Origin of the sequence: Vibrio sp. A1-1 (genome assembly GCF_021728175.1) — a bacterium.
GTDB lineage: Bacteria > Pseudomonadota > Gammaproteobacteria > Enterobacterales > Vibrionaceae > Vibrio > Vibrio diabolicus.
On sequence record NZ_JAKKCL010000009.1, the window covers coordinates 1 to 57671 of the forward strand.

The 57671-nt window shown below is 45.4% G+C and carries 43 protein-coding genes and 1 riboswitch (1 of these 44 running past the window's edge); of the genes, 22 read left to right on the forward strand and 21 right to left on the reverse strand.

Annotated elements, in window-relative coordinates; all coding sequences use genetic code 11:
• Positions 1-324 precede the first annotated feature (324 nt).
• Positions 325-1941 carry an endonuclease gene (locus tag L3V30_RS13730; protein WP_134646180.1) on the forward strand — a complete coding sequence of 539 codons (1617 nt, stop codon included), beginning with the start codon at positions 325-327 and terminating at the stop codon, positions 1939-1941.
• 99 nt (positions 1942-2040) lie between these two features.
• Here the strand turns inward: L3V30_RS13730 and pulA are convergent, their stop codons facing one another.
• Positions 2041-6030, reverse strand: coding sequence for a pullulanase-type alpha-1,6-glucosidase (gene pulA / locus L3V30_RS13735; RefSeq protein ID WP_237309111.1), 3990 nt, complete (start codon positions 6028-6030; stop codon positions 2041-2043).
• Between the two features lie 546 nt (positions 6031-6576).
• Between pulA and L3V30_RS13740 the strand changes: the two genes are divergently transcribed.
• From L3V30_RS13740 to pdxY, 6 genes are all read left to right on the forward strand, one after another.
• Positions 6577-7773 carry an SEL1-like repeat protein gene (locus L3V30_RS13740; RefSeq protein ID WP_046875696.1) on the forward strand — a complete coding sequence of 399 codons (1197 nt, stop codon included), beginning with the start codon at positions 6577-6579 and terminating at the stop codon, positions 7771-7773.
• A gap of 540 nt (positions 7774-8313) precedes the next feature.
• Complete coding sequence (locus tag L3V30_RS13745; protein ID WP_031780583.1) at positions 8314-8760, forward strand: helix-turn-helix transcriptional regulator; 447 nt, start codon at positions 8314-8316, stop codon at positions 8758-8760.
• A gap of 408 nt (positions 8761-9168) precedes the next feature.
• Positions 9169-11349: an ornithine decarboxylase SpeF gene (gene speF, locus L3V30_RS13750; RefSeq protein ID WP_031780582.1), complete on the forward strand. Its 2181-nt coding sequence runs from the start codon at positions 9169-9171 to the stop codon at positions 11347-11349.
• Between the two features lie 61 nt (positions 11350-11410).
• Positions 11411-12721: a putrescine-ornithine antiporter gene (gene potE, locus L3V30_RS13755; RefSeq protein ID WP_005396773.1), complete on the forward strand. Its 1311-nt coding sequence runs from the start codon at positions 11411-11413 to the stop codon at positions 12719-12721.
• 147 nt (positions 12722-12868) lie between these two features.
• The gene (locus tag L3V30_RS13760; RefSeq protein WP_005396772.1) at positions 12869-13057 is read left to right on the forward strand and encodes an AbrB/MazE/SpoVT family DNA-binding domain-containing protein; all 189 of its coding nucleotides are present in this window, start codon (positions 12869-12871) and stop codon (positions 13055-13057) included.
• Between the two features lie 101 nt (positions 13058-13158).
• Positions 13159-14028 carry a pyridoxal kinase PdxY gene (gene pdxY, locus L3V30_RS13765; RefSeq protein ID WP_167427802.1) on the forward strand — a complete coding sequence of 290 codons (870 nt, stop codon included), beginning with the start codon at positions 13159-13161 and terminating at the stop codon, positions 14026-14028.
• A 72-nt stretch (positions 14029-14100) separates the two neighbouring features.
• On the opposite strand, the gene sstT is transcribed toward pdxY, so the two are convergent.
• From sstT to malT, 7 genes are all read right to left on the reverse strand, one after another.
• The gene (sstT, locus tag L3V30_RS13770) at positions 14101-15318 is read right to left on the reverse strand and encodes a serine/threonine transporter SstT (protein WP_005396770.1); all 1218 of its coding nucleotides are present in this window, start codon (positions 15316-15318) and stop codon (positions 14101-14103) included.
• Between the two features lie 357 nt (positions 15319-15675).
• The gene (gene rsgA / locus L3V30_RS13775; protein WP_237309112.1) at positions 15676-16752 is read right to left on the reverse strand and encodes a ribosome small subunit-dependent GTPase A; all 1077 of its coding nucleotides are present in this window, start codon (positions 16750-16752) and stop codon (positions 15676-15678) included.
• Positions 16753-17027: 275 nt separating this feature from the next.
• A complete protein-coding gene (locus L3V30_RS13780) occupies positions 17028-17336 on the reverse strand; it encodes a PTS transporter subunit EIIB (protein WP_046875700.1) in 309 nt (102 codons plus the stop codon).
• Positions 17326-17940: an SCO family protein gene (locus tag L3V30_RS13785; RefSeq protein ID WP_006740812.1), complete on the reverse strand. Its 615-nt coding sequence runs from the start codon at positions 17938-17940 to the stop codon at positions 17326-17328. The genes L3V30_RS13780 and L3V30_RS13785 overlap by 11 nt, the downstream gene beginning before the upstream one ends.
• A gap of 9 nt (positions 17941-17949) precedes the next feature.
• Positions 17950-18375 (reverse strand): hypothetical protein, encoded by a 426-nt coding sequence (locus L3V30_RS13790; RefSeq protein ID WP_182019588.1) that lies wholly within the window; start codon positions 18373-18375, stop codon positions 17950-17952.
• A 251-nt stretch (positions 18376-18626) separates the two neighbouring features.
• Positions 18627-19544 (reverse strand): DUF368 domain-containing protein, encoded by a 918-nt coding sequence (locus tag L3V30_RS13795; protein ID WP_237309113.1) that lies wholly within the window; start codon positions 19542-19544, stop codon positions 18627-18629.
• A 580-nt stretch (positions 19545-20124) separates the two neighbouring features.
• Positions 20125-22833, reverse strand: a complete 2709-nt coding sequence (gene malT, locus L3V30_RS13800) for an HTH-type transcriptional regulator MalT (RefSeq protein ID WP_237309114.1) — start codon at positions 22831-22833, stop codon at positions 20125-20127.
• 735 nt (positions 22834-23568) lie between these two features.
• Here malT and L3V30_RS13805 point away from each other — a divergent pair.
• The 5 genes from L3V30_RS13805 (at position 23569) to L3V30_RS13825 (ending at position 33853) form a co-directional block, all read left to right on the forward strand.
• Entirely contained in the window at positions 23569-26022 is a 2454-nt protein-coding gene (locus tag L3V30_RS13805) for a glycogen/starch/alpha-glucan phosphorylase (protein ID WP_237309115.1), read from the forward strand.
• 117 nt (positions 26023-26139) lie between these two features.
• On the forward strand, positions 26140-28320 hold the full coding sequence (gene malQ, locus L3V30_RS13810) for a 4-alpha-glucanotransferase (RefSeq protein WP_104970424.1): 2181 nt from the start codon (positions 26140-26142) through the stop codon (positions 28318-28320).
• 213 nt (positions 28321-28533) lie between these two features.
• A complete protein-coding gene (gene glgB / locus L3V30_RS13815) occupies positions 28534-30783 on the forward strand; it encodes a 1,4-alpha-glucan branching protein GlgB (RefSeq protein WP_237309187.1) in 2250 nt (749 codons plus the stop codon).
• A 151-nt stretch (positions 30784-30934) separates the two neighbouring features.
• On the forward strand, positions 30935-31612 hold the full coding sequence (mtgA, locus tag L3V30_RS13820) for a monofunctional biosynthetic peptidoglycan transglycosylase (protein WP_237309116.1): 678 nt from the start codon (positions 30935-30937) through the stop codon (positions 31610-31612).
• Positions 31613-31792: 180 nt separating this feature from the next.
• Positions 31793-33853 carry an alpha-amylase gene (locus L3V30_RS13825; RefSeq protein ID WP_237309117.1) on the forward strand — a complete coding sequence of 687 codons (2061 nt, stop codon included), beginning with the start codon at positions 31793-31795 and terminating at the stop codon, positions 33851-33853.
• A 67-nt stretch (positions 33854-33920) separates the two neighbouring features.
• Here L3V30_RS13825 and L3V30_RS13830 read toward each other — a convergent pair whose 3' ends face one another.
• The gene (locus L3V30_RS13830; RefSeq protein ID WP_237309118.1) at positions 33921-34637 is read right to left on the reverse strand and encodes a DsbA family protein; all 717 of its coding nucleotides are present in this window, start codon (positions 34635-34637) and stop codon (positions 33921-33923) included.
• Between the two features lie 96 nt (positions 34638-34733).
• A complete protein-coding gene (locus L3V30_RS13835; RefSeq protein ID WP_226421284.1) occupies positions 34734-34940 on the reverse strand; it encodes a copper resistance protein in 207 nt (68 codons plus the stop codon).
• A 529-nt stretch (positions 34941-35469) separates the two neighbouring features.
• Between L3V30_RS13835 and L3V30_RS13840 the strand changes: the two genes are divergently transcribed.
• The 4 genes from L3V30_RS13840 (at position 35470) to L3V30_RS13855 (ending at position 38348) form a co-directional block, all read left to right on the forward strand.
• A complete protein-coding gene (locus L3V30_RS13840) occupies positions 35470-36207 on the forward strand; it encodes a nucleoside recognition domain-containing protein (RefSeq protein ID WP_237309119.1) in 738 nt (245 codons plus the stop codon).
• Positions 36207-36674, forward strand: coding sequence for a YjiG family protein (locus tag L3V30_RS13845; protein WP_005458317.1), 468 nt, complete (start codon positions 36207-36209; stop codon positions 36672-36674). The genes L3V30_RS13840 and L3V30_RS13845 overlap by 1 nt, the downstream gene beginning before the upstream one ends.
• 9 nt (positions 36675-36683) lie before the next feature.
• Positions 36684-37808 (forward strand): M20 family metallopeptidase, encoded by a 1125-nt coding sequence (locus L3V30_RS13850; RefSeq protein ID WP_029854989.1) that lies wholly within the window; start codon positions 36684-36686, stop codon positions 37806-37808.
• Positions 37809-37973: 165 nt separating this feature from the next.
• The gene (locus L3V30_RS13855) at positions 37974-38348 is read left to right on the forward strand and encodes a YkvA family protein (protein ID WP_074190348.1); all 375 of its coding nucleotides are present in this window, start codon (positions 37974-37976) and stop codon (positions 38346-38348) included.
• Positions 38349-38452: 104 nt separating this feature from the next.
• Here the strand turns inward: L3V30_RS13855 and L3V30_RS13860 are convergent, their stop codons facing one another.
• The 5 genes from L3V30_RS13860 to L3V30_RS13880 form a co-directional block, all read right to left on the reverse strand.
• On the reverse strand, positions 38453-39757 hold the full coding sequence (locus L3V30_RS13860) for a dicarboxylate/amino acid:cation symporter (RefSeq protein ID WP_237309120.1): 1305 nt from the start codon (positions 39755-39757) through the stop codon (positions 38453-38455).
• Positions 39758-40159: 402 nt separating this feature from the next.
• Positions 40160-41425: a DUF1835 domain-containing protein gene (locus L3V30_RS13865; RefSeq protein WP_237309121.1), complete on the reverse strand. Its 1266-nt coding sequence runs from the start codon at positions 41423-41425 to the stop codon at positions 40160-40162.
• A 366-nt stretch (positions 41426-41791) separates the two neighbouring features.
• Positions 41792-43957 carry a polysaccharide biosynthesis tyrosine autokinase gene (locus L3V30_RS13870; RefSeq protein WP_237309122.1) on the reverse strand — a complete coding sequence of 722 codons (2166 nt, stop codon included), beginning with the start codon at positions 43955-43957 and terminating at the stop codon, positions 41792-41794.
• Between the two features lie 55 nt (positions 43958-44012).
• Entirely contained in the window at positions 44013-44453 is a 441-nt protein-coding gene (locus tag L3V30_RS13875; protein ID WP_031780663.1) for a phosphotyrosine protein phosphatase, read from the reverse strand.
• Between the two features lie 130 nt (positions 44454-44583).
• Positions 44584-45702: a polysaccharide export protein gene (locus L3V30_RS13880; RefSeq protein ID WP_006740798.1), complete on the reverse strand. Its 1119-nt coding sequence runs from the start codon at positions 45700-45702 to the stop codon at positions 44584-44586.
• 458 nt (positions 45703-46160) lie between these two features.
• On the opposite strand from L3V30_RS13880, the gene L3V30_RS13885 reads away from it, so the two are divergent.
• Positions 46161-47060 carry a hypothetical protein gene (locus L3V30_RS13885; RefSeq protein ID WP_074190350.1) on the forward strand — a complete coding sequence of 300 codons (900 nt, stop codon included), beginning with the start codon at positions 46161-46163 and terminating at the stop codon, positions 47058-47060.
• A 69-nt stretch (positions 47061-47129) separates the two neighbouring features.
• Here L3V30_RS13885 and nfsA read toward each other — a convergent pair whose 3' ends face one another.
• A complete protein-coding gene (gene nfsA / locus L3V30_RS13890) occupies positions 47130-47852 on the reverse strand; it encodes an oxygen-insensitive NADPH nitroreductase (RefSeq protein WP_170902747.1) in 723 nt (240 codons plus the stop codon).
• Between the two features lie 195 nt (positions 47853-48047).
• Here nfsA and L3V30_RS13895 point away from each other — a divergent pair, with 195 nt between their 5' ends.
• Both L3V30_RS13895 and L3V30_RS13900 read left to right on the forward strand, forming a co-directional pair.
• A complete protein-coding gene (locus tag L3V30_RS13895; protein ID WP_046875716.1) occupies positions 48048-48689 on the forward strand; it encodes a MarC family protein in 642 nt (213 codons plus the stop codon).
• Positions 48690-48868: 179 nt separating this feature from the next.
• Entirely contained in the window at positions 48869-49741 is an 873-nt protein-coding gene (locus L3V30_RS13900; RefSeq protein ID WP_005397800.1) for a patatin family protein, read from the forward strand.
• A gap of 53 nt (positions 49742-49794) precedes the next feature.
• On the opposite strand, the gene gbpA is transcribed toward L3V30_RS13900, so the two are convergent.
• The 3 genes from gbpA to L3V30_RS13915 form a co-directional block, all read right to left on the reverse strand.
• Positions 49795-51258, reverse strand: a complete 1464-nt coding sequence (gene gbpA, locus L3V30_RS13905; RefSeq protein WP_237309123.1) for an N-acetylglucosamine-binding protein GbpA — start codon at positions 51256-51258, stop codon at positions 49795-49797.
• A gap of 106 nt (positions 51259-51364) precedes the next feature.
• A riboswitch (cyclic di-GMP riboswitch) is annotated at positions 51365-51465 on the reverse strand.
• Positions 51466-51737: 272 nt separating this feature from the next.
• On the reverse strand, positions 51738-52238 hold the full coding sequence (locus tag L3V30_RS13910) for a fasciclin domain-containing protein (protein ID WP_046875719.1): 501 nt from the start codon (positions 52236-52238) through the stop codon (positions 51738-51740).
• 80 nt (positions 52239-52318) lie between these two features.
• Positions 52319-53800 (reverse strand): deoxyribodipyrimidine photo-lyase, encoded by a 1482-nt coding sequence (locus L3V30_RS13915; RefSeq protein WP_237309124.1) that lies wholly within the window; start codon positions 53798-53800, stop codon positions 52319-52321.
• A 108-nt stretch (positions 53801-53908) separates the two neighbouring features.
• On the opposite strand from L3V30_RS13915, the gene L3V30_RS13920 reads away from it, so the two are divergent.
• A complete protein-coding gene (locus L3V30_RS13920) occupies positions 53909-54214 on the forward strand; it encodes a DUF6482 family protein (protein ID WP_237309125.1) in 306 nt (101 codons plus the stop codon).
• 69 nt (positions 54215-54283) lie between these two features.
• Here L3V30_RS13920 and L3V30_RS13925 read toward each other — a convergent pair whose 3' ends face one another.
• Complete coding sequence (locus L3V30_RS13925) at positions 54284-55264, reverse strand: rhodanese-related sulfurtransferase (RefSeq protein WP_085342522.1); 981 nt, start codon at positions 55262-55264, stop codon at positions 54284-54286.
• Positions 55265-55587: 323 nt separating this feature from the next.
• Here L3V30_RS13925 and L3V30_RS13930 point away from each other — a divergent pair, with 323 nt between their 5' ends.
• Positions 55588-56079 carry a GNAT family N-acetyltransferase gene (locus L3V30_RS13930; protein ID WP_237309126.1) on the forward strand — a complete coding sequence of 164 codons (492 nt, stop codon included), beginning with the start codon at positions 55588-55590 and terminating at the stop codon, positions 56077-56079.
• 58 nt (positions 56080-56137) lie between these two features.
• On the opposite strand, the gene L3V30_RS13935 is transcribed toward L3V30_RS13930, so the two are convergent.
• Entirely contained in the window at positions 56138-57433 is a 1296-nt protein-coding gene (locus tag L3V30_RS13935; protein WP_237309127.1) for an alpha/beta fold hydrolase, read from the reverse strand.
• Positions 57434-57643: 210 nt separating this feature from the next.
• Between L3V30_RS13935 and L3V30_RS13940 the strand changes: the two genes are divergently transcribed.
• Positions 57644-57671, forward strand: partial view of a D-alanyl-D-alanine carboxypeptidase family protein gene (locus L3V30_RS13940; RefSeq protein WP_237309128.1) — the start only. Its footprint extends 1130 nt past the window's final position; only the first 28 of its 1158 coding nucleotides appear in the window; its start codon is at positions 57644-57646; its stop codon lies off the right edge, out of view.

The following is a 57671-nucleotide window of genomic DNA, read 5'->3' on the forward strand; positions in this document are numbered from 1 at the left end:
AGTGACCGTTAAATAACAGTAATAGATCAAAACTGGGGATCGCGGTCAAGAGGTCTGTCGCACTAACATTTGTAAACGATCACTGGATCACATTGTTTTAATTCTGAAATTGGCTGCGGAATGACGGTTCCAACGATGTAGCCAACAGGTTGCTTCGCTTTTTGCATTGGCGTTTGTTTTCGGCAGGTAGATATTTGTGAGATAAGCTGCACATTAAAAAGTAAATTAACACTTGTGCAACGTAAAAGTGTGACCGAAGGATTACTTATGCCTTACTAATATGTTTATCGTGTTTGGGATTTACATAACTAATGGAAAAGTATAATGAAATCCATAACGAAACCCCTCTGTCTTCTTGCTGTTATTAGCTCTCCGCTTGTATATAGCCAAATTCTCAATGGTGACTTTGAACAGTGGAATGGCAGTGCGCCTACGCAGTGGTCAGTGATTGACGCTGGCATCGCGGTGTCGCCAAGCAGCGAACAAATCAAATCGGGCGGCCTGGCTGCTCAAGTCGTCGTGAATACAGGTACCCAAAGCAACACTGACCTTTTGCAAACCATTAATGTGGAGCAAGGGAAAACCTATCCGTTTTCTGTCTCGGTTTATCACACCGAAGGAAATGTAAAAGCACGTCTGGTGGTTGATGGTTATCACAATTACTCAGATCCGCAGCAGGTAAACCAGTGGCAAGAGCTGGCGCATAACTATACTGCGAGTTCGAACAAGACCATCAATGTCGGGTTGCGTTTTTATGATGAGGCCGGGTTTGATGGCTCAGAAGTTGTCTACGTCGATAATTTTCAACCGACCGAGACAAGTACACAACCTCCTGTAGAAAATTGTAGCGATCATGAAGTGGTTCTTACACTCACGACGGACAACTATGGCTCAGAAACTAGCTGGGAGTTGAAAAATAGCCAAGCGCAAGTGCTTTTCTCTGGTCAGGGGTATGAGTCGTCAACCACTATTGAAAAGACCATGTGTTTAGCCGATGGTAACTACCAATTTACGATTCAAGACAGCTATGGCGACGGCATTTGCTGTGGCAATGGTTCGGGGTCTTACGCGTTGAAGGTGGGGGATAATACACTTGCCTCTGGCGCTGAATTTGCGAAAAGCGAAACCACTGACTTTACGTTAGGTGACTCAACCACGACCCCACCAGTAGTTGATGGTTACTACCAAGCGGCGTCTGGCAAGACGGGCTACGCTCTAAAAACGGCGCTGTTTAACATCATCAACAACCACACTAGCCGAGGTTATTCTGCGGTGTGGACCTTGGTAAAAGATGCTGATATTGATCGCTATTACGAAAATGATGGCTCTATTCTCGATATGTATTCAGAGAAACCTGCGGGCAGTGATGCTATCAGCTTCACGAAAGTGACAGACCAATGTGGTCAATATAGCCAAGAAGGGGATTGCTACAACCGTGAACACTCGTTCCCGAAAAGCTGGTTTGGCGGCAAAGTTGAGCCGATGAACTCAGATGGTCACCATTTGTTTGCGACCGATGGCTATGTGAATGCGAAGCGCAGTAACTGGCCATTTGGTGAAGTTGCCACCGCGACGTACGTGTCTAGTAATGGTTCTAAACTTGGTCAAGCAAGTACTAGCCTAGGTTATTCCGGTACGGTGTTTGAGCCGATCGATGAGTTCAAAGGCGACTTTGCTCGTGCCTATTTCTACATGGCAACCCGCTATGAAAATGTTGTAGGTAACTGGGAAGGTAACTCAAGTAATGCGGATGCTGTCCTTGATGGTTCAAGTTCAACGGTTTTTGAACCTTGGATGTTAAACATGCTGAAACGTTGGCACAAAAATGATCCCGTTAGTGAAAAAGAACAAAACCGCAATCAACAAGTGTTTGAGTTTCAGGGCAATCGTAATCCATTCATTGATCACCCTGAGTTTATTGAACAGATTTGGGGAAACTAACACCTTCTTGATTTTGGTATCCACCATTTAGTGACGCCAAAAAAACAAAGGGGAAGCGTGATGCTTCCCCTTTTTCATTACGGATGTTTTTAAATGAAACTAGTTTTTCGTTACCGTCACGATTGGCGCCGACTTGTCAGCCGCGTTGAAGTGGAAGTTGTAATTTCCCGCTTCTGCAATCGCAATTTTGAGGTTTGCACTACCGCCACCGACTTCCATCGTTAGCGCTTTACCAAGCTCAACACTACCTTCGCCACCGAAGTTGGTGTCTGCTGCCCAGTCTGCGCTCGCAACTTTCATCTCGTAGTTGCCCGCCGCTAGGTCAATGTCTAGCGAGTAAACGTCATTTGCTACATAGCTGAACTTCGCAGTTGAGTCTTGCGCTGGAGTATCCCATGTGGTGATAGTGCCACGTAGGTAAAGTGCTGTTTCACCGAATGTTGGTGCATCTGCTGACTTCGTCACTGAAACGACAGGTTTTTCTACGCTTTCATCTTGAACATGTAACGCGTTCAGAGTGAAGTTGTACTTACCAGTTTCAGCGACAGACAACGTACAGTTCCCCGCAGAGCCTAAGTCTAGTGAGCCAGAAGCCAAATCCGCAGCATCACAACCGATGTTTGGATTTGCCCATCCTGCGTCCGCAAATTTGAACTCGTGTTCACCTGCTTCAAGAACGCCAGTTACAGAGTACATGCCATTGCCAATAAAGGTCATCGCCCAGTCACTGTTATCTGACCACTCGTTCATGGTGCCTTTGACGTAAACCACAGTTTCGCCGTAAGGAGGAATGCTCGATACGTCTTTATTGTCCGTGTTTACTGGTAGGCCTGCACCTTGCGCGCCGTCTTGTGGCTGTACGAATACCGCTGTTGTCAGTGCTGGTACTGTGAACGTTTCATTGGCGAAGCTTGCACCTTTCACGATGTCATCCGCAGAGTTTTGTTGAACTTCATGCAGCTCGAAACCAGTTGCGCCAGCAACTTTGAAAGATTTCTCAGTTGATGTTGAGTTAACAACGGCCACGATAGCATCGTAGTTCGAATCCAAATCGGCACCTGCTGATGTGCCATCGTCGATAGACATCACAATCAAGCCTTCTACTTGGTCTTGGCCCACGTTGCGGAAATCAACACGATTCATCACTTCTTGCGCGGTGTCTAAGCGGAACAGTTCGCTTGTACTGCGGATTTTTAGTAGCTCTAGGAATTGTTGCTTAGTCAGCTCGATGTCCGTTGAGTCTGGTTTCGCCGTGCTGTCACCGACGATGGTTTTGATCAACTCCCAGTTTGCACCGTCTTTGTCTTCACGTGGTAGACCAACGTTCCAGTTATTGTCGCTTCCATCGAAGAATACACGGTTGAACCAGTCACCAGAATCGTACGAGTCACGCTGCATTGACTTAGATCGCAATAGCTCAGAACCCATGTGAATGAACGGAATACCTTGACCTAGCATCACCGTTGATAGTGATACAGACTGCATTCGTGCTCGCTCAGCAGATGAAGTGCCTGTCGCAATCTTGTAAGCGTTGTTGTCCCACAGCGTTTGGTTATCGTGCTTAGACACGTAGGAAATGTTCTCTGATGGCACTTTTGTGTAGCCTGCTGGAGCACCATTGTAATCAACATTCTTACCAAGTTTGGTTTCGCCTTTGTAATCCAGAAGGACGTAGTCAGCTAAGTTGCCTGCCATACCTAGACGGACCAGATCTTGGTTGTGTAGGCGGCCATTCACAGATTCTGCATCAGTTTTAGTTTCTTCGTTCGCGTAAGCGGCGTTACCAAAGCCTTGGTTGAAGCGAAGTGGGTGCTTACCTTCTGAATCTACACCGCCATCAAACGGGCTTCCGCCACGAACTGCGTCACGCAGACGATCAGAGAAAGTACCGATTTCTGTCCCCGCCATGTTGACTTGTGTCGCTTGATCGAAGCGAGCGTTTTGCGCGACTTCACCGAAGTCCCAGCCTTCGCCGTAGAATAAAGTATTCGGATCAATTTCACGGACTTTTTCAAGTGCGTAAACCATGACATCTTTCGGCTGGTGGCCCATAAGGTCAAAACGGAAACCATCGACTTTATAGTCATCCGCCCACACCATCAATGAGTCAACCATCAGTTTACCCATCATTAGGTTTTCGGTGGCGGTGTTATCACAACAGGTTGAGTTTTCTACGCCGCCAGTGTTGACGTTTAGGCGGTGGTAGTACCCAGGGACAATCTTATCCAGTACTGATTTTTCGTTCACACCAGATGCATTTGTGTGGTTGTACACGACGTCCATGACCAGTTTCAGATCCATTTTATGCGTCGCTTGAACCATTTCGCGGAACTCAAGAATACGCTTAGACCCGTTAGGATCGGTCGCATAACTGCCTTCTGGCACGGTGTAGTGGTATGGGTCGTAACCCCAGTTGAAGCTGTCTAGCATGCGAAGATCGTTCATCAACGCTTGTGCTTTGCCCGTTGTTGGGTCGTAGCTGTTTAATACCTCTTCAATCACTTTGCCGTCATCTTCGGTCTCACAAATGGACGCTTCTGGCTTGATGCCACAAAGTTTACCCACGGTGTCGGTGATATCGACTCGCTGGTCAGCGTCTTCATCCACGGTTGCAATATCAAATGCTGGCAGGATATGTAGCGTTGTTAGGCCAGCATCTTTTAAAGCTTGTAAGTGAGATACAGACTCACGCTCAGGTTCTGTAAGCGCCAGATATTTGCCATCAAGACTTGGTGTGCCTTTGCTGTCGTTAAAGCTGAAATCACGAATGTGTGACTCGTAAAGGACGTGGTCTTCGTCTTTTTTAACCGTTGGGCGTGCGTAGTTTTTCCAATCTTGAGGCATTAAGCTTGGATCATCTAAATCAACCACTTGCGAGTATCGTGAGTTCTTAGACAAGCTCATTGAATATGGGTCTGTTACCAAACGCGTTTCAACGACGCCAGTTGTTGGGTGGTATACCTTAACTTGGTAGCGATAGTATTTGTTGACAACGTTGCTTTGTGCCTCAGAAACCCAGATACCTGTTGCTGGGTCTTCCGTCATGGCAACGGTCGCTTCTTCCGCTAAGTTTTCATCGTAGATTATCAGATCAACATCTTGGGCAGTTGGTGCCCATAGTTTGAAGGTTGCGGCACCGCCTTCCACAATCGCGCCGAGTTCTTGACCAATCGCGTTACCTGCCTTGGAATCGGCAAACACCGCATCCAAAACGCCCGGCTTTTGCACTTCAGTTGCAGAAATGACGTCACCATTTGCGTTGTAAGCTACCATAACGATTTGTGACTTCAGGATCGTGCGTAGGGTCGCGTCATCGACATCAATGCCTGCAGCTTGGAGGCTAGCAAGGTGACGGAAGCGTGATTTCAGACCATCAGATAAATCACCTGCTTTCGTCAACTCAACCGCTGTGCCACCGGAGATTTGCTTGTCTTCATCCATTTTAATGTCGTTGCTGAGGCTGTAGAACAGCTTCATGGAATCCGCATTGGCCGCCGCTTCCCACGCGATGGTGTTGGCATCTAGCCAATGCGCTTTTTGACCATCAATATCAACAGGGCGTTCTTCGATTGGCTCGTAGTAAAGCTCACTGCTGCCGTGGAAGCCAAACAACCCTTTAGATTCGCCGATTTTCGTCAGCTCCACTTTTGAGTTTGCACTGCCGAATGCTTTCTCATCACCTTTGTGCAGAATGAAGTTCATGCATTCGTGTGGGTCAGAGGCATCTGGGTTCACTTTCAGTACGTAGTAAGCACCGTAGGTGTCGTTGATGCCATCGAATGGATGCGGTGCCGACCAATCCGTTCCTGTGCCAGGAATGCCCATTGCGTCTAAATCTGTGCTGGTACAGCCTTCACCGTTCCACAGGTGCAAGCCCCAACCTTCGTAGTCGCTGGCCGTTGAAGCGGACGCCACATCGCGTTTGTAATAAATGACGACCTCGTTCTCTCCCGCAGGGTACAAGCCTGAGCCCGGGTTCGTCGTATCTTCGTTCGTGCTATCACTACCACAACCGCTGATGACTGCGACGGAAATCAAAGGCAGTACGGTTTTGGCAATTGTTGATAATTTAAATGTCTTATTGTCCACGTTTACAAATCCATTGTTATTGAATTGATATTGAGCTGCGCGCTGCCTTCGCTGACTCAGTCATCAAGAAGGTTTCGCACACGCTAGAAAGGCAGATGCCGAAAAAGGAAATGTTCAACTAGATGCTAATACACTGAATCATCAGCAAAATGTGAGAGCAGGCAGTTAAGTTTTTTACAAGTGAAAATTTTCTGTCACAGTCGATTTTGTTCACAAATTAAATAATAAAACAGACGCATAGTGAGAGCTTCTGCACATCATTAAAATGTAAATTTTTATAGGAGGAGTAAGGGGGGATGATAGGGGAGGAGAATATCTCAGCCCCAAAACCGTGACTAAGTTCTATAAAATTCGCAGTAATATTTTTTAATTAAAAATAAGTTGCAGTGATATTGAATAAAATACCACCATTAAGTCTTGGCAAGCTTCAGATTTTCGCTAAGTGGTCGTTATATAATGAAGGTAGTCGGCGTTATGTCGGCGCGTAATCTTAATATTTCCCTGAGAGGGAGATGAATTGGGCCCTGAAACCAAAAGAGGCTATTTATGAGTAGTATGGGCATTGCCATTGCGGCAACTGGCCTTTCACTCGTCCTGATATTTGTGTGGATGATCTCGTTGTCGATGCGGAAACAGAGACTCGAGGCAGAGAGGAAAGCTCGCGAAGCCGCTTATCGAAAGGCGATGCAAAAAGCGCGAGAGCAAGAGCGTAAAGAGCGTGAGTTCAAAGCAGAAACCGGACATATCCCCACCATTTTATTTCTAGCGAAAGAAGCTGAGAAGGACAACATTCGTCAAGCGCTGTATTGGTATGATAAAGCCGCTAAGTTGGACAATGTGACGGGAATGTACGGTATTGTTCGCTTGAGTGAGCGCATGCGTGAAGATGTGATTTTAAAAGAGCAGGCAAACTTTTGGCGTACCGCCATTGCCGGAATGGAAGGGGATACCGAAGCGAAATTTGCGACAGGCAAAGCGTTGGTTTTTGGTCGCGGAACGGAAAAAAATATTCCCAAAGGTAACCAACTGATTGAAACTGCAGCCGAAGAAGGCTGTATTGATGCCATGCTTTACATGGGTGAGTGGCAACTTTCACCAGACAATAGTGCAGGACGCAGTGCAGATGCGCTTTATTGGTTTATGAAAGCGGCTGAAAAAGACAGTGCGGACGGAAAAATCCAAGTTGGCTTATGTTACCTAAATGGTGTTGGTACAGAAAAAAGCATGGTCAAAGGCTGCTATTGGCTTGAAAGAGCCGCAGAAGGTGGTAGCGCCGAGGCGATGTATCATGCTGGCGAAGCGTGGAAGGACAAAGGTAAAACAGGCAATGCGATTGCTTATGTTTGGTTGTTTCTTGCTGCCAATATGGGGTATCAGCCAGCGCGTACGTTGCGTGACGAAGTGGCAACCAATATTGGTGTTGATGTCGTCGTTGGATTGCAATCCATAGCGAAACCGTTGCAAAGAAAGCTTGCGTCAGGGATGGTGAGAAAGCATTCCATTATTCGTGCGCTGAACAAGGTGTACAAACGCGAAGCGTATTTTCCTGCAGAGGAGGAGCTTAACGCGGTGTTGAGTGACGAAAATAAAGACGATGCTAACGCATGGGATGAAGCATCGGCGCCGAACTTCCAGCCTGACATGACGACCGCAACGACGGAGGGACAGACAACCACATCGTCCACCGAAAAAAAGCTCTCTAAAGAGGCGCTCGATTTCACGCAGAATTTCCTTCAACCATAATTTATCTTATCCATAAGCCTCATAATTGAGGCTTTTCTTTTGCCTTTCTGTCTCAGTATCTCTGTCGATCACAATTACAGACTGTAAACTTATCTAAGCGATTTATTTACTGGATTGCATACTATTTATTCGATTTTTCAACACATTTTTAGTACTTAGCTAAGGCGGGATATGTTTATCTTCAAATAGAGGGATTTCCCTCTTTATCTACTTCTCCTGTTGGGCTCAAATCAAGTCTCTTCAATTGATAGTAATAATGATTGAAGAGCAATACTTGATGCCCAGAGTAATAGGTGAATAGTATTCATTACTTTATCTAATAATGTAAATTAAAAATTGTATTATAAATCTTAAATTGTGTTTTTATATTTAGGCATGGATTATTGATTTTATAATTAATTAGGCGCAAGATGACGTACAAAATAAAATAGCATAGATAATATGCAGAATTACACTAGGAAGTAACTTTTTCATTACATGTTTCAGCAGAAATGGAGCGAATTAGTTTGCTCTGTTTTTATTTCTATTAGAGATTTGTGTATGTTGAGAATCATTAGTGCAGATAAATTCATCTCTTCAAGATTTATCTTAGAGTACAGTAAGGCTGAGTTCGCTTCTTTATTAGGCGTTTCCGTTGCTAAGATAAGTAATATTGAAAGTGGAAAATCTTCAATCCCCCCGGTGTACGATTACGCCATTAATTATTTACTTAGTGAGCATCCTTTTAAAGATAGTGCTGTTGACGCTTTATGCTCTCACGAAACGTTAAACTTTGCTCGGCGTATTGACGTCAACACCAAAGTAAAGCGCCTGTCCTGCAAGCGCTGCGATAGCCGAAGGCTGCACGTTATGGCAGGAATGAGTGGGTTGTATTTTGTTGAGTGTATGGATTGTAAACATACCATGTACTCGTCAGGCATGTCTGTAAAGCGTTATCAGCAATGGTCGAATGGTGGAGTCAAGCTAGATAGTCATTTATTCAATTAAGTTGTTTTTTCTTTATATCCAAAGTAAAGAGCCATCAATACATGTGTTGATGGCTCTTTTATTATGTGTTTAAATTTGGTTAAAAGTGGAGTGTTTTAAACTGCAATAATATAATTTAACTTATTATATAGTGATGGAAATCTCAAAACTTTATTTTCTTATAATAACCTTCTTTTTAATAATGGGCGTTGTCACATAATTATTGAAGGTTCTTTCCTTTTAGGTGCGTTTCAATATCATTGAGATAGAAGCTGGAAAGTGATGAAAGTCTCTAAATTTTAATTCGATAAAATAAGTCTTTTAAATATGAAAATTTAATCACGAAATTTGTAATTTGAATTTTAAATAAATATTTCGTTTGTAATATCTGTCCTTGTCATTTTTAAAGAACAAAAAGAGATATTTCAAATGAAACGTTTAATTATAGGTGTTAGTAATTACATGCCTGAAGACTTTAGCTTATTAGCTGAATCTTTAGATGAACAATTTAATCGTCACTTACTGCCTTTAGAACAAGTTGAATTAACCGACGTTGGTGCGGCTATTATTACGTCAGCAGACATTAAAGCGGGTCTGCACAGAATGATTTCGGAAACAGGGTACGGAATTCCTGTTTTCTTAGTGACCGATGAAACTCCAGTTTCGGCAGAAGATTACGTTTGGTTAACGGGGGTTATTGATTTAGAAAGACAATCTATCGATTACTACTGCCGTCAAATTAATGAAGCTGTGACTAAATATGAGTGTCGTCTGCTCCCTCCTTTCTTCAAGCAATTAACGCACTACGTTGAGATGGGTAACTCGGCGTTTGACTGTCCAGGGCACCAAGGTGGTCAGTTCTTCAAAAAACACCCTGCTGGTAAACAATTCTACGATTTCTTTGGCGAAAACCTATTCCGTAGCGACTTGTGTAACGCGGACGTGGACTTAGGTGACTTACTGATCCATGAAGGTTCTGCACACCAAGCGCAAGCACACGCTGCAAAAGTATTTAACGCTGACAAAACTTACTTCGTACTCAACGGTACTTCTGCTTCAAACAAAGTGGTGTGTAACGCGCTAGTAACTGAAGGCGATTTGGTATTGTTCGACCGCAATAACCACAAGTCGAATCACCACGGCGCGTTAATCCAAGCGGGTGGTATGCCGGTTTATCTAGAAACGGCGCGTAACCCTTGGGGCTTCATTGGTGGTATGGATGAGCACTGTTTCGATGAAGAGTACATTCGTGCTCAAATCGCGAAAGTATCTCCAGAGCGTGCACGAGATGAACGTCCGTTCCGCCTGGCCATCATCCAGTTGGGTACTTACGACGGTACAATTTATAACGCTCGTTACGTCATGGATAAGATCGGCCACCTTTGTGACTACATCTTGTTTGACTCGGCATGGGTCGGCTATGAGCAGTTCATCCCTATGATGAAAGATTGTTCGCCACTGTTACTGGATCTGAAACCAGAAGATGCGGGTGTGATCGTGACTCAGTCTGTTCACAAACAACAAGCTGGCTTCTCTCAAACATCGCAAATCCACAAAAAAGACCGCCATATCAAAGGTCAAGCTCGTTACTGCAATCACAAACGCTTTAACAACGCGTTTATGATGCACGCATCGACATCTCCTTTCTATGCGTTGTTTGCTGCATTGGATGTGAACGCGAAGATCCACGATGGTGAAGCAGGCTTACGTTTATGGAGCGACGCAGTTAAGACAGGTATCGAAGCGCGTAAAGAAATTCTCAAAAGTTGTGAGTTAATTCGTCCGTTCATTCCAAATGAAATTGAAGGTCAACCTTGGGGCAGTTACGACACTGATGTGATCGCGACCAACAAGAAGTTCTTTATGTTCGAGCCAGATGCAAACTGGCACAAGTTTGAAGGTTATGGCGAAGGTCAATACTTTGTTGACCCATGTAAATTGTTGCTAACCACGGCAGGCATTGCCGAAGACGGCAGCTACGCAGATTTCGGTATTCCGGCAACGCTATTGGCGAACTTCCTTCGCGAAAACGGCATCATCCCTGAGAAGTGTGACTTGAACTCCATCTTGTTCCTACTCACTCCAGCCGAAGATATGGGTAAGATCCGTCACCTTGTCGCGCAAATCAACCGATTTGAAAAATTCATTCGTGATGATGCACCTCTCAGTATCGTGCTACCAGGCGTCTACGAAGCGAACAAAGAGCGCTACCGTGGTTACACCATCCGTCAGCTATGTCAGGAAATGCATGACATGTACAAAGAGCTGAACGTGAAACAGCTACAAAAAGCGATGTTCCGCAGTGAATACTTCCCACAAATGGTTCACAAACCAGACGTGGCAACACGCAAATACTTCCGCGGTGAATGCGATTACTTACCACTTAAAGAGGCCGTCGGCCGCGTAGCCGCCGAAGGTGCGCTGCCTTACCCTCCAGGCATTATCTGTGTGATCACTGGTGAAATCTGGACCCAACAGGTGGTGGATTACTTCTTATCTCTAGAAGAAGGCATCAACCGATTCCCAGGCTTCGCGCCAGAAATTCAAGGTGTGTACCTTGAAGATGTCGACGGTCGCACTACCGCACATTGCTATGTCCTAAAAGATTAATCTACCCGTTCGCACCACGCTCTGGCGTCGGTGCGAACCGCTTATTCGTGGAGAATAATTTATGAGTACTGAAACTAAAAAAATGTCGGTGGTGCAGTTAACCATTCTGACGTTCATCAACATGGCTGGCTCCGGTATCATCATGCTGCCAAGTAAACTGGCGCAAGTGGGCACCATTTCTGTGTTGTCTTGGTTGATCACGGCAGCGGGCTCTTTGGCGTTGGCTTATGTGTTTGCAAAATGTGGTCGCTTTAGTAAACGTGATGGCGGTATGAACGGTTACGCGTCTTACGCATTCGGTAAATCGGGTGCGTTTATGGCGGGCTGGACTTACGGTTTGTCGCTCCTTATTGCGAATATTGCGATCGCGATTACCTGTGTGGGTTACGGCTCCGCATTTTTTGAAGTGACCCTATCTCCGGTCGAAACCTGTTTGTACACCATCGCCATTCTTTGGATTTGTACTTTCGCTAACTTCGGTGGTGCGAAAATCACAGGTCAAATCGGTACCTTCACGGTATGGGGTGTGATCCTACCGGTATGTTCGCTAGGTATTGTTGGTTGGTTCTGGTTTAACCCAACCATGTACATCGAAGCTTGGAACCCACACCACCTGCCATTTGGTGAAGCTGTGAGCGCTTCTATTGCCATGACACTATGGGCGTTTCTTGGTCTTGAATCAGCTTGTGCGAACTCTGAAGCAGTAGAAAACCCAGAGAAGAACGTACCAATCGCAGTATTGGGCGGTACGTTGATTGCTGCGGTGGTTTACATTGTATCGACAAACATCTGTTCTGGTATCGTTGCAAACTCTGAGCTTGCCGCTTCTACCGCGCCATTCTCAACCGTATGGTCTGTGATGCTTGGCTCAGCAGCAGGTAAAGCGGTTGCTGGTATGGCGGTATTGGCTTGTGCGGGTTCTCTATTAGGTTGGCAGTTCACTATCGCGTCAGTGTTCAAATCATCTTCTGATGCGGGCTTCTTCCCTAAACTGTTCTCTCAAGTGGACAAACGTGGTACGCCAATCAAAGGTATGGTGGCCATCACGGTTATCCAATCGGTGCTGTCTTTAATGACTATTTCTCCAACGCTGAACGAGCAGTTCGAAGCGCTGGTTAACCTAGCGGTAGTAACGAACGTTATTCCTTACATCCTATGTATGGGCGCAATTTTCATCATGCAGCAAGTGGCGCACGTGCCAGAGCGCGAGATGAAAACCACCAACATTATCGCTCTGATTGGTTCCCTATACAGCTTCTACGCGCTATATGGTTCTGGCTACGAAGCGATGATGTGGGGCTCAATCGTCACCTTCCTAGGCTGGAGTGCTTACGGTCTGATTGCTGCCAAGCATGAGCCTTTAGCAAATTAAAAAATAATAATGAAAGAGCCTTCCCAAACGCGGTGTGGAAGGCTCTTTGTTTTTAGGCGCTTATGCCAAGCCCAAGTCAGAACAAGGCTCTTGGGAATAAATATCCAATGATGTGAAAACTCATTTTCGACATTTGGAGGACGAAAGATGATAAGTCAACCTGTTAAAATCGGTGACGATACCGCCGTAGTCATTCCAAGCGTAATCCTGACTCAACTCGGGATAAGGGAAGGAGATACCCTAGAAATCGCACTGAATAAAGACAAAATGGAAATCAAGAAGATGGTGTTGAAAACCAGCGCTCCAACTTACTCTGAAGAAGTTAACGAGAATTGAGTTAGAGAATCTTGGTTTGTCGGATACACTACTGGTTTCGCAAAACTGGCGCTTGCCGCTGTCTTTGAACTATCGATAACAACAATAAGAGGTAAGGTACTATGCAAGGTATCCTCTCTATACAATCTCATGTTTCTTTTGGTCATGCTGGTAACAGCAGTGCCGTTTTCCCAATGCAACGCATGGGCTTCGAAGTATGGCCGATTCATACCGTTCAATTTTCTAACCACACGCAGTATCAAGAAGGCTGGACTGGGCGAGCGTTTGCGGCTGAAGACATCAGCGAGTTAGTTCGTGGTCTTAGTAACATCGGTGCATTGGAAAAGTGCCAAGCGGTGTTGACGGGCTACCAAGGCAGCGCAGAGCAGTGCCTTGCTGTTGAAGAAACCGTGACGAAGGTGAAGCAAGCGAACCCGAAGGCACTTTATGTTTGCGACCCTGTGATGGGCGCGCCAGACAAAGGCTGCATTGTAGCTCCGGGTATTGCTGAAAATCTTCTGACTCGTTTGATGCCAATGGCGGACGTGATCGTGCCTAACCAGTTCGAGCTAAGCCAATTTTCAGAGATGGAAATCCACTCACTAGACGATGCGATCACCGCATGCCAACGTGCACTAGCGAAAGGTCCAAAAATAGTGCTAGTGAAGCACCTTTACTGCCTAGAGAATGGCAGCTTCAACATGTTACTGGCAACGCAAGAAGGCATTTACTTAGCGAAGCGTCCTCAGTTTGAGTTTGCCAAACAGCCTGTGGGTGTGGGTGATCTTATCTCGGCTATCTTCACCGCTGGATTATTGAAGGGGTGGTCTCCTAAGCAAGCTTTCCAACACTGCCATGACGCGTGCTACGGGGTATTAAGCGCCACTTACCATGCAGGGGAGTGGGAGCTGCAAACTATCGCGGCACAGCAAGAGTTTGTTGAGCCAAGTAAGCATTTCTCAATTGAAGAGGTGGCTCTGGCCACCGCGTAATTGAGCGCAAATAATTAGTATATAAAAAAGGGGAGCCATCATCGGCTCCCCTTTCTATTTATTCTGTCAGTCTTACTGAGCTTTTTGCTGTTCTGATTTACAAACTGCTGCTGTGAAGACAACGTCTGTTGAACTGTTTAGTGCAGTTTCAGCAGAGTCTTGAATCACGCCGATGATGAAGCCAACCGCTACAACCTGCATTGCTACGTCGTTTGAGATACCAAACAGACCACACGCAAGTGGGATAAGTAGTAGCGAGCCACCTGCAACACCTGATGCGCCACATGCAGAAACCGCAGCCACAATACTTAGCAGTAGCGCAGTCAGTAGATCAACTTCAATACCCATAGTGTGCACAGCTGCAAGCGTTAGCGTTGTGATAGTGATTGCAGCACCAGCCATGTTAATGGTCGCACCTAGTGGGATAGATACTGAGTACGTATCTTCGTCCAGTTTTAGCTTCTCACATAGTGCCATGTTTACTGGGATATTCGCCGCACTTGAACGAGTGAAGAACGCGGTTACACCACTTTCACGTAGGCAACGGAATACAAGTGGGTAAGGGTTTTGCTTAGTTTTAACGAACACGATCGCCGGGTTTACAACGAGTGCGATGATCATCATAGCGCCAAGAAGAACCGCCAGAAGGTGTGCGTAGCTTGCTAGTGCGCTAAAGCCTGTTGTTGCGAACGTTGAAGCAACTAGGCCAAAGATACCAAATGGTGCAAGACGAATGATAAAGCGAACAATGTGAGACACGCTGTGGCTGAGATCTTCAAACACGGCTTTCGTTGTTGCAGATGCGTGGTGTAGCGCAAGACCCAGACCCACACCCCAAGCAAGAATGCCGATGTAGTTTGCTTCTACTAGTGCATTTACTGGGTTGTCGACCAGTTTAAACAACAATGTGCGTAGAATTTCAGCAATACCTTGAGGCGGCGTTGCACCTTCAGCGCCGGTGACAAGCGTTAAATTGGTCGGGAAAAGGAAGCTTAGAACCACTGCTGATAGCGCCGCGAAGAACGTACCCATCAGGTACAGTACAACGATTGGACGCATGTACGTGTGCTGGTTTTTCTTTTGGTTCGCAATTGAAGCAGCAACCAAAATAAACACAAGGATTGGCGCGATCGCTTTAAGAGCACCAACAAAAAGGCTACCAATTAATCCTGCACTTTCGGCATGGCTTGGGGAAATTGTGGCGAGCAAAATACCAAAGACAATACCGACAAGGATCTGGACGACGAGGTTACCACGAGCAAATCGGGCAACGAGGCTGTTGTGTTGCATACATCATTCCTGCAATTTTATGCCAGAGCGAGCAGGGCAATAGTCCATCATTACACGGCGATAATGCCCTTGTATTGCAAGGGGTGAGCATTGCTTCTGGTCACTAAGACACATGATTATCAATTATCCTGTTTTTATAAATTCAGCCATTTTCTTGCTGAATATCACATATCTTAGCTTGGTAATATTTTGTGTCTAGTTTTAGTTTGTTTTTGGATTAAATGTTTGCTCAATGTTATTTAAATAAGATTTTTATGTTGAAAATTATCATTAGTTATGAGTAATGGTTTTTAATAAAGTTGTTAAAAAGGAGACTTTCGTCTCCTTTGATTTTATTGACAACTCAAACGTAACAAATCAATAACTTTGTTGGCGCCTGCGCTTATCACTCATGGCATTTCGAGTGAGTTTCCCGAACTGTCGACTTTGAGCTCGTTGTTCTGCCAAAGTCGCGCCGTTAAAGGCTTGTTCTCGCAATAGTTTTTGATAGTTATTGAAACGACGAACCTCCAGTGTGCCATTTTCAATCGCAGCTTGAACTGCGCAACCCGGCTCAGTTTGATGCTGGCAATCACCAAAGCGACAACGCTGAGCGAGAACCTCAATGTCAGAAAATGCCTCACTGACACCCACTTCGCAGTCTGCTAGTTGAAGCTCGCGCATTCCCGGAGTATCAATCAAGATGCCGCCATCAGGTAATAGATGGATAGAGCGCGATGTAGTTGTATGTCGCCCTTTGCTATCGTCTTCACGAATATGCCCAGTCGCCTGTTCTTGCTGCCCGAGTAATGCATTCACAAGAGTTGATTTGCCAACGCCTGAAGAACCGATAAAAGCGACGGTTTGTCCTTCTTCGCACCAGCTCATGAGTGTAGAAGCACTCTCTGTTTCTAAGCCGTTGACTGTCTCTATGACTAATAGAGGGTCGAGCTTCTGTACTTGGCTTTTTAGTTCATCAATATTGCCACACAAATCGGCTTTGGAAAGCACGATGACGGGTTCGACTTCGGCTTCATGAGCCAAGGCGAGATAGCGTTCAATACGACTTAAATTGAAGTCGTCGTTCAGGGAACAGACGATAAAAACGGTATCCACATTTGCGGCGATGAGTTGCTCTGCCACTTTGCTGCCCGTTGCTTTGCGGCTAAAGAGGCTCAAGCGATCCAGTAAGCGAACAAATTGCTGATCGTCATTTAAGATAACCCAGTCTCCGACGGTCATATTGGGTAGAGAGTGGTGGGCATTGAGGTGGACTTGCCCCGTTTCTGTCGCCAATAGGTAACCACTTCGGTGATGCGCAATCACACGTGCAAAGATAGTGTCGTCGTAATCGTCTAGTGTCAGTTGTTGCTGAAAAAATGGTTTCCAACCCAATCGTTTTAGTGGGTTTGAAGTTGAAATTAATGTGTCACAAAAAGTAAGTGTTTGATTCATTGTTGAATTATCCCAGACGCAAAAAAGCGCCTTAATACAAATCGCATTAGGGTCTAATTCGGATAGAGTTGACCCCGGTGAAGACCGGGCAGAGAAGGGGAGTTGTGGCTATGCCACGTAATTGGTGCGGTTAGGGTTACCCTTGCGATGCCCAGTTAGTGTTATTCAATACAATCATCATGTGTCCTCTTCGTTGGTTAATAAATAAGTGAATTAATTAAGCCAAGAGAGTATAGCCGCCCTTTTTCTTAGAGGGTAGCTATACTGCGAAAATATTAGCTTTGTTTGTTGATGCGCTCTTCCATTATCTGCGAATACGTGTTGGCTTTTAAGCCGTATATGATTTGGACATGACGCTCATCCAGTATCACGACGCCATGCGCGCCATGATTTTTGAGTGCATTTTTATCGATGATGGACGTCGTTCTAAGGGTAAGACGCAGCCGAGTCGCGCATGCCCCAGTTTCTAGCAGGTTTTCTATCCCCCCAATGGCGTCAATGATCGTATCGACGTCTTGTTCGACATTGGGGTTGGTTTGAGTTAGGAAACTGAAAAACTGTTTCAGCACTGACTTAACTGTCATTTGAGGAGCCTTCAGTCGTCAGTTTTGAAATGGCTTCAACAATCGGTGCCGGCGAGAGTGTATGCGGTACCTTGGTGATTAACGTGCCATCCGGCTTCAAGAAGTAAAAGTAAGAGCTGTGATCAAGCGTGTATTTGAGCTCTGAGCCTTCCAATTCGGTTTTGCGGAAAATAACACCATAGTTGTGTGCCAGAGGTGTGGTTACATCAAGCGGTGCCGATAGGCCTTCAATCATTGGATGGAAGTAATGGGCATATTTCGCCGAGGCATCGGCCTCATCACGCTCTGGATCTAAAGAGATGAACATTGGGCGCAGTTGCGCTTTTTGCGCTTCATCGATCTGATTTAGGGCTCCTGCTAGCATAGCAAGCGAAGTTGGGCAAACATCCGGGCAGCGAGTAAAACCAAAATAGACGACTCGAATGCGAGGGTCATTTACATCGAAGATATTGACGGCTTGGTTATTTTCCCCAAACAATACCGTTTGTTGAGACGTGGAACTATCCACTTGCTCTGGCTTCGTTTTCTGATTATCTAAATAGCTTTTTACGCCAAACCCGAGGGCGAAAGCAACTACGAGAAATAGGGACCAATTGCGGCTCATAACGATTCCTTATCTTTGCATTTTTATAGCAGGGTAAACGGTACTCTCTCCATCACTGAGTTCACCAACCCAGGTCATGGCGTCTTGAGTGCAAACCGGCAGAATGATGTCACCTTGATATCGACCGGGAGCGACTTGCTTCAGTAAAAACTTGGGTTCTCCCATCTCCATTTCTCTTCCTGAAAGGCTTAGGACGAGTTGCTCAGCATCGCTTGTGCGCCACTCAACATTCAGAGTAGTAGGGACCAAGGGTTGAGCAGTATCTGCGTTGAGCGTCATCGTAACATTCTCTTGAACGCACGAGGCAGTAGAGAGAAAGCAATACTCATCTATCGGTTTGATCGGAGTGGATGAAGAAAAGCTTTTTAGTAAAGTCGGGGCATAAAATCCCGCAACCAGTGCGGCTGAAACAGCGGCGATTTGTAACACTTTCATTAAGGTTCAGCATTTATCACTTAACATTACCTGCATCGTAGCACAGAAGCGTCATTCGCCAACTCGTGGCCTAGATAAATTGTGCGTTGTGCCTCGATGACAGAGATCAAAATAACCGCGCGGTGTAGGGGTTGTTGAATCAAGCCCATAAAGATTTTCAATTGCGATGATTTTCTCTTTGCCAACAAACAAGAACGAAGCCAATTGGCTCCGTTCTTGTTTGTTGATTCCGTATTGATTTGATACCGCAGTTACTTGTCTGAATCTGCAAATTTTTCGAGGCTCAAAACCAGCGCAATGGCAGCAAGCATCATCACAACGGCAAGCACTAACTGAGAAGGTTGTGATGTCACGTGTTCAAATTCAAATGGTGATAGGTTGTGCTGTAGCAAGGGCACTTGTTCACCCTTTGAATTGGTGCGCCAAGTGATGGTTTCTTTCCAAGGCCAAATCTTTGGTAACGTACCAATCATTAAGCCTGTCAAAAACATCAGAGTGAAATCGCGGAACTTGCGTAGTAACCACGACAATAGATGCGAAAAGGACAGCAAACCAATCACACAACCTGACAAAAACAGCGCCAATGTATCGACTTGGAAGCCTTTCACGGCGGCTAATACTGGCGCATACATCCCAATCAATAACAAGATAAAGCTGCCAGAGATGCCCGGTAAGATCATCGCGCAAATCGCGATAGCCCCAGCGAACAATGTGTTAATGGCCGTTGGTTCCATGTGCAGAGGTTTAAGCACGGTGATGCTGTAAGCAAACCCGACACCAACAAGTAGAGTCACAAAGCGGATAAGATCACGTTGTTCAACCTGACGAATAATGTGATAGACCGATACCAAAATCAGACCAAAGAAAAATGACCAAAGTGGGATGGGGTGTGTGTCAAGAAGCCAAGTGATCAACTTTGCTAGCGTAGCAATGCTGGTGAAAATACCGGCAAACAGAGCGATAAGGAAGAAACCGTTGATGTGATTAAAGGCGGCTTTAACCCCTTTTTTTCGACAAATAGAGAAAAGTGATGGGTTAATGCGTCGAATGCTCTCAAGCAGCGTATCGTAAATGCCGGTGATAAACGCGATGGTGCCGCCTGATACGCCAGGAACAACATCTGCTGCGCCCATGGCGATTCCTTTGAAGAAAGTAATTAAGTAGTTCATTGCTCTAATGCTAAGTCGTTTCGATGGCACAGAGTATACAAACATTGCGACGAAAAAAGTATGAAATAGTGCTGTAGCTACTGGGTTTTATATCCAAGTAATTGCTTATTTTTGTTACAGGTAATGAGGTGATTCAAATACAACGATATCTTAATATTTGGTTTACATTATTGAGATGATTAACTGTACTATCAATGGCCACGTTTGTTGCATTATGCAAATGCAATTTGATAATTGAATTTGCGTTTTGCTATATTTTATATAGACAAATTCACTTTATATGAGATCCTGTGCCCAAAAATAAGTCTTTGCATTTTGGCATGATTAATGCATAATACTGCTCGACCCTTCTTAAGCCGAGGGTCACCTAGCCAACTGACGTTGTTAGTGAATACAATTTGTTCACACTAAATATAAGCCAATCGCGATTATTGCGGTTGGCTATTTTTTTATATGAACAACGTTACTTACGTGCTTTGCAAATTGCACTTCTCTCGTTCTAGACTCATAAAAAAGGGCTGACGCATCACGCCAACCCCTTGTATTTCACTTTAGGTTTTAATCTGTTTTCTTGAGCTGATCAGTACCCCATCAACTGGAGTAAATTTTCAGCTGTCACAATGGCCTCTTTACGATTGGCGATATTGAGCTTTTGGTACAAGTTGCGAATGTGGGTTTTAATCGTGGTGCCTGCCACATCAAGCTCTTGCGCGATTTGCTCATTACTGAAACCAGAATAAATCAAACCAAGCACCTGCCACTCACGTTGAGTCAGTGGGCTTGTGCGAACCAGTTCCGGTACGTTAGGGTGGTTTACCAGCTTCTCAATGAAGTCTTCATCAAAGTGAATAGAGCGGCTGCGCTGATTGGAGGAAATATCCTTCATCAATTGTTGAGCGCGGTGACGTTCTAGATCGCCTAACTCATGGCGGAGGCTTAACTTCTCCAGTAGCCCGCCAATGGTGGCGCCATCAATGAGGAAATTACCTACCATCCCCGTCTGGTTTGTCATCACTAACGCTTCTTTTAGCAAAGCTTTTGCTTGCTCTTCGTCTTTTTGACGAGCAGCAAACACCGCTTCGACCACTAAGTTGCGATTAGTATCTGTGATCAGGTTGGTTCGACGAGCTTCACTTTGGAGGAAATCTAATGCTGCGCGCGCTTCGGTATATTGACCTAAGTTGATGTGTGCGCGTGCAATGTTACGCCATTGCAATTGTGAAAAGTGGTTGCATGCCGATTCAGGACGAACCGCAGTGTTGAGCCATTCTTGCATTGCATCGGTATTCCCGCGCGCTTGCCAAAACAGGATCAACGATAGTGAAGCGTTTGCTGTCCAATCTACGTGGTAAGTTGACTGTTTCATCAAGTGTTGGATATGCTCAATGAATTTACCAGCTTTGTCTAGCTCGCCACGGCCAACCGCAATACGCGCCAGCATCGAGTAGCTGTGTAAGTGCTTACTTGGCGAATGGTTTTCGAGAATTTGTAGACCTCGGTAGGCACATTCCTCTGCTTCATCAAGTCGGTTCCAGCACCAAAGCACTTGCGCACGAATACGCAGCAAAAACTCGTGCAGAGGAACATGTTGAAGTTGCTGATCTTCAATCAAACGGAATGCGGAATCTTGCAGCTCAAAGGCGGCTTGTACGTAACCTTGCGCAATCAAAATCTCGCTTTGTTGTAAAATCGCCCATAACGCTTGGTGGTAAACTTGGTACTGACGAGCCAGCTTCTCGGTTTGTTGCATCATTGGTAACGCGCGGTCGAGTTTACCTAGTACGTGGTTGACTTCGCCAACAACCGAAGTCGCCACAATGCGGCTACGATAAATCGTGTTATCAAGTTGGCTAAGTGCTAGCTCCGCTAATTCGAGTGCTTTCTCTGGCTGGTTGCTGTTGATAGCCACTTGAGCAAGTAGCGCGTTTGCTTGACCTTGATAATGAATATCTAACTCAATGTTACGCTTTTTATGCTCCTCTTCCGCTTCTTCAAGCAGGTGGCCTACTTGGTTATAACGATGCTGACTTTGAGCCAACCAAGCTCGGAGCATCGTAAGTTTTGGGTGGCTGAACAGAAGCTCAGCATCCAACTTATTAATTGAGCTTTCCAGTGTGCTGAGCTCGCCTTGGTTAAACATCTTCCAGCCGAATTCGTTTAGAATTTCTACCACCAAGTCTTTATCGTTCGACTTTTGTGCATGGTGAATCGCTTGGTGCGGTGCTTTTTGTTGTAACCAGGCAACAGCTGCATTGCGGTGGAGATCTTTTTCTTGCTGAGGAATACGCGCTTGGCACTCATGAGACAAAAACTCACCAAATAAGTTATGGAATCGGAACCAGTTTTGCTCCCCTTCGAGCGGGTAAATGAATAAGCCGTAGCGGTTTAATGATTCGATCAAACCAAGCGCATCTTCGCGTTGGGTGAGGGCAAACACCAACTCATCATTGAAGTGGTCAAGCACGGAAACTTGCATCAAGAAATGACGAGTTTCGTGATCGAGTAGGTCAAATACTTCTTCGACCAGGTAATCCCACAAATGCGCGTGATTGAACTGAGATACCGACCCTACGGTTTGTGCCAATGTACGGTTTTGATGTTGCGCTTGCAACGCGATCAACTGCATCGCCGATGGCCAACCTTCCACATAGGTTCTGAGGCTGTTTGCCATGTCTTCGTCGATGCCATCGGCAATACGCTGATTAAAGAAACGAGTCGTTTCTTCGGTATCGAACGCCAACATCTCGTTGCCGATTTCGATCATTAAATCACGAACACGTAAGTTTGCAGTACCCAGAGGCGGCGCTGCACGACTTGTTACCACTACGGTGAGGTTGTCTGGCATGTGTTTTAAGAAGAAACGCATGGATTCATGAATTTCATCGTTGGTGATCAAGTGATAGTCATCAAGCACCACATAGCACTCTTGATGAAAATCAGCCATTTCCGCGAACACTTCGCTGAATAAAGAACGTAGAGAAGAGATCTGGCGTTTTTCCGCCAGTTTTTGTGCGTTAGAGCAACTGAAGTTGGTGGCTTTGTTTAATGCTTGAAGCAGGTAGTTCACAAAACGAAAGCCGTCGTTATCGCTGTCATCAATGCTGTACCAACCGACGTTTGGTTTATCGGATAGCCACTGCGCTGCCATGGTGGTTTTTCCGTAACCTGCTGGGGAGCGGAATAAAACCAATTTGTAGTAAGGCGCTTGCTGTAGTAAGTCCAACACTCGTGGGCGCACGATGGCATTGTGCAGGCGTCCTGGTCGAGTAAGCTTAGATGGAATCCACATTAGTAATTATGTCCTTATTTATGTATACCCAAGTGATTGCGACATGATCATTTCAGTAAGGCCCCCTCGAAAGCTTCGTCTTACTGAATGATTTCACCGGCATCAAAAACGGTTTGAATGCTGGTTGATGTCGCCTCTTGTTGGGGCTTGCATCCGTCTGAAAAAGCATTCCATACGGTCACTTAGATATAAAAGCTAGCGAAAACTAGAAATAACTCACACCGCCTAATTCTAGTTTGTATAAAAAGCGTACAATCCTGTGAGCCGTGTGGGATGTTACGACATCAGAAATGTCCGTTACTTTGATCCACTTCCTAATTCTCAAGGGTTGATGGATTTACCATCAACTACGCCCTTTATTTGTGATTCTTGTCACTTAAATATCTTTTGTGTCGAGTGTATTAAGATCTCGTTGCACATCGATTATGAAAAATCTTTCCATGTTAACCAAGTTAATGTGACCAATATTACAATTTTCACATCATCAGATGAGTGGGCTATAAAAAGCGTCATGAACGGGTTTTAACCTTTCTCATATTCCATTGTGATCAAAATCACTAAGAACTGGAGCAAAGCTCACTTTGTTGAGATTTGGATCACTAACCTAGCAATGGTACTCCCTCTACGCCCTCAGCCCTCCTCCTTCAAAGGAGGAGAATTAGGAGGATGTTTATTCACAGAGGTAAATGCACGATGTATGGCAGATGAATTACCAAAAGACGTGAGAATTTCGTAATGAAACCTACTCAACAAAAACAATTTGACAAAAAGTCGTTCCAAGAAAGCGTAAAGAAACACCTATCTGTAACTTACGCTCACACGATTGAAAACGCAGACAGCCGAGCTTGGTACCTAGCAATGGGTCATGCACTGGCTGAGTTCACTACTTTAGATTTGCTTGCTACTGAAGAAGATCCACGCATTAAAAGTGCGAAGAGCGTTAACTACCTTTCGCTAGAGTTCCTTATCGGTCGTTTGACGGGTAACAACCTAATCAGCATGGGTCTGTACGAACAAGTAACAGAAGCAATGGCTGAACTGGGTTACAACCTAACTGACCTGCTAGAAGAAGAACGTGACCCATCACTGGGTAACGGTGGTCTTGGTCGTCTAGCGGCATGTTTCATGGATTCATGTGCGGCGCAAGAATTCCCAACCGTCGGTTACGGCTTACACTACGAATACGGTTTGTTCAAACAGTCTTTTAAAGATGGTCGCCAGCAAGAAGCACCTGACGCATGGCGTGGTGTAGAAGGCTACCCTTGGGAAATTGCTCGTCCAGAACTCGCACAAGAGATCGGTTTCTACGGTCACGTTGAAGTGGTGAACGAGAACGGTAAAGAAGTTCGCAAATGGGTTCCTGGTATGTCTGTAAGAGCAATGCCTTGGGATCTACCAATCGTGGGTTACGAATCAGACACGGTTTACCCGCTACGTCTTTGGGAATGTCAGGCTATTGCACCATTCTCGCTAGCAAGTTTTAACAACGGTGACTACTTCGAAGCGCAGCACGCACTGATCGACGCGGGCAACATCACTAAAGTGCTTTACCCGAACGACAACCACGAGAAAGGTAAAACACTGCGTCTTATGCAGCAGTACTTCCACTCAGCTGCGTCTGTACGTGACATCCTACGTCGCCACGAAGCAGCTGGCTACTCGCTAGAGGATCTACCGAAGCAAGAGACTATTCAGCTTAACGATACGCACCCAACGATTGCGATTCCTGAGCTAATGCGCATCCTGATGGACGAAAAAGGTCTAACTTGGGAAGCGGCTTGGGAGATCAGCTCTCAAACATTCGCGTACACGAACCACACACTACTTCCAGAAGCACTAGAGACATGGCCAGAGTCGCTGATTCAGCACCTACTACCACGTCACATGGAGATCATTTACGAGATCAACCACCGCTTCCTACAAGACGTACGTGCAATGTGGCCGGGTGATGTCGCGAAACAACAGAAGCTTTCTATCATCGAAGAAGGTTTCCACCGCATGGTTCGCATGGCAAACCTATGTGTAATTGGCTCTTACGCAGTAAACGGTGTAGCGGCACTTCACTCTGAATTGGTTAAGAAAGACCTATTCCCAGAGTTCCACGAAATGTACCCAACACGTCTACACAACGTAACGAACGGTATTACGCCACGTCGTTGGTTGAAGTTCTGTAACCCAGGTCTTTCTAAGCTAATCACAGAGAAAGTCGGTCCAGAATGGCCAGCGAAACTAGAGCAACTAGAAGGCATCGCTAAGTACGCCACTGACGAGAAATTCCAGAAAGAATTCATGGCAGTGAAGAAAGAGAACAAAGAACGCCTAGCTAACTGGGTGAAAGAGAACATGGGTATCGAACTCGATACTAATGCGATCTTCGATGTTCAAATCAAGCGTCTGCACGAGTACAAGCGTCAGCACTTAGACCTTCTACACGTACTGTCTCTGTACCATCGCATTATTAACGAACCAGGTTTCGAATGTGTGCCTCGCGTTGTGTTCTTCGCAGCGAAAGCGGCACCGGGTTACCACCTAGCGAAAGAAATCATTTTCGCTATTAACAAGATTGCTGAGAAAGTGAACAACGACCCTCGCATCGGCAACAAGCTGAAAGTGGTCTTCATTCCTGATTACCGTGTGAGCATGGCTGAAATTATTATTCCTGCGGCGGACGTATCACAACAAATTTCACTTGCGGGTAAAGAAGCATCAGGTACTGGTAACATGAAGATGGCGCTTAACGGTGCCCTAACGATCGGTACGATGGATGGTGCTAACGTTGAGATTCGTGAAGAAGTAGGCGATGAGAACATCTACATCTTCGGTCTAGACGTTGAAGGTGTGAAAGCGCTGAAAGCTCAAGGTTACAACCCATTTGATTACTACAATGCGGATCACCTACTCAAAGCGTCTATGGACCTACTACTGGGTGAAGAATTCACTCCAGGTCAACCAGGCTTACTGCGTGCAACGTACGACAGCCTACTAGACGGCGGTGACCCGTACTTATGTCTTGCGGACTTCGCATCTTACGTGAAAGCGCACGAAGACATGAGCGAACAATACAAAGACCAAGCTGGTTGGGCGAAGAAAGCCATTCTTAATACCGCCCTTGTCGGCAAGTTCACCTCAGATCGCTCAATTCGCGACTATGTGAACAACATCTGGAAACTAAAAGCGGTTCACCGTTAATAGAACAGAGTTAAGACCAAGGTAGCCAAGCGCTACCTTTGGTCATTTTCCAAAAGAAGTTATTGATAACAATAAAACCCTACATGGAAGGTGTTGGTATTACCTTCGGAGAAAGCGATGAAAGAACAAACAGCATTAAAGAAAGTCGCGGAAATGGCGAGATTGGCTGATAGCTATGTCAGTGCTTGGGGAGATGAGGCAAAAGTGTCTGAGGAGACGCTACGCCGCTTGCTCGCTTCGCTTGGCTACGATACTAGCAGCGATGAAAAACTATTGGCTTCTGCTGAAAAGAAACATAAAAAAGACGTACTAGCCCCTGTTCTTGTTTTACGCGACGGCGAACCAGTCGAAGTGGAACTAAACCTAGGTACGAGTGCTCGTGAGAGTGAATTCAGCTGGCGTTTAGAAACAGAACAAGGAGAGGTACTTGAAGGCTATCTTCAGTCCCAAATTGTTCGTGATGAGCGTGCTGAGGGTGGCCCTCTAGTGTTTGCATTGCCAAAGAACTTGGCTTGGGGTTATCACAAATTGATTGTCAGCCGTAAGCGTCGTAAAACGCCTTACGAGATGTCATTGATCATCACGCCGAAAGCGTGTTTCAAACAAGACGATCTAAACCAACATAAAAAGCTATGGGGTCCTAGTATCCAGCTTTACACACTGCGTACTCAGCACAACTGGGGTATCGGTGATTTTGGTGACCTAAAACAGTTGGTGAGCGATATCGCTTCTCGTGGCGGTGACTTCATTGGTTTGAACCCGATTCACTCACTGTTCCCAGCGAACCCAGAAGGCGCGAGCCCATACAGCCCGTCTTCTCGTCGTTGGTTGAATATCATGTACATCGACGTAAGTTCTGTACCTGAATTCGCACTGAGTGCTGAAGCTCAGCAACGTGTTGGCAGTGCAGAGTTTCAACAGCGTCTACAAAAAGCACGTGACTCTCATTGGGTGAACTACACAGAAGTTTCGCAACTGAAAATGAGCGTTCTTCCGCTGCTGTTTAGTGAGTTTAAAGCTCGCCATTTAGACAAAAACACCGACCGCGCTCGTGCATTCTTGGACTTTGTAGAAAAAGGTGGCGACAGCTTGTTACACCAAGCTGCATTCGATGCGCTTCATGCTGATTTACACGCAGAAGATTCAAACATGTGGGGTTGGCCTGTATTCCCTGAGAAATACCGCACATTCGACGCAGCCGGTACTCAGAAATACATCAAAGACAACCAAGACCGCGTTCACTTGTACATGTACCTACAGTGGATCGCAGACGATCAAATCAAAGAAGCGCAGTCACTGGCAGAAGAAAAAGGCATGGCTGTGGGCTTGTACCGTGACCTTGCTGTCGGTGTTGCCGACTCAGGTAGTGAAACTTGGGCCGACGACGGTAACTTAGTGTTGGACGCCAGCATCGGTGCGCCGCCGGATGTACTTGGTCCTCTGGGTCAAAACTGGGGTCTGCCACCGCTTAACCCTCAAGTTTTAGAAGCGACTGGCTACGACGCATACATCAAGTTGTTACGTGCCAACATGAAGCACTGTGGTGCATTGCGTATCGACCACGTACTTGGTCTACTTCGTTTATGGTGGATTCCAAAAGGTGAGAAGGCGACAGAAGGTGCGTATCTGTACTACCCAGTGGAAGACATGCTCGCAATCCTAGCGCTTGAGTCACACCGTCATCAGTGTTCAGTGATTGGTGAAGACTTGGGTACTGTACCAGATGAAATCGTTGATATCCTACGTGATGCGGGCGTGCATTCGTACAAAGTCTTCTTCTTCGAAACCTCAAAAGAGGACGGCGGCTTTATTTCTCCGAAGCATTACGCAGAGCAGTCTATGGCGGCATTGTGTACGCACGACATGCCAACCCTACGCGGTTTCTGGCACTGTGATGACTTGAAAATGGGTCGTGAGATTGGTCTGTACCCAGATGAAAAACAGTTGGAAGGCTTATTCGCTGACCGTTTGAAGTGCAAACAAGGCATCCTAGACAGCGTTCGTTGGCACGGTTACTTGCCAGAAGGCATTGGCCATGATGCGCAGTTCGTACCAATGGATTCATACCTAAGCGAAGCGCTTCAATTGCACGTTGCTGCGGGTGATTCTGCACTGCTTAGCGTTCAGCTTGAAGACTGGCTAGAAATGGATCAACCGGTCAACATTCCTGGCACGGTGGATGAGTATCCAAACTGGCGTCGTAAGCTGTCGATGAACCTAGATGAAATCTTCAGTCGTGAAGACGTGAATCGCATTTCTAAACGCCTTACAGAAGTTCGCGCACAGGCGAGCAAATAAGATGCGTAGAGTGACGTAGATGAATGAGCGGATTACTAATTTTGTTAGCTCAGAGGTACGAAAGTTCCGTCTAGGTCACTCATTCAACCCACACAATCCGTTAGGATGAAGTACCGTTATTATGCCCGCGACAATAGCGGGCATTTTTGTATTTTGACGCCGTTTACGCGACGAACGTGAGAAGCGGAGTCTTTTGTGAGTTCACAACGTTGGCTGTGGAGAAACCAACATTCGGTTCAAACGAATATTGGCTCTAGGGAGAAAGATTTGAAAATCACCAAAACAAAGAAAATAAAGAAAAAACACGAACGCGCGTACGAACTGCTTGCTGAGGCGGCTTACTCAGATCCATTTGCGGCGTTGGGCCCATTCATTGATGACGGCGAAGGTTCGCTGCGAGTGTGGATGCCGGGCGCAAACAAGGTTGAACTGCTTGTTAATGGTGAACCTCGCGTGGCGCTTGAACGCGAAGGCGACAGCGGTTTTATCTTAAAAGAGCAACGCGACTTACACCTGACCCACTACCGTTTAGCGGTCGATTGGAATGGTGTTGAACAAATTATTGATGACCCGTACCAGTACCACAATATCTACCAAGAGTACGAGCATCTGCATACGCCAAAAGACATGTATCACTACATGGGCGCGCACTTTGTCACGCTAGAACGTGGCGGTGAAAACATTTCCGGTGTTCGTTTCCTTGTCTACGCTCCGCATGCATCGGCTGTTAGCCTTGTCGGTTGCTTCAACCAATGGGATGGTCGTCGTCACCCAATGCAACGCTTAGATTATGGCATTTGGGGTTTGTTCATTCCTGGCTTAGAAGAAGGCGTTCAGTACAAATTTGAGCTCAAAGGACCAAATGGGGAAGGGCTGCCACACAAACAAGACCCTTGGGGTTTCTACTCTGAGCAATACCCATCGTTCGCATCCATTACTTACGATCACAAGCGTTACCAATGGCAAGATGCGAAATGGCAAAACCGCGCAGTTACACAAAAGCGTGATGAAGCGTTATCGTTTTATGAGCTGCATGCTGGATCATGGAAGCGCGACGGGAAAGGTGATTTCCTCAACTACCGCGAACTCGCGGAGCAGTTGGTGCCATACCTTGTGGATATGGGCTACACCCATGTTGAGCTGATGCCTGTGTCTGAGCATCCATTCTACGGTTCATGGGGCTATCAACCCGTTGGCTTGTTTGCGCCAACCAGCCGTTTTGGCTCACCTGATGATTTCAAATTCTTCGTGGATGCGTGTCACCAAGCAGGCATCGGTGTGGTGCTGGATTGGGTTCCTGCGCATTTCCCATCGGATGACCACGGTTTAGCAAACTTTGACGGTACACCGCTGTTCCACGACCCGGACCCACGTCGCGGTTGGCACCAAGATTGGAACTCATACATCTACGATTTAGGCCGTGAACATGTGCGTCGCTTCCTTGTATCGAATGCGCTGTACTGGTTTGAACAATTCCATATTGATGGCATTCGCGTGGACGCAGTCGCGTCGATGCTCTATCTCGATTATTCACGTAGCCACGATCAGTGGGTACCGAACGTCGACGGTGGCAACGAAAACTACGACGCAATCGCAACCTTAAAATGGATGAACGAAGAAGTGTACAAGCACTTCCCGAATGCGATGACGATTGCGGAAGAGTCAACGGCGTTCCCGGGAGTGTCTGCGCCAACCTTTATGGGTGGTTTAGGTTTTGGTTTCAAGTGGAATATGGGGTGGATGCACGACAGTCTTTCATACATCAAAGAAGATCCTGTTCACCGCAAATACCACCACAATACCATCACCTTCCCGCTGGTTTATGCGCACAGCGAAAACTACGTCTTGTCTCTCTCTCACGACGAGGTGGTGTACGGCAAAGGTTCTATCCATAACAAGATGCCAGGTGATGAATGGCAGCAAACCGCAAACCTACGTGCATACTACGGGTACATGTATGGTCAACCGGGCAAAAAGCTGAACTTCATGGGCGCGGAAATCGGCCAAACGGCGGAGTGGAACCACGATGATCAGTTGCAATGGTTCTTGCTGGAATATGAGCGTCATCAAGGCGTTCAAAAGCTGATGCGAGATTTGAACCACTTGTACCGAAATGAAGCGGCGATGCACGATCAAGATTGTGTTCCTGCTGGTTTTGAGTGGCGTCTACAAGACGAAGCGGATGCGAGTATCCTAGCGCACGAGCGTATCAGTAAAGAGGGTGAGCGTATTCTCATCATCACCAACTTTACGCCCGTACCACACGAGCGTTTCCGTTTAGGTGTTCCAAATGCAGGTCAATACGAACTACTGCTGAACACGGACGACAGCAAATACGGCGGCAGCGATTTTAAAGTGCAGACCTGTGTGAAAACAGAAAAAGTCGAAAGTGAATCACTGCCTCAATCACTTGAGCTTCGTTTACCACCACTTTCAACCGTGTTCTACAAGCTGAATAAATAATTCAGTCTAATCAAATTCTAAGCCCGTTTTACATTGTAAATCGGGCTTTTTTTGACCTATTTTTTACCTCAAAAACTTGTTGTTCCTGATTGAATCAGGCAAGCTCGCTGGTTTGTTTATCATCAATCGCTAATGCATTGGGGAACCACACATGTTGAAAAGGCTTAAGTCATTTCTATTTAAAATGGTGTTGATATTACTGATCGCCCCAGTCGTTTTGGTTGGTGTGGTGAAATATGTCGATCCGCCAATATGGGGATGGAAGTTAAGCCGCATTGTTGCGCCACCAAAGAACTATCCAGACAGCAGCCAACACGAATGGGTCTCTTTGTCGCGCATTTCAAAAAATATGCAGTTAGCGGTGATTGCGACCGAAGATCAAAAATTCCCTCATCATTATGGATTGGACTTCGAATCGCTATTCGACGTGATTTCCGAGGCCGGTGATAATGGTCCGTCGAGAGGCGCGAGCACCATTACCCAACAGGCTGCGAAAAATGTGTTTTTGTTTCCTTCTCACTCCTACGCTCGCAAGGCTTACGAGCTTTACTTTGCCTTACTGATGGAGCTGATGTGGAGTAAAGAGCGCATTCTAGAAGTGTATCTAAATGTGGTTGAATTTGGTCCCGGTATTTACGGAGCCGAAGCAGCGGCGCAGAATTACTTTGGTGTCAGTGCAAAGCAACTCTCGAAGTGGCAAGCAGCGCGTTTAGCCGTGGTGTTGCCAAACCCATATCGAATCAAAGTCTATCCACAAAGTGATTACACTGCTCGCCGCACAAGATGGGCGATGAACCAAATGAGCAATCTTGGCAGCGTGCAACTTTAAGTTCCTAAATCCATTGTGTTTAAATAGAACTACGCCCCTATATCAATAAAATGTGAAGCGTCACACCCTTTGGGGCGTAGGCAGTTAGAATGATGTGTTCAGTTTCTTATCTAGGCACAATTAGTGTGAATAAAACTAATAAATGTGCATGGTTACCATGTGCTACCAATGGACTGAACGATGAAACTGAACCTGATTACCACTACTTTACTGCTTGCGTCGGCAAGTGCCATCGCCGAGCCTAACATCACCATTTCTACCACGACCAACAGCCGTGACTTCCCATTAAGTGCAGAACAGCCTTTGGTTGTGCCTCTAACCAAAGACGGATACACGCTAAAAATCACGGGCGTTGAAGGTGACTGCGTTGCACCCGATGGTCAGAAAGTGAAGTTCAACAAACCTCTTGCGCTGAACTGCGGTAAGCCAACGGAGCTGCCATTAAAAATCCGCTTTACCGGCGATTACTCTTTTGCTTTTGATGCAGAAGCCAAAACACTGCGTTTTAAGCGTGAACCTAAGAAAGCCGCCAAAACTGAATTTAAACGCCCAATCCCACAAGTACAATGTGAGGTTTACCAAGGCGGAGAAGTCACCATTGCGTTAGGTGACAGTTTCCCGGATGGCACCAAGTTGCGAGATGCTTACTCGGGGCAAATGGTTGAAGTGCAAGATCAGCAAGTATCGCTGACGCCAAGCAAAGACTCCGGCGGTTTGGTGCTACTAGAGCCAGTAAAGAAAACCAAAGAAGCAGTGCCGTTTGATTATCGCAATGCCAACATTTACTTCGTGATGGTCGACCGTTTCAACAATGCTGATACGAGCAATGACAACAGCTATGGACGCAAGAAAGACGGCAAAGATGAAGTCGGCACGTTCCACGGCGGTGACCTTAAAGGTGTAATTGAGAAACTGGATTACATCAAGAGCCTAGGTACAGACGCGATTTGGTTGTCGCCAATCGTTGAGCAAGTGCACGGCTTTGTCGGTGGTGGCGATAGTGGTTCATTTCCGTTTTATGCATACCACGGCTACTGGACGCGCGATTTCACCAAGATTGATGAGAACTTCGGTAACGAAGAAGATTTAAAAACGCTGGTGGAAGAGGCGCACAAACGAGGCCTCAAAGTCTTGATGGATGCGGTTATCAACCATTCTGGTTACTCAACATTGGCGGATCTACAGTTCGATGGTATCGATGTGTTAAAGCCTAATGCCGATCTGCCCAAGAAATGGGGCGACTGGCAACCAAAAGCGGGTGAAAATTGGCATAGCTATCACCAGAATATTGATTATCAGAGTCCGAACTGGGCTAAATGGTGGGGCGGCGATTGGGTAAGAACCGGCTTGCCAGGTTACCCAGCTCCGGGCAGTAGCGACATCACCATGTCATTGGCGGGGCTGCCTGACTTTATCACTGAACAAGGCAAAGCTGTAAAACCAGCTCAGTGGCTATTAGATAACCCTGGCACTCGCGTAGAAGCTCGTGACAACTACACCGTGGCGGATTACTTGATTGAGTGGCAAACCGATTGGGTGAAACGCTTCGGCATTGATGGCTATCGCGTCGATACGGTGAAACACGTCGAAGGTGAAGTTTGGAAGCGTCTAAAAGAAGAAGCATCGAACAGCTTAGAACAGTGGCGTAAAGAAAATGGCAAATCAGGTCAGCCGTTCTGGATGATGGGCGAAGTCTGGGGACACACCGCGTATAGCAGCCCTTATTTCGATGATGGTTTTGACGCGTTGATCAACTTCGATATGCAGAAGAAGCTAGACAAAGGCGCGGCGTGCTTTAGCCAAATGGCAGACACTTACCAAAGCTATGCGGAAACTATCGCGAACGAGAAAGACTTCAACCCAGTGAGCTACATGTCTTCCCACGATACCGAGTTGTTCTTCTCTCGCTTCAAAGACCACGGCATGCAGCGTAACGCCGCGAATGCACTGCTTCTGAGCCCAGGTGCTGTTCAGGTTTACTACGGTGATGAAGTGGGTCGTAACATTAGTCCTTACGCGGATGATTTCCACCAAGGCACACGTTCAGACATGGTTTGGAAACTATCGGATGAGAAGCAAGCGCTACTGAAACATTGGCAAACCCTTGGTCAGTTCCGTCAAGCACACCCTGCCATTGGCGCAGGTCAGCATCGAGTGATTGAACAGGAAGGCGCGTACGTTTTCTCTCGTTCGCTTGGCAATGACAAAGTCGTCGTGGCGTTTGTAGGACGTGATAAGTAACTAAACGCTCTTTATGTCGATAAATAAAAAGCCCTTCCTTGAGTTATCAAGGAAGGGCTTTGTTGTTTTAGTTCGCCAGTTCTTGGTCGATGACTTTTTCTAGCTCGTCAAACGGCACATAGCCAGGAATGACTTGATCATTAATGATCAACGCAGGCGTGCCGCGTAAACCAAGTTGCGTGAAATACTGATAGTTCTTATCAAGCAGCGCTTTGGTCTCTTTGTCGTCGACAAGCTGCGCTTCTGTCCCCGTTTTCTTAGCGATTTGCTTTAACGAGCGTGCATCATGTGCGCCCGGTTTTTTCACCAATAACTCATGCACTTGTTTGTACTTATCTCGCTGGTTTTGCCAAACATTTAATGCGTAACTTGCCGAGTTGTAGCCGTTTTTCTCGTATTGTTCTTTAAAAGAGACATTGAGGTTAAGCACTTTTATCTGCGGATATTCCTCACCAACTTTGACCAGTTCTCCTTCTAAACGTTTACAAAAAGGGCAACTGTAGTCCGTTACGTTAATAATGGTTAACTCAGGGTTTTCAGCACCAAAAGAGGAATGTTTGCCATCACTTAGATAGTGACGAACCTCCTTCAAGGTGTCGCCAAATGACTGTTGATACGCAATGTACTCTTGAAGGTTTTGGTGCAATGAATCAAGAATTTGAGGATTCTCTTTTAGTATCTGAGTAACTTCCTCCAGCTTTTGTTCTGCGGTCTTTTCTGATGCGAAAGATACGGCAGGTACGATAGCCATCGTTAACGTCAAAAGTGTACGAGTGAATGTCATAATATTTCCTAAAACTTTTAAATTTCGTTGTTTGTTATGTGAAGTGAATAAAATACGTACAAAAGTCAGGCGATAAGGCCTTTCGCCTTGCTAGGTTTATTCTCTAAACACGCAAAGTTTTAGGTGAACCCGACACTTTTCCGGTATCGGTTCAGTGTATTCCAGATAATGAATTGCTGTGGATGCCATCGGCAGCGCCACAATCAAAGCAAACAGAAAAAATGGAATAAGAATATGGTCCAACTGGTGTTGGTACGCTTGAACTAGCTTCTCTGAAAGGTCGCAAGATGGTGATAAATTCACGCTTTCATCTTGCTGACTCTGTATTTGGTGAGCCTTAGGGCAGCTTTTCGAGAAGCCGGAGTTTTGGCTTAAACATACCATCACCACCCAAAACACGAGGGCGAGTGTCCACTTGGCTATTTTAGGTTGTGAGCGTCACAATGGGCTGCCTAGTCCTGTTGATTCTGGTTTATGCCGTTTGCATATGACCGGACAATCCTAACCTAAATTTCATTATGGAATGTTACTTTCGAGTTAATCGATATCGCCTCAATGCCAAAGTATGAAGTACGTCATGAATGTTGTAGAAAGCAATATTCGTCAGAATCATTGGTCGGATTGATGAAGAAGTCCTGAGGTATCGATATAGATTAATATACCTAATTGTTAGCAAAAATTTTTATTATCTTTCAAATGTGATTAAAATCATAAAACAAAACTTCATAACTGAGTCGCCAGAATGTTCGGCAGGCGGATTGATTTTGATCATCTCTCTAGCACATTATTCGGGTGAACATATGTGTCCTGTCCCACATGTGTAGGTAATGTTATGAAAAATCCTGTTCAAACCGAGCGCAAGGTTACGCTGGGGTGCTACGTTGCACTGGCGTTTGCGGTCGTCTTCTTTTCTGGTCTCATGCAATCGAATGAATGGTATGGCGTATTTGATTTCACCACGTTGAATGGCTCTTTCGGCAAGGTGGCTTATGGCGTCACCGAAACGGCTGACGGTGTGCAAGTTGCAACAACGTCGCTTCGTGGTACTGGTGGTAGCGGTGCACGTGACGGTTTCATTTTTGCACTTACTTTGATTCCTACCGTTATGTTCGCACTGGGTATGATCAATGTACTTGAGCACTATGGCGCACTAGAAGCGGCACGCAGACTGTTAACGCCGCTTCTTCGTCCAATTATGGGTATTCCGGGTAACTCTGGTTTGGCTCTTATCGCTTCACTGCAAAGTACCGACGCGGGCGCGGCGATGACTCGTCAGCTTAAAGATGAAGGCCATCTTACCAAACGTGAAACCGATGTGTTCACTATGTTCCAGTTCACCGCTGGTGCCACCATTGTTAACTTTTTCTCCTCAGGGGCGGTGCTGTTTACGCTGACGATGGCGGATGGCTCGCTTGCCGTAACGTCTTCTATTGGTTTGGCGGTTGTGGTGATGTTCTTGTTTAAAATTGTGGGCGCGAACTTATTCCGTATCTACCTAAACATCACAGAAGGTAAAGAAGACAAGCAAGATCAAAACAAATCTGAGAACTTAAAAGAGGAGGCGGCGTAATGAGTGACGTAAAAGTAAGTAAGCCGATGGTGACAGATATTTTCGTTGAAGGCGCTAAAAAAGGCTGGGTTATTGCGACAACATCAACCGTGCCTAACGTTCTTATGGCGTTTGTCATCATTAAAGCGTTGCAGATTACTGGCGCGTTGGATTTGATGGGCTCGGTATTTTCTCCAGTAATGGCGGTTTTTGGTTTGCCAGGTGAAGCGGCTGCGGTGCTGATTGGTGCTTGGATGTCGATGGGCGGCGCAGTTGGCGTGGTTATCACATTGTTTGATCAAGGCATCTTGAACGGTACGCACATCGCGATTCTTGCACCTGCAATTTACTTAATGGGCTCACAGGTTCAGTACATGGGGCGAATTATGGGACCTATCGGTACTGAAGGTCGTTATATCCCAATCATGATTGCGATTTCCGTATTGAACGCATTTGGCGCAATGCTAGTCATGAACTTGTTTGTTTAGGGGGCAATCATGCAGTTTTCTCTCAATGAATATCTCGAAGAACTTCGTCCTCTCATCAATGTCGATTGTGGCACGTACACCACTGATGGCATTGAGTTCATCGCTTCTCAATTTGAAGGGAAGTACCAAGCGATGTCAGGTTGGAGCGTAAAACGCATCGACTGTGGCAGAGCGGGTATCGGTCTTGAAGTTCGAAACAAGCCTGAGGCTGAGCAAGTTGACGTGATGCTGATTGGTCACATGGATACAGTGTTCCCTGTCGGCACCGCCGGATTACGTCCTATGTCTCAAGACGCTGACAAAGCGTACGGTCCGGGTGTGTCGGACATGAAATCTGGCTTGCTGAATATTGTGTACGCGATGCGTAACCTCGACCAAGCGGTGTTGGATAAACTGTCGATTTGTATCTGCATGAACCCAGACGAAGAAACCGGATCGTTAGATTCGGTCGACTGGATTCAATCTGTTGCAAAAAACGCGAAGAACGTATTGGTGGCAGAAGCAGCACGTGCAGACGGCGGTTTAGTCAAAGCGCGCAAAGGCATGGCGCGTTACAAAATCACGTTTAACGGCGTGGCGGCCCACGCTGGCAACGAGCCAGAAAATGGCCGCAGTGCAATTACCGAGATGGCGAACTGGATTCTCGCAATCAATGCCATGACGAACTTCGAATCTGGTACCACATTAAACGTGGGTATTGTGTCTGGCGGTAACGGCGCAAACATCGTCCCTGAGCACGCTGAAGCGATCGTGGATGTGCGTTTCTGGAATAACGATGAGTACGACGATGTTGATAGCAAGCTAAACGGCATGCTGGAGACACCATTTGTTGATGGCGTTAGCATCGAGTTGGTTCGTGAAGCTTACAAACCTTCTATGGTGCCAAGCGCGCAAACTGAAAGCTTGATGGCATTAGTTGAAGAAGCCGCAAGTGAACTGGCTATCGACATCAACTGGAAAGAAGTGGGTGGCGGCTCTGATGCAAACAATACGGCAATTCTTGGCATTCCAACTTTGGATGGTCTAGGACCTATCGGTGCAGGTTTCCACAGTGACCAAGAGTACTTGTTGCTTGAGTCTATCGAACCACGTATCAAAATGCTGATGCGTGTACTGGAGAAGATAGCTCAGTAGCGCACTCGACAACTTAGTTCCCAACATCACGATCCCCAGACTTCGGTTTGGGGATTTTTCTATCTGTGTTTTTGTTTCACTTTACTATCATTTCTTGTTATTAATCTTGCGTTCAGGTTCGATTTATTAATATGTTGGCCACAGTCATAAATTTCGGAGGCAACGATGAGCACAACAATGTCTGTAAAGTCGGCGCCGAAAGACGCCAAAGATCAAACGATGCAAGCGCCAGATGAGAAAACATTCTGGCGCAAAATGAAAGGGTCGGTTAAGAAAGCGGGTGAAGAAATTGCCGTAATGGGCATAAAATCATGGCTCGCGATGACAGATTCCAACACCGCCGTTCGCCATAAGGCGATTTTAGGTGGCGCATTGGCTTACTTCGTATTACCCACCGATATGGTGCCAGATGTGTTAGCAGGCGTCGGCTTTACCGATGACATGGCAGCGCTTACCTTAGCCGCTAACTCAGTCGGCAATGCCATTACTGAAGAACACGAAGAACGAGCCAGAGAAAAATTGAATTCGATGGCGGATTAGAAAGAGCGTTTCTAGACGCGGAGAAAACAAAAGCCCCGATGTTTCCATCGGGGCTTTCTTTTAGACAGGACTATATAATTTCAGAATGGTAATCGTAGAACGATTTAGGCGTCAGCGCGTTTAAGATGCACTTCTTCTTCGGCAACGCCTGCCATTGGGTCGTTGAAGCGAGCTTCATCCAATGCACCTTCTGATTTTGCGACAATGACGGTAACTGCACTGTCACCAGTAATGTTTACCGCAGTACGAATCATATCAAGTAGACGGTCAACGCCCATGATGAGCGCGATACCTTCAAGCGGCAGACCAACTTGGTTCAATACCATGGCTAGCATTACAAGGCCAACACCAGGGACACCCGCAGTACCGATAGATGCTAATGTAGCTGTCATGATTACCATTAGGTAATCGCCCATAGTTAAATCAATATTGAAGGCTTGAGCAATAAAGGCGGTTGCTACACCTTGCATGATCGCCGTACCGTCCATGTTCACGGTTGCACCAAGTGGTACTGTGAACGATGATACGCGGTTCTCAACCCCCATACGGTGCTTAGCCGTTTCCATTGTCACTGGAATCGTCGCGTTTGATGATGCGGTCGAGAAAGCAAACATGATCGCGTCTTCCATCTTACGTAGGAACGTAATTGGATTTAGACCAGTGAAACCTTTTAACATTAAGCTGTAAGTGACTAGGCCGTGCAGGACAAGCGTACCCGCCAGTACTAAGAAGTACTCCGCCAGATTGACGATTGCGCCCAGACCAAGACCAGTAAATAGCTTCGCCATTAAGAAGAACACACCATAAGGCGCCAAGTTCATCAAAATCGCAACCAGTTTCATGATCACTTCATTCAGATCAGAGAAGAACGCTGCAATACGTTCACCAGGTTTGCCTGCTGCGCTGATCGCGATACCAAATAGCACCGCAAACACAATAACTTGCAGGGTTTTACCTTCAGCCATCGCACTGATAGGGTTGGTTGGGAACATATCGATGATCACCTGACCCAAAGATGGTGCGTCTGCTGATTTGAATGAACTTGCTGCGGTTAGGTCAGCGCCAGCACCTGGCTGGAACAGAGTACCCATAGTTAGAGCAAGCGTAATCGCGATAGCCGTTGTTGTAACGTAGAAAGCGAGGGTTTTACCACCCATGCGACCCAGTGTAGAAAGGTCTTTGAGGGAGCTAGTACCACAAACTAGTGAAACAAACACTAGAGGGACTACGAGCATTTTTAAGCTGGCGACGAAGATCTGTCCACCAACTTCAAATAATCCATTAACAATGTATGCGTCGACAAATCCGTTGCCGGCAAAAAGTGTGCGAATTGCAAATCCTGTCAAGATACCCGCTACCATACCCAAAATTACGCGGCTGGTTAGCGACATCGGTTTCTTGGTATTCATGAGAACACTCCTTATAGTTATGCACCTTGAGTTCACTTCAAAGCGGCGAGCAGAGTAGCAGTGGAGTGAGAAAATACGAAAGAATAATCCTCTAAATGGTTAATAGATGTGAACTTTATCACTAATAAAAATAGAGCTTTAACCAAATCTTAACTATTTGACTGGTCGAAAAGTTTGTTTTTTAACACTTTTATCGAACATACAACCGATAAGAAGGAGTGTTTACATTTATTTTTAGTAGTAAATGGAGTGCATATTATCTCTAAGGAATGTTGCTCTTGCATAACTATCTAGATTTTATTCAGACTAGAAGCCGTCTCTTTTTGATTGTTTTTGTATTGGGCTGAACACTAGGGGCTAACGAGCCGTCTATGCCCCTGCTTATGTTATTTATCCGCTGAATCAATGAAGGTTGGTCAATGTAGATAATTGGAGGTGATCCCAACTCCAATAATTCTGATTGGTATTGCTAATACCCCCAACCCAATAGCATTGCTTCGCTAGCATGAAGCCTTCCAAACAATGCTGACCAGCCTCAGTGATATGGACGCTCTGTTCCCACCAGTCCCTTTCACGTGACTCAATCGTGATTAAAGGCGTTTGGCATTGTGCTAGAGGGAGGAGTAAGGCGTAAAACATCACATCGCCCAAGTAAGGTAGAGGTTCACGTTGTTGATATTGCTCAAACCAATCTTTGATGAGAATTGAACGATTTTGAGAACTTAGGACCTCTAATGCAATCTGCTGAGTCAAGCTTAATCCTGTTTGTGAATGAGGTAACTCTTGCATATGGCGTATTAGCACGTTGCGCATATTGGGTAAGCAATCTAGATCATGCTGCTCGATCAAATTAACCATAGAGATGGGGGTCGGTGATGTGACAGCGTGCCAGGAATGTTTAGCCTGACTGAATAATTTGGCTGTCACGGGTTTACGGTATTGCCAACAAGCGCGAATAGCCTCTTTAGGCAACTGCCCCAAACCGATGAATCGCTCAGTGCCAGGGAACTGGTTCAACTCAATGATCTCTATCACCTTGTTTTCTACATTCTCTAACAACGTTAGGGCACGAAGCAGCATTAATTGGTCATAGCTGTCATGTTCGACCCAAAAGACGATTCGTTCAAATGTATCACTGAGCAGCGTATCAATATTAGCTTGCTCAAATTTGACAATATCTTGCACTGAATCTTCACGCTTCATCACGGGCAGCAGAGTCTCTACGACATATTGGGCACGAATGGCAAGGAAGTTTTGTGGTGTTGCTGGTATGGGGCCAATACAAAGCGGATCTATTAGGGCTAAAAATGTTCCCTCGAATCCGCTGTCTTTAAGCCGTTGCTGAATATCATGCCCACAGCGGACATGGAGCGTTTTTAGTTCGCTATCAAGAGGAGGGAAGTGTTTTTTGATGGCGTCTTTGTGAGCTTCTAACTCTTCGACATGCGCTTTTAATTTACTCCAACTTGGTAAACCTAATTCTCTGGCTAGCGAATGTTGAACGTCAGCTAATTGAATTGTATTGGGAGCTAATGATTCTGGTTTGGAGTGAAATCGCTTAACTCGATCCAACATCTCATCATCGTGTTGACGTATAGCTTTGAGCCTTTTTTTAGCAACGGATTTTTGTTGGTTAATGTTGATTAAGAAGCTATTTGTAGAGTTCATTTTTCACCTTTCTTATCTCTTCCACACTCGCCTAAATAGAAGCTAAAAAGAAGGTAAAAACAGATTGTTCCTGCTATACAGAGCAGGGTAGAAGACTTGCCGTGAACCAAGTTCTTTCCGCGAGTGTTGGGGGCTTTAGGCGTGAGCAGACTGATAGTAGGGTTTCACAATCCATCATGCAACTATTCATGAGAGAACCGCATCACAAAATATCAGCCCCATTAAAGAAGTGCTGAATAGTTTGACAGCCAATGCCTATGTAGATGTTAACGACCATCCGTTTTCTAGTAGATATGCATTACAGGATCCAGTAATAAAAAAGCCCTGCTAGGTCTAGCAGGGCTTTGTAATACATGTAGATATTAATTACTCGCTCTTGTAAGCGTAGTTATAGTAACCGTAACCATATCCGTATGAGTTTGACGCTTTCTTCTCTACGGCGTTTAGAATCACGCCTTTTACTTCCACGCCGGATTGTTCAAAGCGGCCTTGTGCGACTTCAATTTCCTTCAAAGTCGTTTGATCAAAACGAGCTACCATCAGTGTTGTTCCTGCGATTGCACCAACAATGCTTGGGTCGGTAACCGCGAGTACAGGCGGCGTATCGATGATCACAAGATCGTACTGCGCCGACATTTCGTCAACAAAGCTCTTAAAGCGAGGATGCATCAAAAGCTCTGACGGGTTTGGTGGTACTTGGCCACGAGTAACCACATCTAGATTGTCGATGGATGTTGATTTAATGATATTGCTATGGGATGTCTTGCCGCTCAAATAATCAGAAAGACCGTTATCCCAACGTAAACCAAAACATTGCTGCAAATAACCTTTACGCATATCCGCATCGATAAGCAGTACTTTCTGACCTGTTTTTGCAGCGACGGCTGCAAAGTTTGTCGATACAAACGTTTTACCGATAGATGGTGCTGGACCTGAAATCATAAGAACATTGTTCTTCGCTTCCATCATCGCAAAGTGCAGGCTAGTACGAAGACTACGCAGGGCCTCGATGGAAAGATCGGCCGGGTTAGCTTCAGCAAGAAGGACTAGCTCATCGTTGCTGCCTTTGTTTCGTTTAAGCTTGTTTGCAAATTCCAGTTGTTGAATAGATTTTGGAACGCTAGCGTAAACAGGCATACCAATCTGCTCAATTTGATCTGGTGTTTCTACACCTCGGTGGAATGCCGCACGAATTAATACGAAAGCCACGCCTGCCATGCCGCCAAGCAGTGTTGCTAGCACAACGATAAGCGCTTTTTTCGGCTTTATTGGCTTAGAGAACGACTGAGCGTTATCTAAGATTCGAACGTTGCCAACAGTTCCTGCTTTAATGATGTTGAGCTCTTGAACCTTGTTCAATAGCTGGATGTAGATTTGTTGGTTTACTTCTACATCGCGCGTCATGCGTAGAACTTCACGCTGTGTTTTCGGTAACTTTTGAACTTGTTTATTAAGACGCTCTTTCTCTTTGAGTAGCGTCTCACGTTTATCAAGCAGAGACTTATAAGCCGGGTGATCTTGTGTAAAGCGCTGGCTGATTTCACTCTCTTTGAATGTAAGCTCATTTAACTGCGCTTCTAATTCAACCATCACTTTAAGCGTTGATTGAGCTTCAAGGCCTAAGTCGATAGATTCATTTTCTTGACGGAATCGATTTAAAACGTCTTCAGAAGCGGTCAGTTTTGTTTTGATGTCTGGAAGGTGACCTTTCAAGAACTCGAGACTTTGCTCTGCCTCTGCTGAGTTTCTTTGAACGTTTTGCAAGAAGTAGTTCTGGCTAATGTCGTTCAAGATAGCTTGAATCTTAGCGCGATCTTCACCAGAGAAGCTTAAAGAAATAATCCCGGTTTGCTTACCACGTTCGCTTATCGATAAGTTTTCTTGAAGTTTATTAATTGCATCTAATTTGCTGACTTTACTCATGGTAAACGATGCGCCGTCTTGCGCTATCATTTCTGTAGCTAAGAATTGATAGCCGTTCTTTTCAATGAGCTCGCCAACCTTACCTTCTAAAATGACGTTATTGTCATCTTCTATAAGTCTGAACGTCTGTTTTTCAGAATCAATAACTTCGAGAGTTAGAGGAATTCCAACTGCGTAAGAAGGGGTATTAAATCGTGAAACGCTCAGACTGATTTGTTCGCCTTGCAGTCGAGCTAAGCCCTTACCGATGATAGGCATGTAATTCGGAGAGACGACCGTGGTTAAGTTGAACTTATCAACGGTACCACCCAAAATCATACGAGATTTAATGATCTCAATTTCTGTTGTCGCTGATGACTCTGCTGAAAACAGCTCTCCCATATCACCAACCATCGCTGAAATACCACCGGAGCTCTTACTTTCAATTTGGATAAGAGCGTCAGCTTTGTAGATAGGTGTTGATAGAATGGCAACGCCGACGCCTATAATTGAAAATAGGACTACGGTACATAGAATGAGCCATTTGGCATCAAGAATGATCCCAAATAACTTTCCCAAATCGATCTCATCGTCGGCTTGACGTGATTGCTTAATAGTTTGTGTTGTCATTACTTTAACTTCTTAAATACCTTGCCATTGGCGTTTATTTATTTAGCCTTGCGGCTTATAGTTTTTGAGACCACGCTTTTGCTGCTTTTTCTATAAGCGTATAAGCATGTTCGAAGGCTTCTCTACTTTGTCTGTATGGATCAGGAATGTTTTTTTCACTTATCCATTGTCCAAACAGCATCGTTTTGCCTCGTGCCTCAGGAGCGACTTTGGTTAAGGCTTCTAAATGACCTTTTTCCATAACCAATATCAGATCGTATTGAGCGCAAAGCTCAGGTGTTAATTGTCGTGCTTCGTGTCCATCTAAGCTTACGCCATGTTCGTTCGCGATGGTGGTTGCCATATCATCAGCAGCTTTTCCTGTTAAATGACTTTTATCCACCGCGATTCCCGCTGACGCGACATGTTTGTTTGGTAGTAAAGACTGCAAAAGCCGCTCTCCTGTTGGAGAGCGGCAAATATTACCTACACAGACGACAAGAATATTAGAAAACAAATGCTTACCCTATTTTAAATTGTATGCCTATGATCCCAACTGAATTGCTTGCTTCTTTATATTGCACAATTGAGCTACGTAACTATTGAATGCGTACCGCAAGAGATAACTTTCTTGCGGCACGTTGTTTTTACGGCCAAGTGCGTACTCGTAGTACACCTTCGGTTAATTCGTTAAAGCCGGAAATGGTTGGAACAAGTTGAGCAATAACGCGGTTCCAACGGCTAACAGGCGCAGCTGTTACGTAGACTATGTCGTATGGGTTGAGATCAAACTCTGTTCCAATCACCAAAGCAGAAGCATCAGAAACATCCAACTGATAAATGTCCGCCATTTTAGCTTCTTCTTTTGAACGTCTGATGACGAAGACGCCAGTAGCATCGGCGGAGATTTCATTAATACCACCAACGCTACTTAGAGCTTCAGTAAGGCTCATACCGCTGCGATCAATTTTGAGTAGCTTCGGATCGTTAACTTCGCCCATAACAAATACTTTTTGTGCATCGTTACGGGGAATATGAACAATATCACCGGGCTTTAGAAGACGGTTTTGAGTTAAGTCGCCTTGTTGCATCAGAGCATACAAAGAGACATTTTCAACGACACCGTTTCGCGTCAGTGTTGCATTACGCCAATCGGCTTCGGCTGCCAGTCCGCCTGCTCTATTCACGGCATCAAGAAGTGTAAGAGGAATGTTTGTGATTGGTTGTTGCCCTGGCTTGTTCACTTCGCCAGTCACATAAGTCTTTTTAGAGCGAAATGCTGCAACGCTTACATCGACTTGCGGGCTCTCAATGTATTTTGCAAGACGGTTGGCAATGTCTGCACGAATTTGGCGAACGTTTTTACCTTCAACGTGTACAACGCCAATGTAAGGGTAGAAGATCGTGCCATCCGAATGCACCCAGTTACCTGCTTCGGCTGAACTACGATATGAGCCAGCTGGGATCGTGAGCTCTGGGTGGTCCCAAATAGTAATATTTAAGATATCACCAGGTCCTACTTCGTATTCATACTTGGCGATTTCAATATCTAACTCTGGATTTGGCTTTGAAAAAGGATCTATTGAATTTAAAGAGGTCACTCGCTCCAAAGTTAAAGGATAAACCGTAACCTGCGATTCTATATCACTCGATTCAGTGCTCATTACTGTTTTGTCACTGACCGAAAGGTGGCTACCAGGCAGAGTACACCCTGTAAGAAGGATAGGAAGTACTGATATCCCCAAAAATTTATTAAATGTGTTCATTGGTTTATAACTACCGAAAGAAAGTTTGCCGACTGAAATTGGTTCATTCTAATTGAACTGCATTTCATCAATGTTGACGATTTACTGCAGTTTTAAGCCTTTAGAAAGCGAGTCCATTCAGAATTATTTGTGTAATAAACACTCCAAATGGCTGCTAGCGACTTAGAGCTCTTAGTTTCATTAATGAAGGTGTAAAAATCTGACCCACAAAAAATAGTCAACTATTATCCATCTGGTTGCAATAAAGGCAACAAGATACTTAAAAAAATACTGACGAATACATGACAAAATTGTGTCTATTTAACGTTATTGAGATGAATGCATGATTTTGCACAAGTAAACAGGCGGGAATGTGAAAAAACTCATGCCAAAGTTGTATGTATACTATTTACACCATATGCAACTGCCGTTATGCTTCCTGTTGCGGTCGGATATAACAACAAATATTGGAGCTAATTTTGAAAATCAAACTTTTAACGGCAAGTGTGGCAGCAGTCCTACTAGCAGGTTGTGGTAGTGACAGCGACCCTGAGGTAAAAAGATACTCGGTTCAGGCTTATGACCCAGCTGTTATCGGCATGAAGGTTCAAGCTGTATGTGGTGGTGAAACATACGACGCGATTGAAAAGACAACAAACTATGAAGGTATGGTTGGTGAAGCGCGTTTTGAAAATATCAATGTCGTAAATGCGCCAGGTGACTGTGCTTTCGTATTGACGCATACTGATGAGAGTAAAGACGCATCAAATGGCAAACCTATTACATCTGACTACAAAATCCCTCAAGGCTTAGCGCAGGCGGATTCATTAGTAACAGGCTCTCCATTTACGACTTTGGTTTCTAACTCTTTGAAAGAAGGTGAGGTTTACTCTTCTGATATCGCCGAAAAAGTATTCGAGAACTTAGGTATTGATATCAATGCAAGTGGTAAAACGGTTGATGAAATCCTTCGTGATACAGAGTCAGTAGTTGAAGATCTTCAAAGCGAAGGCGGTAATAGTGCACTTGCTACGAAGTTAGTTGCTACAGCGAACGTTGTATCGGATATCATTAAAGCAAACCCAACAGCTGCACCTGAAGCTGTAGCAGTTGCTGCAAAATCGATTACCGAAGAAGTGATTGCGAAAAATCCACATTACCCTAAAGCTAGTGCGGGTTCTGATGACGTGATTTACGTAGAGATTTCTGAAGAAGATACAAAGAACGTTGTTGAGCAGGTTGAAAAAGATATCGCTGAAGGTAAACCTGTAGATCAAATTAAACCAACTGTTCCTACCATTCCTGAAGCGAAACCTGGTAAGCCAATTAAACCAGAACCACAACCTGGAGATGGTACTGGCGCGACAGGCGGTAACTAAGCGAGTTTTTGCTGATAAATTCTAAAGGCCTCTTCAGAGGCCTTTTTTGATCCTATCGTACTGTGTTCATCACCTTTTAGTGAGCCCTTTACTGTTTAAGTAAGGCAGGATGTGCGGACGTGATTCGCCAGCCAGTTTACTGGTGACTTCTTGTGACCAAGTGCTTTGTTTTTGATTGCTCGAACGGTTTGCATAGTAGTTTTGCATGGTTTGGTCATAAGCCTGAATATCATCCAAATTTAGGTCTTGATACTGATTCTCATGCACCACGACATGAGCAGGTAGACGTGGCTTAACTTCAGGGGCTTGATCTGGATGACCAAGACACATACCAAATAAAATGGCTGTATTTTTAGGTAAGCTTAATAACTCGTCGACTTTTTGAGCATTGTTTCGTAAGCCACCAATATACACGCCTCCTAGTCCCATAGACTCTGCTGCAAGTAAGCAGTTTTGTGCCATGATGCCAGAATCAACAGCACCGATAAGTGTTAACTCGGTGAAATCAGCTTGCACATCAGGATTGATACTTGCGTGGCGCTGGTAATCAATGCAAAACACCAAAAACTCAGCAGCGCTTTCAACGTACCCTTGATTCCCCGCATATTGTGCCAATAGCGTACGCTTTTCTTTATCGGTCACGCGGATAATTGAGACGACTTGCAACATACTTGATGAAGACGCCGCAAGGCCAGCTTGTAGAATCGTTTCTAATTGTTCGCTCTCAATAGGTTGTGAGGTGAACTTTCGAATTGAGCGGTGATTGAGAATTGTTTGTATCGTACTGTTCATGGTGACTTAACATCCCCTGTTACATGTAAAGGCTGAAGCCTCACCTTAGCGATATTTGATGAGTCGGTAAACTATCTCAAAAGAAAAACAATGCTTAGCGCATAAGTGTGAAGATGAATAGAGAATATATCACTCGCTCTGCTTGAGAGCGTATATACTGTTTTTAGAATCAACAATTTAACTGCAGCGGAAAATATGAAAGAACTCATCGTTCATACAGTCACGGTGTTTATGGGCTTCTTTGCGATCATGAACCCCATCGCCAATATTCCTATCTTTTTGAGTTTAACGGCTGATGAGGATAGGGAAACCGTACGTTCCATGGCGCTTCGTTCGGTTTTTATTGCATTTGTCATCATTGCGATATTTTCGATCGCTGGTAAATTAATTTTTGATTTGTTTGGTATCACGCTGTACGCCTTGCGAATAACTGGCGGTATCTTAGTGTTTTTGATCGGTTTTAATATGCTTCAAGGTGATTCGACGCATCAGAAAACTAAAGAGAAAGCGTATTCTCCAGCGCAGCAGCAGGCGGCGTTGAGCATTGCCGTTTCTCCACTTGCGATGCCGATATTAGCAGGGCCTGGAACGATTGCTACCGCGATGAACTTTGCTACGGCGGGTGGTTTTGATCAAACCATTATTACCATCGTTTCTTTTGCTGTGTTGTGTGTTATTACCTATATACTGTTTTTATTTGGAGACAAATTGGTCAAAGCAGTTGGACCGAGTGCTCTGAACGTCGTGACGAAAATGATGGGCTTAATCCTAGCGGTTATCGGTACTCAAATGTTTATTGATGGCGCGGGCGAAGCCTATAAAACTGTTTTCTCATAGGCGTCTCCATCTCGTCTAAATCCACACCTACATTTCTAGCTGGTGTGGATTTTTTGAACTTTAGTTTTCACTTTCTAAGAAAGAAATAAATAGACTTCACCTATTTCAATAATAAGAATATTCAATTGTTTTGATTGCACGAATTTCATTACTCTTTTGGCAAGAATAATGGGGGAAATATGGCAACAAAAGCAATTGTAGTGGAAGGTGGCGCGATGCGAGGTGTCTTCGCAAGCGGAGTGCTAGATGCGTTTTTAGAGCAAAGTTATAAACCGTTTGACTTTGCCATCGGTGTATCTGCTGGCGCATCAAACTTGATTGGTTATTTGACCGACTATCCGCATCGCAGCATTAATGTCATTACTAAGCTGGCAACGAGTAAACGCTTTTTTGATCCGACTCGATTCGTTAAAGGTGGGGACCTCATTGATGTGAAGTGGCTGTTTGAAGAGTCTAATCGTTTGTATCCCGTCGATGAAAATAAACTGTTTAATGGCATTCCTTTTCTGGCAGCGACGACGAATGTAGATACAGGACAGGCAGATTATTATCGCGTGACGCGTGATAATTTTCACCATGCGATTGAAGCGACAACAGCGTTACCCATTGCATACAAGCATACCCCTTGTTTTTCTGGAGGCTGCTATACCGATGGCGGGGTGGCAGATTCTATCCCAGTGCGTGAGGCTTATCGTCGCGGGGCTCGCGACATAACCGTTGTGCTTTCTCACCCGCTAAATTATGCCAAGAAGCCAGTAAAAACCACATGGCTGATGAAGAAGTTATTTGCCGAACATCCTAAAATGGCGGACGCGATGTTAAGACGTGCAGATAACTACAATCAATCGTTGGAATTTATTCGTAATCCTCCACCGGGAACGCATGTCAGAGTGATTGCACCACCAGATAATTTTCCTGTTCAGCGCTTATCAATGCGACAAACCGTGCTATTGGAAGGTTATGAAATGGGGCTGATTGAAGGGCGGGCTCATTTGGCCAATTTGTCAGGTGTTCATGGTTTAGATCGGGAAAACTGCCATTTTTGCGTTTGATAATGAAAGAGCCTCATAGCGAGGCTCTTTTTACTTAACGTTCAAAGGGCGATTTAGTTGACTTTATCCCAAGCCATTTCCCAGTGTGAACCAGTTCCTGGTTCGTATTGGTTTGCGCTTTCTTTCCACTGTACACAGTAACCAGAGTATGGGAAACGTTTACATTGGTAAATGGCACCGTCGCTTGCAAGCACTTTTGTGCCCGCTGTGTAGCTAGATAGCCCTTCAGGGAAGACAAAATCGTACTCGCCAGATGGTGGTGGCGTTACTGACTCTTCTTTTAAGTGAAAGTCGAGCGTTTGCTGATCCACCAAGTTGCCATCTTTGTCTTTAATACGAGTCACGAGCATATGGTGACCAGGCTCTGATTTGGTTAAAGCGAGCGATACAGCCTCCACCGAGCCGTCTTTCATTTCGTCTGCCCAGCTTGCAAGTGGCTCACGGTGGTGATTGTACACGGTGAGTTCTGCGTTTAAATCGCCTTCAGCAGTTAGTGTCAGATCCAACGTTGTCGGTGTTGACTCAATGATATACTCGTCTGCTAAGCCATCTACTGTGAGTGAGTACTCTGGAGCGGGAGTTTCTATCTTGTAGCCGATTTCTACACGCTCAAGGCCGCTATTAGCTTGCAGATACACCGGATTAGTACCATAAACAGGAGTGAATTTATCCTCGGTATACTGTCCAGCTTGCAGTTTAGTTTGCTCTTGGTTGATCTTCGTTGCTAGAGCGTAAGACCAGTTTTTCGCTTTGCCCATGACTGCATCGGTAATTTCTAGCTCGGTTCGATAAGCTATGTTTTCACCCGCCTGATCAAATACGCGCGTATAAACCGAATCTCCAACATTTAAATCCATCGTCGGAATAATTTGACCGCCTTGCGTCCAATCTGGAATGACTGGACTGTCGCCATCAAATTTCACATCGATCACGTTATAAAATGAAGCCGCTGTGTCGCCAACATCCCATACCGCCAGAATGACGTGATACCCCTCGCGCGTAGGCACATTACATTGATGGCTCACCTGTTTTGGAGGTTGAACCATATTGCCATCGACTACACAGAAAGGAGTCAGATCAAACGAGTCGCGTGATAGTGAGGCATTTGGGTTCCAATCAGGTTTGGTGATGTAATATTTCCAGTCACGCGTCACATGGTTAGCTGTAAATGTCCATTCAAAAGTCTGTGTACCTGATTGAATAGGACGTTTAACCCAGCGGTCGGCAGTTTGTTCATCAAGAGCGGCAGCTAGAGCGGTTTCGGCACTTGCTATTTTTCCATCGCGAGGCCCTGTTTGTGGAAAACCATCAGGACCTTCAACACTTTGTGGCTCGTATTGAATCGCACCGCAGTTATTATTTTTTTCGTTAGTATCAGGTGTTGGATACTTACATAGTGCCGCGCGACTTGCAGCGACACCATCATTGGTTTCTGATACGTAGCCGTGAGCCGCAGCACCTGAGCTAATGCTTACAAGTGCTAACGCAAGTACGGATTTGGTTGGAAAGGATTTCATTACATGTCCTCTGTTATGGCTGACAAATTAATGTCACACCTCGGCGCATGCTGAGCACGAAGCAACGCTGCATGAATCCATACATTTGGATAATGTAGTGTTGCAACATGGCAACCCCGCTATCATGAGCATTACTTTTGATGATGGAATGCTGACAGACCGGAAGCTTTGCGTCCCACCCTTTCGAAGGGTTTGCCGAAATGTGATTGAGCAGCCAAAATTTAGCTCAAGAATTTACATGTGGAAAAGTAAACGACACTGACATGGAATCATGTTCTCAAATTGAAAGGTAACGGTACGCCAACCTCATTGATATTGTGCTGTTTTGTTTCTAAGGTATTGGTTTTGATGTTATTTTTGTCTTTTTGATTGCTGGAGTGAATGAGTGATTGGTTGTTGGGTCGAAGGTGGGAAGGGGCAGTATTAAGGATAGAAGAAGGACCGTTTAAAGGGCGGAATATACCGCCCTCTGAATCATTTTATTTAGGCATAATGACGGTATCAATAACATGAATGACGCCGTTTTTAGCTTTCACATCGGTTGCCATTACATTTGCATCGTTGACCATGACTTTATCACCCATGGTTTTAATCATCACGTCTTGCCCCTGAACCGTAGTCGCTTTGTCCAGCTTAACAACATCGGCAGCCATTACTTTCCCTGGGACGACGTGATAAGTCAAAATGGATACTAACTTGTCTTTGTTTTCCGGCATTAAGAGCATATCGATTGTACCGTCAGGCAGTTTTGCAAAAGCGTCATCCGTTGGTGCAAAAACAGTAAATGGGCCTTCTCCTTTGAGTGTATCGACTAGATCAGCCGCTTTCACTGCAGCGACAAGTGTATTGAAAGAGCCGTTTTCAGTGGCAACGTCGACAATATCAGCCTTCATCATGCCATGCTCATGAGCCTTGACGGGAAGCATAAAAGATAAAGTCGCCATCAATGTAGCCGTGATAACCAAGATACGTTTAAACATAATGTGTTCCTTACGAGTTGAGGGTACAACGGTTTCCCTAGAGAATGTCTTTGTTTGTACGCATCTAAATGAAGAGATGATCAACGAGCCCTGCTTTCTTTCGATGGTCTCACGTGTCGCGTTAAAATTCGTTTGCCTTCTTGTTTTACATCGGCCCGTTTGCGCCATGCCCATAGACGCTCCCTTGCGTCTTTAGCTGCGCTATTTAGGTCGACAATAGGCGCTAGGTAACGGCTATCCGGTTTCAAGTGGTACATGACGGTTTCCATATGTGTCATTTTCCAGGGCTCGAACAATAGTGGGGTGGGGACCATTTGCAATTCAGGCACCCATTTATAGATGAACGCGCCATCAGGGTCATGTTCTTGGGCTTGCTTAACCGGGTTGTAAATCCGGATTGTATTGGTCCCAGTTACCCCGGCTTGCATTTGGAATTGTGGGTAATGAATACCAGGCTCAAAGTCGAGGAATAGTTGCGCTAAATGCGTCACGCCAGTTCGCCAATCCGTGTTCATGTGATGAGTGAGAAAACTAACCAGCATGGCACGCATGCGAAAGTTAATGTAACCAGTGTGGTGCAAACAGCGCATGCAGGCATCAATCAAAGGTACGCCAGTATGCCCGGATTTCCATGCTGCTAACTTTTCTTCATCGAAAGTGCTACTTTGTTTAATCAACGGTTCGTAAGCCCGGTTAACACAGTAAAACTCCATGTCGTATTCCGCCTCGAATTTCTGCATAAAGTGACAGTGCCAATGCAGCCGTGAAGACAACGCAATTAAGCTGCGACGAAACCCAGCAACTTGCCAGTGTTTCAATAGGTACTGATAAACTTCACGCAAGGATATATTACCCCAAGCGAGGTATGTAGAAAGGCGAGTACAGGCTGTACGTGAGGCTGTGGGACTAGAAATGCTTCGATAGTAATCACGACCTCGACGATTGAAAAAGTCCTCCAGTGTTTTCCAAGCGAGTTGGCTTCCTCCCGTTTGCATTCCTTTGCATTTTGATAGCCAGGATGAAGGTGGCGAAAACGCGCAGCCGAGAGATTCTGCATCCAATGAATGCAACAAGTTGGTCTGCAGCTCAAGAGGGCTTATGGAGGCTCTCATGACCAAATCCCAATGTTTGTCCCAACCCTGCCGGTCTTTTGCTCCTCTAATAACAGCACCGTGCTCGAACTCAAACCACGTGATGTTCTGCTCATGCAGCCAGTCGGCAATTTGCTTATCGCGCTCAAAGGTGCAGTAGAGCCCTATTTCCTGATGAGAAAACACAGCGTTGATTTGATATTGCATTTGAATTGATTGAAAACATGCTAAGGCATCGCCAAACAGAACCGTGATGCGGTGTCCATAGGCTTTGAGCGTCTCATTCATGTCTTGCAATGATTGCCAAACAAATCGCCAGTGACGCTCAGAATAGTGAGGGTTGTTTAACAGCAACGGTTCAACAATATATAAAAGTACCGTTGGGTGCTTTGACGACAATGCTTGTGTTAAGGGCTGGTGGTCAGTCAGTCTTAAATCTCGTTTTAACCACACGACATTGATTGTTTGCATCGGAATCCTCTTTGTTTCCGATGTTGTACGCAAATGATCCGAAGAGGCCTCACCTAATGATCGGTTTTGTTCATTAAAACGTAGAGGTTGCTCACAAGGAGGTGAGATATGTCGATACCACTGAGTAAGTTAGAAAAGTTCTTCTACGTAGATAAATTGATCATTCACTCGCTTGATCTCGCATTGTATCAAGCATCTGTCGTAGTTGATGGGAAAGCGCAATTCATCGCTGATGACAACGGTATCTTTTTGAGGGCTCATTCCCTTATCGAGATGCAAAAGAAGTGCAAGAATATCAAAGCAAATAAGCAGGTTTTAGTACATCAAAGTGCTTATGATGAGATGGTGGGGCTACCCGAAGGCAAAAGAGACAATCAACTAGAGGTTTTGGTGAGGGATACAAAATTGTATTGAAAGAGTGTTGGTGCATAGTAAAAGCGAACCACCTTACGCAGCTCGCTTAAAATAGAATTAGAGTCGAGCTTAGTCTTGTTTACGCTGAGCTTCTTTTTGTGCGTACTTAGCGGCACGTCGAGCTTCTCTTTGCTTGGCACTTTCGCCACCAACATGCTGCTCGCCTCGTTGTTCTGCAAGAACAATTTGTTTTTCACGTTCGCGGAATCGAGCAATTTGTTCTTCTGAGTGTGTGCCGTGACATTTCGGGCAGCTCACGCCTTGCTCGAACAATTCTGACTGTTTGTCTTCTTCAGTGATCGGTAGACGACAAGCGTTACATAAATCGTAATCTGCTTTTTCTAGCTGGTGGTTTACTGCAACACGGCCATCGAAAACGTAGCAGTCACCTTCCCACATGCTCTCTTCTTGAGGAACTTCTTCAAGATATTTAAGAATGCCGCCTTCTAAGTGGTAGACCTCATCAAAGCCCTGTTCTTTCATGTAAGCAGTTGATTTCTCACAGCGGATACCACCGGTACAGAACATCGCCACTTTCTTATGCTTTTCCGGGTCCATGTTTTCTTTTACATAGTCTGGGAATTCACGAAAGGTTTCAGTATTTGGGTTTACAGCGCCTTTGAATGTGCCGATCTCGATTTCGTAATCATTACGTGTATCGACAACAAACACTTCAGGATCAGCAATAAGATCGTTCCACTCTTGAGGTTTCACGTAAGTACCCACTACGTGGCGAGGGTCGATGCCTTCAACACCTAATGTTACGATCTCTTTTTTCAATTTCACTTTGGTGCGATTGAATGGCTGGGTCTCAGAGTACGACTCTTTGTATACGGTGCCTGTCAAACGAGGCTCGTTGTTTAGCCACTCCAGTAGCGTATCAATACCTGCACGATCAGAGGCAACAGTGCCGTTGATGCCCTCACTTGCCAGCAGTAATGTTCCGCGAATATGGTGTTTTTCCATCAACGCAAGTAATGGCTCGCGTAGTTCTTGATAGTTATTCAGCTCAACAAACTTGTACAGCGCACAAACTACATACTGACTCATGAGGTTTCCTTTAAAAATACAGGTGGTCAACGACCTTAAAATTTTAGCGGCACGAAGTATACCTGACTAAATTAGTCGGAAATACGGACAAATTATGCGGATATTATGGCTAGGCAGGATGTAGCGGTGTTTTGATGCGGCAAAGCGTCACGCGGGTAAAATCGCTATGTGTTCAAATTATAAGCATAAATTGTAGAGAACAAGGTAAGTTGAACTCGACACTTTTGGTTTAAATTTGTACTGTGATTCCTTCTTCGGCTCTTCATTAAAGTTGTGCGCAAGAGCTACAAAATAATAATCGGATCAGTTGGCAAGGAAAGGACATGCAGCAGTTTTATATCAGGCGGCTGAGGGAAGAAGATGCTCCCTTGCTCAAACAATTACTCGTTGAACTCGATACATCGCACTATGAAGCTGAACCGAACTTCTATCGTCCACCCAAGGAATTGGCGCAACTAAGAGAATCATATGGCACCTTCGAAAAGTATTTTGACGGGAGCGTGAGCGCTTTTATTGCTTGTTCGCAAAGAAAGGTCGTCGGTTTTATCTCTGGTTCGGTTCGTAACGTTCAGTCGCTGATTTCACCAGAAAAACGCGTTGGTTTTATTAATGAGCTTATTGTTTCAGAGAACCATCGAAACTTAGGAATAGGTTTATCGCTGATGGATAAGATGGAAAGTGATTTGTGTGCTCAAGGAATAGAAGAAATCGGCTTAACCGTGGCGTCATTTAACCATGAAGGTGAGGATTTCTATCATAAAATGGGCTACCGGGTGATGACGAAACGTATGATCAAGCGCGTAAGAGATTCGTAAAAACAAGATGGTAGGAATGAAACGCCTCTTACCTCTAGAAGAGGCGTTTTTATAGTATTTATTTCAAATTAGCGGCGGTTTGATTCCCCATCGCAATTAACTTATCTAAAACGCGCTCACCGTCGGCACGTAAACCGTTGTGCTCGTACTCGTTAGTGATCCACGCTTTTGAGTTTGGGATTAACGCGAGCGTTTCTCGGCTGATATCCATTTCCACAAACATATCATCGGCGTAAACGGCGCAACTGACAGGCACTTTGTTTTGAGCCAGTTGTGTTTGATCGTACAGTACAGCCCAATCTTCTTTCGCGGCCAATATTTCAGCGGCATCTTTTAGTGGCTTGAGATTGACGTATTGATCGAACATCCATGGGAAGACCATTTCCCCCGTAAAGTAAAATGGCTTGCCAGGTTCATAATTAAACTCTGAACGGTTTTGGCGAACACGGTGCGCACTCCAATTTGACGCAAAACCTTGGCAGTAAATCGACTCATGCAAAATGGCGTAAATCGGGTTGGTCTGGAAGTTTTGCTGCGCCAACATATCGTTCAAGAACTCATAACGAAGTTGTTGTTTGCCGTTCACTTCAATCAATGCACTTTCTAGCCAATAGTAAGTTGGTAAGAAAGTATCACTCACACCAAAGTTGATACCGATTTGCTGAAATTGCTCCACCGTGAAGCGTTGACCATTTGGTAGGTACTCTTCGTTTTCCAGCAAGTGATTCGCAATGTTTTGGCAAAGTTGTTGCGCTTTTGGAAATTGCTGGAAGAACGCTTGGTTTTTCTCCATGGTGCGTTTGAAGGTGGCTTCATACACATCGTCGGCATGACGCGAGACTGATGGCACGCCACCCGTGATGTAGCTTTGCAGCAAGCTGTCTGGGAACAAAGACAAATAGGTGAGGGAGCAAAAACCCCCAAAGCTTTGACCTAAGATCGCCCATTTTTCGACGCCAAATTGCTCACGAATGTACTCCGCGTCGCGCACGATGTTATCCGCTCGGAAGTGGCTCAAGTACTCGGCCTGCTTCTGCGGCGTGAAATGAGCCAGAGTCTGATGATTAATCACCGAACTATTGCCCGTACCGCGCTGGTCGAGAAGCAAAACTCGGTACTCTTGCAGCGCGCGTTTTACCCAGCCGTTATTGCCGTTTTGACGCGGAGAGGGAAAGCCTGGCCCGCCCTGAAAGTAAACCAACCAAGGTTTGGTCGATTCTTCATCGCCAACTCGGCAAACCGCACGAGCGAAGACTTCAATGGTGCCTTTACTCACGTCTTGGTAATCCAGAGGAACGGTAAAACTGTGGGGAGTGTAATGCAATCCTGCGTCGATAAATGATTGAGCGTTCATTGTTATCTTTATTTCCTTATTGAGGGGTAGCGCTACTTTACTGCGAATGGCGTGAAGAACCAATGCTATTTCCAAATCGCTTCGTCAGTTCTATACCTTGGTCAAATCAATGTAAGTTCAAGAAAATGAAACGATTAGCGACTGGTGCAACTGGTTGAGTGAGCTATGCTCAATAGAGTTGCGACAAAGTGAGAGCATGGAGGAAGTCGGATGAAAGTGTCACTAGCTCGATGGATTA

Coding starts and splice junctions, on each gene's coding strand:
- L3V30_RS13730 (WP_134646180.1), top strand. CDS start 325: ATGAAATCCATAACGAAACCCCTCTGTCTTCTTGCTGTTATTAGCTCT.
- L3V30_RS13740 (WP_046875696.1), top strand. CDS start 6,577: ATGAGTAGTATGGGCATTGCCATTGCGGCAACTGGCCTTTCACTCGTC.
- L3V30_RS13745 (WP_031780583.1), top strand. CDS start 8,314: ATGTTGAGAATCATTAGTGCAGATAAATTCATCTCTTCAAGATTTATC.
- speF (WP_031780582.1), top strand. CDS start 9,169: ATGAAACGTTTAATTATAGGTGTTAGTAATTACATGCCTGAAGACTTT.
- potE (WP_005396773.1), top strand. CDS start 11,411: ATGAGTACTGAAACTAAAAAAATGTCGGTGGTGCAGTTAACCATTCTG.
- L3V30_RS13760 (WP_005396772.1), top strand. CDS start 12,869: ATGATAAGTCAACCTGTTAAAATCGGTGACGATACCGCCGTAGTCATT.
- pdxY (WP_167427802.1), top strand. CDS start 13,159: ATGCAAGGTATCCTCTCTATACAATCTCATGTTTCTTTTGGTCATGCT.
- sstT (WP_005396770.1), bottom strand. CDS start 15,318: ATGCAACACAACAGCCTCGTTGCCCGATTTGCTCGTGGTAACCTCGTC.
- rsgA (WP_237309112.1), bottom strand. CDS start 16,752: ATGAATCAAACACTTACTTTTTGTGACACATTAATTTCAACTTCAAAC.
- L3V30_RS13780 (WP_046875700.1), bottom strand. CDS start 17,336: ATGACAGTTAAGTCAGTGCTGAAACAGTTTTTCAGTTTCCTAACTCAA.
- L3V30_RS13785 (WP_006740812.1), bottom strand. CDS start 17,940: ATGAGCCGCAATTGGTCCCTATTTCTCGTAGTTGCTTTCGCCCTCGGG.
- L3V30_RS13790 (WP_182019588.1), bottom strand. CDS start 18,375: ATGAAAGTGTTACAAATCGCCGCTGTTTCAGCCGCACTGGTTGCGGGA.
- L3V30_RS13795 (WP_237309113.1), bottom strand. CDS start 19,544: ATGAACTACTTAATTACTTTCTTCAAAGGAATCGCCATGGGCGCAGCA.
- malT (WP_237309114.1), bottom strand. CDS start 22,833: ATGTGGATTCCATCTAAGCTTACTCGACCAGGACGCCTGCACAATGCC.
- L3V30_RS13805 (WP_237309115.1), top strand. CDS start 23,569: ATGAAACCTACTCAACAAAAACAATTTGACAAAAAGTCGTTCCAAGAA.
- malQ (WP_104970424.1), top strand. CDS start 26,140: ATGAAAGAACAAACAGCATTAAAGAAAGTCGCGGAAATGGCGAGATTG.
- mtgA (WP_237309116.1), top strand. CDS start 30,935: ATGTTGAAAAGGCTTAAGTCATTTCTATTTAAAATGGTGTTGATATTA.
- L3V30_RS13825 (WP_237309117.1), top strand. CDS start 31,793: ATGAAACTGAACCTGATTACCACTACTTTACTGCTTGCGTCGGCAAGT.
- L3V30_RS13830 (WP_237309118.1), bottom strand. CDS start 34,637: ATGACATTCACTCGTACACTTTTGACGTTAACGATGGCTATCGTACCT.
- L3V30_RS13840 (WP_237309119.1), top strand. CDS start 35,470: ATGAAAAATCCTGTTCAAACCGAGCGCAAGGTTACGCTGGGGTGCTAC.
- L3V30_RS13845 (WP_005458317.1), top strand. CDS start 36,207: ATGAGTGACGTAAAAGTAAGTAAGCCGATGGTGACAGATATTTTCGTT.
- L3V30_RS13850 (WP_029854989.1), top strand. CDS start 36,684: ATGCAGTTTTCTCTCAATGAATATCTCGAAGAACTTCGTCCTCTCATC.
- L3V30_RS13855 (WP_074190348.1), top strand. CDS start 37,974: ATGAGCACAACAATGTCTGTAAAGTCGGCGCCGAAAGACGCCAAAGAT.
- L3V30_RS13860 (WP_237309120.1), bottom strand. CDS start 39,757: ATGAATACCAAGAAACCGATGTCGCTAACCAGCCGCGTAATTTTGGGT.
- L3V30_RS13865 (WP_237309121.1), bottom strand. CDS start 41,425: ATGAACTCTACAAATAGCTTCTTAATCAACATTAACCAACAAAAATCC.
- L3V30_RS13870 (WP_237309122.1), bottom strand. CDS start 43,957: ATGACAACACAAACTATTAAGCAATCACGTCAAGCCGACGATGAGATC.
- L3V30_RS13880 (WP_006740798.1), bottom strand. CDS start 45,702: ATGAACACATTTAATAAATTTTTGGGGATATCAGTACTTCCTATCCTT.
- nfsA (WP_170902747.1), bottom strand. CDS start 47,852: ATGAACAGTACGATACAAACAATTCTCAATCACCGCTCAATTCGAAAG.
- L3V30_RS13895 (WP_046875716.1), top strand. CDS start 48,048: ATGAAAGAACTCATCGTTCATACAGTCACGGTGTTTATGGGCTTCTTT.
- L3V30_RS13900 (WP_005397800.1), top strand. CDS start 48,869: ATGGCAACAAAAGCAATTGTAGTGGAAGGTGGCGCGATGCGAGGTGTC.
- gbpA (WP_237309123.1), bottom strand. CDS start 51,258: ATGAAATCCTTTCCAACCAAATCCGTACTTGCGTTAGCACTTGTAAGC.
- L3V30_RS13910 (WP_046875719.1), bottom strand. CDS start 52,238: ATGTTTAAACGTATCTTGGTTATCACGGCTACATTGATGGCGACTTTA.
- L3V30_RS13915 (WP_237309124.1), bottom strand. CDS start 53,800: ATGCAAACAATCAATGTCGTGTGGTTAAAACGAGATTTAAGACTGACT.
- L3V30_RS13920 (WP_237309125.1), top strand. CDS start 53,909: ATGTCGATACCACTGAGTAAGTTAGAAAAGTTCTTCTACGTAGATAAA.
- L3V30_RS13925 (WP_085342522.1), bottom strand. CDS start 55,264: ATGAGTCAGTATGTAGTTTGTGCGCTGTACAAGTTTGTTGAGCTGAAT.
- L3V30_RS13930 (WP_237309126.1), top strand. CDS start 55,588: ATGCAGCAGTTTTATATCAGGCGGCTGAGGGAAGAAGATGCTCCCTTG.
- L3V30_RS13935 (WP_237309127.1), bottom strand. CDS start 57,433: ATGAACGCTCAATCATTTATCGACGCAGGATTGCATTACACTCCCCAC.